The following is a 55,470-nucleotide window of genomic DNA, read 5'->3' as shown; positions in this document are numbered from 1 at the left end:
GGAGAGGGTCCTGGGTTCGAGCCCCAGCCCGGTCACATTATACTAAAAAGCCTGTAACACAAGTTGCAGGCTTTTTTTTTGGAATCAATTTGGAATAACATATATAGTTTTAAGAAAATCTGTGTCTTAATTTAGTTGTTCGTTGGTAGTTTTTGATTATTGGAGTCTTCTTAATTTTTGCGCTTATTTTTTTTCCCTGTGTATCTCCGCGAAGTTCTCGGTGGAACTCTGTGTAATAACGTTTTCATTAAAAAATCTGTGTTAATCTGTGTCTTAATTTAGTTGTTTGTTGGTAGTTTTTGGTTATTGGAACCTTCTTAATTTTTGTACTTATTTTTTCTCATCCGAACTCTGCCTTATCTTCTAGTAACGCAATTTTGTATTTACTTCATACAATTATACTACAAAGTTGAAAGTTATAGAGTTAAGTCGTTTTTGAAGGATCTTCTTATTAAATGTTGCTAAAAACCTTAATAAATAAGATGTTTTAAGCCATGAATTGAACTAATAAAATTTAAATCATACAAGTTGCACGTAAGTTTTTTTCTATCTATTTTTGTTTAGATTTTAATCCCTCAACAATAAAAAGCATTTTAAAACCTAAACAAAATGATGCTTTTTTACTTGTTGATTTTAATTTAAACTTAAAAACAACTTAATTATGAAAACAAGAATTATTGCAACAGCAGTAGCATTATTAGCCTTTACATTCGGACAGGCACAACAAGAAGACATGGCTAAATCGGAAATTAACTCAGCAAAAGGTATTACTTTCAGTGAGGGAGATATTTTTGTTGAAGGTTATATTAAATTTGGAACGACAGGGTCTGATAATAATATTTATTCCATTACACCGAAGGTTGGTTATTTTTTATCAAATAAATTTGCAGTAGGTGCTGACCTTGATTTTGGGGGAAGTAAAGCAGGTGATGATAAAGTAAATAGTTTCGGTTTCGGTGGATTTGGTAGATATTATTTCTTAGAATTGGATAAGAAACGTTTTAAAGCCTATGGTGAAGCAGGCTTAGGATATAATCATACGAGAGAAAAGGGGCCTACTTATGGAGATGAAACTACGAATGGAATTAAGGCTAATGTTACTATTGGACTTAACTACTTTTTAACTAAGAATTTTGCCGTATCATTTGTTTTAGCTGATATCTTATCTTATAATAATTCAAGTATTGAAGATGGGGCTACCACAGATAGTTTTGAAATGAACATCAATTTGTTTAATAATATCTTTACAGAACCACAGCTTGGTTTGTTATACAAATTCTAATTGATTAGATATATTAAATTAAAAACGTCTAAGTTGGTTTTACTTAGACGTTTTTTTTGTTTTATATTTTTAAAACCGCTCTATAGTCGGCTTAGAAGCTCTGTTTTTTTACTTGTAAATTCATCTTCAGAAAGAATACCTTTATCTTTTAAGCTCGCTAATTTCTCAATTTTAGCAAAAATATCCTCCTCAAAATCAGTTTGAGTAGTATTTTGTATTTCTCGTTTTATCTCGTTATTAGTAGGATCTTCTATATTAGGTTCCTGGATAGATTGAATAGTTTCAACCTGATTATTTAAATTATTTTGATTATTCGGGTTGCCAGAAACTATTGGAAGCGTACTTAAATTAACGTTACCATATTGGCTGCTAAAGCTTACCGAGTAATTGCCTCCTTGTTGTTGGCCTACACCACCAATTTGGTGATCTAAAGTATCAAAAACGGTCACTTTGCCATTTTCTTGGATGGCCAAACGATTAATACCGTTAAATATCGCATAACTTGTACCGTTTTGACTCCCTGTTGAGTTTGGAAAACCTAAATCGCCCCACCAATTTGTTCCGGAAGACTGAGACCCGTCGGCGTTCTTTATTTTAGGTAAAGGCTTATATTGTATGGCTCCTTGCCCTATTAAATTAGACAAGTCGTTACAAAGCCCGTCTACAAGTGATCTTAGTTGGTTGTTAAACATGTCACCAACCATTGTCATACCTCCTTGCATCCATTGGCCGCCGCCGCCAAGTTCCGGAAGGTAAAATTGGGCCATCGTGCCATTTGTAGCCATAAGGGTGTGCGTCAACTCTGTAGTTGTTTCAACACTTACATGGTAACGATTTGCTACATTCGATATGTTTTGAAAACTAATTTCTGTGAATATTTGGCTCATATTATCTTTCTTTTATAATAGAGTGTTTATTGCATCTCTATACCAACAAAGGTAGGATTAACTCTATTCATAAAAATAAATTTAAGTGAGAAGTTTTATAAATACTTGATTATTAACAATTACCTAACATGTTGATTGATAAATGGTTTTATGCTATGAAAAGTCGTTGTATATTATGTTTTTGTGGATTGATAAGTGTATTTTGAAGTTGTTATATAAGAGGTAATAGCCTTGATAGTTACTCGTTTATTCCTGAAATGTTATAGACACCTTTACTTTAACATCTTTTGACATAAGAAAACTGCTGCCTCCAACATTATAATCCTGTCGGTTTAAGTCAAAATCAATCTGTACTTTTTTTGAGGAAGCTATCGATTTTATTTGAATTATTCCAGTAATATCTTTTTGAACACCTTTTATGGTTACATGTAATGAAATATCTTCTTTGTAGTTTCCATTTAATTCGAATTCGCTTGTTTCAACAGTTATTTGAGGAAATTTAGTTTCGTTAAAATATTTGTCTTCTAGTAAATCTGTGTCCCTTTGTTTGTTTCCCGTATTTATGCTTTTAACATAGGCCTTACCAGATAATGAAATATGGGATGCATCGCTACTTTTTACAATTTTAATGGCTGTATTATCAAAACTTCCATCAACGGTAAAACCAAGGTTTCTTATTTCAAAATCTACCATCACCTGTTTTATGGCCTCTTGTGCACTTGAAATTGTTGTGAAAACAATAAAAAACAGCAATGTTATTAACTTCGTCATAATAGTATGTTTATAAATTTAGTTTCGTAGTAACCTTACTTTTTTTAGGTACTCCGTATGAAGATAAGTAAATTTATTTATAATATACATGTATGTTTTAGTTGAATTTGGATTATGAATATTGCCGTTATAAGTTGAAGGTATGAGGATAAATATACTTTCTAGTCTAGTTTCTAAAACAGTTAAAGACAAGTCTTTTTATAGATTATAGATTATTTTAAAATTATATACGGATGTTTAGTTATTGTCTAGTTTCAATACCGTTAGTTTAAAAAAGGTATTGTTAATTTTGATGTTAATTCAATTTTAAAATTTTATTTAAAAAATGCGAGACATACACAAATTACGCGAATTTGCACGTTTAAGTTTATTAATCATTTTTTGTTTTACTGTATATAGTTGTAGTGATTCAGATTCTGAATCAGAAACAGATTCAAAGAATAGTACCCCTTTAGCTTCAGATAATGTTTTGGAGGTAATGCAAGAAAGTAAGGCTGGAGTTGAAAACCAAGTGGTTGTATCAGAAAATGATAATATAGGGGCCGATGGTGGAGATGAGGATAATTATAGCTTAATTGAAAAGGTTACAAATGGTTCTGTTACCGAAGTTAAAGATGGCGTTTTTGAATATATCCCAAACCCTGGTTTTTTTGGTTCAGATAAATTCACTTATAGGCTTATAGATGCAGATGGTGATTCGGATGATGCCTTGGTAACAATTACAGTTGTAGAAACTGAAGCTGAAGGTCCAACAGCAGAAGATTTTGAGAATATAGACCCTAATTACCCTTCGTTCGTTTCTATTGAAGATACGACTCCTGATGGTCAAACTTGGGAAAAACTTGAGTCTATGTCGGATGAATTCGATGCTTGGGATTCTAATAAATGGTTTAAATCAACTTGGAATTATGGAGTGCCAGTATTCATGTCTACCTCTAGTGCAAATTCAGGTGTTGCCGACGGTAATTTGTGGATAAAAGCAACCTTAAACGAAGGGAATTCAGATGGAAGATGGTTTCAAACAGCTAGAATTCATTCTAAAGCAGAAACGAGCTACCCGATGTACACAGAAGCAAGAATAAAGGCGTCATTTATATCAGCTTATAACACCTTTTGGTTAAATAATGGAGATAGTGATGATAGAGACGAAATTGATATTATAGAAAATAATGCTAAGCCGTCTTGCGGTTGTCAACCAGATTTTCCTACCCGAATGAATTCGCAATACTTCCATGCCGATTCAAACTTGAATCCGGTGGTGATTAGAGATGAAGATAATTATAATCAAAGCAACTTGTTGGATGTTAACCCAAGTAAAGAGGTAAAGTGGAATGAAGATTATCATACTTTTGGGGTGTGGTGGATAGATTCTAAACACATTCAGTTTTATCTAGATGGTGAGCCAGCAGGGCAGGTTGTAGTTGGAGAAGATCGCTCTGGTAGTGAGTATCCAGATCGCGAATTTACAAGAGACTTGGAAATTATATTCGACCTATGGACATCTGATGCCGATTGGCTAGGTGGTCTTCCTCCTAAAACAGACTTGGAGGATGATTCAATAAATACAATGAAGATTGATTGGGTTAGAACATGGAAATTAGTGAAAGAGTAGTGTTGTATTATGAATAAATTACTGTGATCCAAGTTTTAATTCAATAATTCAATAGTAATAAAATAAAAAGCGCCTTAACTGTTAAGTTAGGCGCTTTTTTTATTATTTAGTTTAAATGGTTTGGCTTAAAATTCATTTATAAAATCAGTTAAATTATCATTACGCTCTAAGCCTAGTTTTTTACGCAAGCGATAACGCGAAGTATGAACACTTTCTACACTGATCCCTAAGATAGAAGCCATTTCCTTGCTTGAAAAATTAAGCTTGATTAAAGCGCATAATTTTTGATCAGTTTGGCTAAGTTTTGGGTATTTTTCAGTGATATTGGCATAGAAGCTTTGATTTATATTTGTAAATCGCGCTTCAAACTCTTTCCAGTTGCTACTTGTGTTTCCTTGTATGCTCTTAACCATACGTTTGATAACATTAGTGTCGATTTGATTATTTTGTTTTGATAATTTTGAGTTTATAGCTTCTAAAAATTCGTCCTTTTCAATAAGCTGTAAAGCAGAAGATGCAAGTTGTTTGTTTTTTAATTCTATAATGTCACTTTGCGTTTTACGCTCTATTTCTTGCTGATTCCTTAGATTGAGTTTTTCAGATTTATGTTTTATCCTTAAGTTTCTAATGAAAAGTATAGCAAAAAGCGATATAAACAGTAGCACAACAATTAAGAGTATGGTTTTAAGTAACCAAATATTATCTTCATGTTCTAATTCAGCCAAACGCTTTTCTTTTAGAAGCGCATCTTGTTTTTGCTTTTCAACTCTAAAATCATCTTTAATTTCTAACAAATGTTGATTGTTTTCACTGCGGCCTCCAAAAATATTGTTGTTTAATTCGTTAGCTTTTAAAAGTGCTACATAGGCTTCTTCGTACTTATGGTTAGATTGATATAGTTCTGATAAAGCTTGGTAGTTTCTAGGGGCATAGTTACTGTGTGTATGATATTTGTCTCCATAGCTTAAGGATTTTTTTAAATATGTTTCACTTAGTTCAAAGTTGTTCGTGTCACTATACACTTCACCTAACAAATAATAAATAATTGTAAGATATGAAGGGTCTGTATCTTCAAAATAGGTTTCAGCTTGTTTTAATTTTTTAATTCCTTCAATGGGGTTACCTTCTTTACTTTCGATATAGCCAAGTTCAGAGTGTGCAAAATAAGGATGTTTGTCAGTTAATTTTTCATGATATAAATTACTGCTGTCAAGATATTTACGTGCTAATTTGAAGTTTTCTTTATTACGATAGAAAACGGCGATAGAAAAGTAATCACTCCTTAAATTTGTGTTATAATCAACAGGGTCTATTTTTAATTTTTTATCAATAGCAATCGATTTATTGAAGTATTTTAAAGCTTCATTTTCTCTTTTATAATAACTATATAGCCATCCTAATTGATTATATATACTAGCTATAGATACCGAATCCTTAGATTTGTCCGCTAATAGAAGAGCGTTCCAATAACCATCATACGACTTGCCATAATTGACATTATGTGCGTATAAAAATGATAACTCCGTAAGGCTATTAATGGCTGATAAAGTGTCTTTTTTTTTGAGTTGAAAATTTACGCTTTTTTCAAAGTAGGTCGCTGCCATATCAGGTTTTTCATATTTTAATATTTCAGCTTTTTGATAAAAGGAGTCTTTAGGAACTTGCGTTTGACTAAATATTTGCTGAACTTGAAAATATGATAACGCAATACACAGGAAAAGGTTTAATAATTTCATAAGGTTTAGTTGTTAGTTAATTTGTCTCGTAAATTTGTGGTGGGGACTAATTTTTCAAATTTAAATAAAAAAACTGCTATAATCTGTGAGTTTATCTAGGTTGTCTTGTTGTGTTGTCTATTTAAATCTATTTTATTTCTGCCTATTTGGTTTGTAAATATTACATAAAGTACTGATTGAAAGTGTTTTATGTTTTGTTTATTGCTTGATGATGTTGTGTTGTTGAGTGAGTTATTTTTTTATAATGTTCAGTTATTGTCTAGTGTATTAGGGTTTATTTTTTGGTTTTCAGATAGGTAATTCTTATAATTCAATAATTTTTAAAGCGTTATTCTTATTTTTTTTCAGTAAAAATTATTAATTATATAATTGATTTCAGCTCTACTGAAATTCTTGGTGCTTTTTGTGAATTTAAAATTCTAACAGTTTGTTCTATTAGTTTCGAATTTGTTGTAGTTTTTATAATGCCTGGAGTTCTATTGTCTAGAGGTTGTTAGACTTGACATATTGTTTTCTTTTTGTAGTTAGTTTCTAATCTATGTGAATGTAGCTCCTTCTTTTACATCATCATTATTTAATTGATACTGTATTATCTTAGATTTAACGTGATTGCATAAAGCGTGTTCGGCTACGAAAATGTATTAGTAATGGAAATTGTTTTGTTGCCAAACCTTCTGTGATCTTTGTCTACACGCTTTAGTTTGTTTTCTACGATATAAAAATTGGGTGAATTAGTCTAAGATAACCTCTCTGTTTTTTTGTTTCAAAATACGATCTAAGAATTTTCTCCAGGTAGGAGAAAGGACTAATTAAAAGTTTTTAACTAATCTTAAATTAGGAAACAAAACATCTGAAGTTTTGGTATGTTGAGTGTTTTTGCAGGTAAAATTGAGTTGAAATTTGATTTGTACAGTTATAGTCTAGTGTTTTTTGGTTGATTTTAAACTATAATCATTCAAATTTGTAATCTAATAAATTATTAAAAATGAAGAATATATTCTGTGTTGTTTTTATTTTATCTGCTCAAATTTTATGTTATTCTCAAAACATTGAGAAAATAGAAAGAGAATTAGATTTTAATTTGGATTGGAATTTTTATTTAAGTGATAAAGATGTAGATGAAAAAGATATAAAGACATCAAGTTATAAAAAAGTTAATCTGCCGCACGACTGGGTTGTTGAACATGGTTTTGATGAGTCTTTAGGAGACGATGCTAAAGCAACTGGTTTTTTACCAAGTGCAGGTTACGGCTATTATAAGAAAACGTTTGAACTTATTCCTCTTACAAGCAACAAAACTTATATTCTTTTTGATGGAGTTTATAATAATTCTGAAACTTATATAAATGGTCATAAATTAGGGTTTCATCCTTATGGGTATTCTCCGTTTTATTATGATATCACACCATATTTAAATACAGAAAGTGGTACGAATGAGATTTTCGTTAAGGTTGATCACAGTAGGTTTGCAGATAGTCGTTGGTATACTGGTGCGGGGATTTATAGAAATGTTTCTTTAATTACCACAAATAAACTACACATACCTATATGGGGAACTTTTGTGACAACACCAGAGATTACAGATGCTCAGGCAACTGTTAATTGTGTTGTTAAAATTGAAAATGATTTTGTAGATGTCAAAACTGCTGATTTAAAGACACAAATATTCAATGAATCTGGAAAGTTGGTAGCTGAAAGTTTATCTAGTTTGAAAGTGAATGGAGGATTATCTAAAGAAATTTCAGAAAACTTAAAAGTTAGCAACCCGAAACTATGGAGCGTTGATACGCCTTATTTATATACCGTTGTCCATTCAGTTATTCAGGAAAATAAAATTATAGATCAGACCAGTAGTAAACTTGGAATTAGATCTTTCAAATTCGATGCGAAAACAGGTTTTTATTTAAATGGTAAAAACATGAAAATAAAAGGGGTTTGTTTGCATCATGATGGTGGCTTAGTCGGATCGGCTGTACCTAAAGGCGTTTGGGAAAGACGACTTAAAATCTTAAAAGAGGGAGGGGTGAATGCTGTTAGAATTTCTCACAACCCTGGCTCTGTGGAATTCCTGGACTTATGTGATGAAATGGGATTCCTTGTTCAAGATGAGTTTTTTGATGAATGGGATAACCCAAAGGATAAGCGTTTAAATACAAATGAAAAGAGTGTTGATTACGTTACAAGAGGCTATCAAGAACACTTCCAGGAATGGGCTCAAAAAGATTTAACAAATGTGATGTTAAGTCATCGTAACCATGCTTCAATTTTTCAATGGAGTATTGGTAATGAAATTGAGTGGACATATCCAAGAAATGCCGATGCGACTGGTTTTTTTGGAAACATGAATTGGGATGGAAATTACTTTTGGTCAGCACCACCATATTCAATTGACAAAATTAAGGAACAATTAAAAACACTACCAAAGGGCAAGTATGATATAGGCGAAACTGCAGCAAAATTATCAAAATGGACTAAAGCTTTAGATACGACACGTCCGGTGACGGCAAACATGATTTTACCTTCTGTAAGTCATTTATCTGGTTATGCAGATGCTTTAGATGTTGTAGGCTATAGTTATCGTCGTGTACTATATGATTACGGCCATGAAAATTATCCTGATAAACCAATTATGGGAACTGAAAACCTAGCTCAATATCATGAGTGGAAATCTATTATGGAGCGTCCATTCATTTCAGGAACTTTCCTTTGGACCGGTGTTGATTATATGGGTGAAATTAGAGCGCCTTGGCCTATGCGTGTACAACCTTCTGGTTTGTTAACCACTGCAGGCTTTAAAAAAGGATCATATTATATGATGCAGTCTCTTTGGACTGAAAAACCAATGCTTCATATTGCTACTCAAAACATTGAGAAATCACTTAATAAAATTAATGATAATGGTGAAATTGTAGCCAAAAATCCTAAAAAGTGGGAACAAGCTCTTTGGGAATGGCAGGATGTTAATGAGCATTGGAATTATAAAGAAAATGAAATGATTGCTGTTGAAATTTATTCCAATTGTGATGAGATTGAATTGTTTTTAAATAATAAACCTTTAGGAAAAAAATACATAAAAGATTTTCAAGATCATATATATAAATGGGGTGTGCCTTTTGCTTCTGGAACCTTAGTGGCGAAGGGGGTAAAGGGAGGAGTTCAAACAGAATCTAAACTTATCACAGCTACACAATCTTCTGAAATTCAATTAATAGCTGATAACCTTACTCTTGATGCAGATCATTACGACGTTTCAAACATTGTTGTGCAATTAAAAGACAAAAAAGGAAATCCGGTGGTAACTGATGACCGTGAGATTACGTTTGAAGTAACTGGTCCAGCAAAATTATTAGGTGTGGATAATGGATGGAAAAAAAGTGTTCAACCTTTTCAGTCCAATGTAAATACCACACATAACGGTAAAACATTAGTGATTCTTCAAGCAACAGGAGATCGTGGAACGATAAAACTTAAAGCAAAAGGAAAAGGCTTGAAAACGGAATTGATTTCAATAAAAAGCAATTAAAAAAATAAAAGGTATGAAAGCAACACATTATGAAGGGAATAAAACCTTCACTGTAATTGAAAAACAAATTGTAGAGCCAGCTGCTGGCGAAGTGAGAATTAAAGTGGCTTATGTAGGTGTTTGTGGTACAGATGTTCATATATATCATGGAATGATGGATAAAAGAGTAAACATTCCTGTAACAATCGGACACGAAATGTCTGGTGTTATTGATGCTGTTGGAGCAGATGTAACGGATTATGCTGTAGGTGATAAAGTAGTCGTGCGTCCATTGGATGATAGAAAAGTAAAAGCTTCAGATAAAGGATTTAATCATATTTGTGAAGAATTAAAATTTATTGGTATTGATAGTGAAGGTGCGATGCAACAATATTGGAATGTACCAACATTTACTCTTCATAAATTAAAAGAAACAACCGACTTAAAGTTGGCTGCATTAATTGAGCCGCTATCAGTTGCAACTCATGATGTGCGTAGAAGTGAATTGAAAAAAGGTGAAACCGCTGTCGTATTGGGAGGAGGACCAATTGGCTTATTAGTAGCAATGGTTGCCAAAGAAGTTGGAGCTCAGGTTATTATTTCTGAAGTTAACCCTAAACGTATTGAGAAGGCAAAAGCCTTAGGCTTTGACGCTGTTAGCCCAATTGATGTAGATTTAGTCGAGTATGTAAAAGGTAAAACGGACAATCGTAGAGCCGATGTAGTGTTTGAGGTTGCAGGAGTACAGCCAGCTTTAGATATTATGTGTGAGGTTGCTGGAATTAGAGGGCGCATTGTTATGGTGGCTATTCATGGTGTTAAAAAAGAGGTTGATTTATTTAAATTTTTCTGGAAAGAATTATCGTTAATAGGAGCCCGAGTTTACGAAAAAGAAGATTACGAAAAGTCGATTGAATTGATTACTGCAAACGAATTGCCTTTTGAAGATATGATTACAGATGTACAGCCATTAAGTAATATTCAGCAAGTTTTTGAAAATATCGATAACAACCCTGACGGATTAAAAGTATTAATGGATTGTCAATTATAAAATTCTAAAAATAAATTATTATGAGTATTTTAAATACATTCAGTTTAGAAGGAAAAACAGCTTTAGTAACAGGTTGTAAAAGAGGAATTGGTAAAGCTATGGCTATTGGTCTGGCTGAAGCAGGAGCGAACATTATTGGTGTTTCGGCTTCTTTAGAATTGAGCGGAAGCCAAGTTGAAAAAGAGGTGCAGGCTGTAGGTAAAAACTTTAGTGCATACCAATGTGATTTTTCAGATAGAAAATCATTATACGCTTTTATTGAAGCTGTTAAGAATGATCATCCACAAATTGATATTTTAGTAAACAATGCAGGAACAATTTTAAGAACTCCTGCAGCTGAACACCCAGATGAAATGTGGGATAAGGTGATTGAAGTCAATCAAAATGCACAGTTTATCTTAACGCGTGAGTTTGGAAGAGATATGGTGGCAAGGGGATCTGGAAAAGTGATTTTCACGGCCTCATTATTAACTTTTCAAGGAGGTATAACTGTACCAGGATATGCAGCAAGTAAAGGAGCTATAGGTCAATTAACAATGGCTTTTGCTAACGAATGGGCTGGTAAAGGTGTTAATGTAAATGCTATTGCTCCAGGGTATATTGCAACAGATAATACAGAAGCATTAAGAAATGATGCAGTAAGATCAGAGTCTATTTTATCACGTATTCCAGCAGGACGTTGGGGTGAGGCAAAAGATTTTGCTGGACCAACAGTATTCCTTGCTTCAGAAGCGGCTGCTTATATGCACGGTTCTATCGTTTTAGTAGACGGTGGCTGGATGGGAAGATAATTCAGAATCAATAATTATAATTTAGGTTAAAAAATGAATAACATAAAAGTATCGATACTTGTAATGTGTTTTATGCTTTTGAGTGTATACCATAAGGTTTATGCTCAAAAGCAACCTAATATTGTATTTATTTTGGCTGATGATGCTGGTTATGCCGATTTTGGGTTTCAAGGCAGTAAAGCGTTTAAAACTCCGCAATTAGATAAATTAGCTTCACAGAGTATTCGCTTTACTCAAGCATATGTGTCGGCAGCAGTATGCGGGCCTTCTCGTGCAGGTATTTTAACAGGAAAATATCAACAACGTTTTGGTTATGAGGAAAATAATGTCCCTGGTTATATGAGTGCTTCTGGTACCACTGGAGACGATATGGGGCTACCTCTTGATCAGAAACTAATGTCCGAATATTTAAAAGAACAAGGTTATAAAACTGCTGTATTCGGGAAATGGCACATGGGAAATGCAGATAAATTTCACCCAACCAAACGTGGTTTTGATACTTTTTATGGTTTTAGAGGTGGTGCTAGAAGTTATTATGAATTTGATGAAAATAACACCAATAACCGAAAAGAAGATCGCATGGAGCACGGTTTTGGCAAATACGTAGAATCAAAATTATATTTAACAGATGCTTTGGCAGATGCCACTATCGATTTTATTGAAGAAAATAAAAGTCAACCCTTTTTTGTGTACCTATCCTTTAACGCAGTACATACGCCTATGGAGGCACGTCGAGACGATTTAAAACAATTTCCAAATCTAGAAGGGAAAAGAAAAACCTTGGCGGCTATGGCGCTAGGTCTAGACCGTGCCTGTGGAAAAGTCTTAGATAAATTGGATGAACTGGGTTTAAGAGAAAACACGCTTATTGTTTTTACCAACGATAATGGCGGTCCAACGGACACCAATGCATCGTCAAATAAACCTTTAGGAGGCACAAAAGCAAATCATCTTGAAGGCGGTATTCGTGTTCCATTTTTAATGTCCTTACCGGAACAAGTAAAGAAAAACACGCTGTATACTAATCCAATTAGTACATTAGATTTATTACCAACGTTCTACCAAATAGCTGGTGGTGACGAAAAAAATATGACCGATTTAGATGGAGTAAACTTGCTGCCATTTATTAGCGGAGAAAATAAAGCAAGACCACACGAAACTTTGTTTTGGAAAAAAGAAGTACGTGGTGCAATACGTTATAAAGATTGGAAATTAATTCGGTATCCTGATAGACCGGCAGAGTTATACAATTTAGCTGAAGATGAAGCTGAAGTGAACAACATAGCAAGTGCCAATCCTACATTAGTAAACGAATTATACAAACGCTTTTTTGAATGGGAAGTCTCTTTAGAACGCCCACGCTGGATGCTTAAACACCTTTATGAAGGAAAAGCTATAGAGCGATTAGATAGATATAGAAATACAACGAATTAAAATTAATTATTATGGCAGAAATAAAAGATTATCAGTTATTTATAAATGGTGAATGGAGAACATCAACTTCGGGAGAAACCATTGATATCGTAAGTCCGTCTACAGAAGAAGTTGTAGCACGTGTACAAAACGGAACAGCTGAAGAAGCTAACGAAGCTTTAGAAGCTGCCGATAAAGCTCAAAAAGAATGGAAGAAATTACCAGCGCGTCAACGTGCTGAGTTATTATATAAATTGGCAGCTGAGATCAAAGCAAATTCAGATTATTTAGCTCAATTATTAGTTAAAGAACAAGGGAAGTTATTAAAAGTAGCAAAAATGGAAGTAGCTGTTACAGCTTCTTTTATAGAATATGCTTGTGAAGGTGCTCGTAGAATTGAAGGAGATATCATTCCTTCTGATAATGCTAATGAACAGATTTGGATTCAAAAAGTACCTAGAGGTGTTGTTGTGGCAATTACCGCTTGGAATTTCCCGTTTGCTTTAGCAGGTCGTAAATTAGGCCCAGCTTTAATTGCAGGAAATACGATTGTAATTAAACCAACTTCTGAAACACCATTGGCTACTTTAGAGTTAGGAAACATGGCTAATAAAGTAGGGATTCCTGCAGGTGTTATTAATATCCTAACAGGGCCTGGTCGTGTAATGGGGAATGCTCTTGTTGAAAACCCAATTACAAAGATGGTTACCATGACAGGTTCTACACCTGTTGGTCAGCAAATAGCACGATTAGCAGCAAATAACTTAACGCATGTACAATTAGAATTAGGAGGAAAAGCACCATTTATTGTTTTTGAAGACGCTGATATTGATGCCGCTGTTGATGCTGCGTTAAACTCACGTTTTGATAATTGCGGACAAGTATGTACGTGCAACGAGCGTATGTATGTGCATGAAGGAATTTACGATGTGTTTATGGATAAATTCATAGCTAAAGTTAAAGCCTTAAAAGTAGGAGATCCTATGCTTGATGAGACAGATATGGGACCGAAAGTAAACGGTTCAGAGTTAAAACATATGGAGCATTTAGTTGCGGTTTCTATTAAGGAAGGAGCTACAGTAGCCACTGGAGGGAAACGTCCTGAAGGTGCTCAATTTGAAAAAGGGTTCTGGTTTGAGCCAACAGTTTTAACTAACGTAACGCAAGATATGACCATTGTTCATGAAGAATCTTTCGGGCCAATTTTACCTGTATTGAAATTTACGTCTTTCGAAGAAGTTATTGGTTTTGCAAACGACTGTGAGTATGGTTTAGCTGCTATGGTTTTTACCAATGATATGAATACCATTATGAAATGTAATGATGAACTGGAATACGGAGAAATTTATGTGAATAGAGGTCATGGAGAGCAACACCAAGGTTTCCATAATGGTTACAAACTATCTGGTTCTGGAGGTGAAGATGGAAAGTATGGATTTGAGCAATACTTAGAAAAGAAAACTTTCTATATTAAACATAAAGCTTAATTATCTAATGATTAAACTCAAAGTTAAAATAGTATATCCTTACGTTTTAGTATTATTTAGTGTGCTATTGTTTCATTGTAAAAATGAAAAGAATACCGCTGAAAATTCTATTGAAATGGAAAAGGAGCAGGAAAAACCAAATGTAGTTGTTATTTATTTGGACGATTTAGGTTATGGTGATTTAAGTTCTTATGGTGCAACTGCATTTCAAACACCAAATATTGATGCGTTAGCTCATGAAGGAGTACGCTTTACAAATGGCTATGCGACTTCAGCAACCTGTACACCTAGTAGATATGCTATTTTAACAGGAGTTTATCCATGGAGAAACAAAGATGCAAGAATTTTACCTGGTACGGCACCATTATTAATTTCTACAACGCAACAAACATTGCCAAAAGTATTTAAATCTAAAGGGTATGCTACTGGTGTTGTAGGGAAATGGCATTTAGGATTAGGTGAAGGTCATGTAGATTGGAATAAGCACATTACACCTAGTCCAAACGAAGTAGGTTTTGATTATTCATACATTATGGCAGCAACTCAAGATCGTGTGCCTACGGTATATATTCAAAATGGAAATGTGGTTGGTTTAGATCCTAATGATCCTATTGAAGTTAATTATCAAAAGAATTTTGAAGGCGAGCCAACGGCTATTTCTAACCCGGACCTTTTAACTATGACTTGGCATCATGGTCACAATAATAGTATTGTAAATGGTATTCCTAGAATAGGGTATATGAAAGGTGGTGAAGCAGCAAAATGGAATGATGAAGATATGGCCGATCATTTTTTAGTGGAAGCTCAAAATTATGTAAAGCAACATAAAAACGAACCGTTCTTTTTGTATTACGCTTTGCAACAACCGCATGTACCAAGAACACCACACCCACGTTTTGCTGGAAAATCAGGACTTGGACCTCGTGGAGATGTTATTTTAGAGGCCGATTGGGTCATTGGTGAGTTTATGAAAACCCTTAAAGAGGAGGGTGTGTTAGAAAATACTTTAGTGGTTTTTTCTAGTGATAATGGGCCCGTATTAAATGATGGATACAATGATGACGCTGCAGAGAAAACTGGAAGTCACGATCCAAAAGGTGGTTTGCGTGGCGGAAAGTATAGTTTGTTTGAAGCTGGAACTCGCGTACCATTTATTACCTATTGGAAAGGTAGAATTCAACCAATGGAGTCGGATGCATTAGTTTGTCAAGTAGACTTATTAGCATCATTTGCAGATTTAATAGGAGCTGAAGACGAGGCAAGCGATAGTCAAGATTTACTAGCAACATTTTTAGGAGAAAGTAAAGAAGGTAGGGAAACTTTAATTGTTGAAGCCAATACAAAAACCGCTTTAAGAGCAGGTGATTGGTTAATGATACCGCCATATGAGGGGCCTGCGTTTAATAAAGATGTTCAGATAGAATTAGGGCTTTCGAAAGATTTTCAATTGTATAATCTAAATGAAGATCCTAGTCAACAAAAGAATAGAGCATCATCAAATCCTAAGAAATTACAAGAAATGATCACCCTATTTCAAAAAGAAAGAGGTGATGCGTATAGCAATATTGAAGATTTAGAATTGAAATAATAAAATTTTAATATCTAATAAAATTATAACATTAAATTATGAGTACAAAAATTTCAAATATAAAAACACGTTTATTCACGGTGCCTCTACCAGAGGTCATGTCTGATGCAAAACATGGCGATCATTATCATTTTGAGTTGGTCACGGTTACCATTACTTTAGAAGACGGAACAGAAGGAACGGGGTATACTTATACTGGCGGAAAAGGTGGTTTCGCAATAAAAGCGATGGTAGAACATGATTTTACCGAAGTTTTAATTGGGAAGGATGGAGCAGATGTTGAAGGTATTTATGATTTTTTAGAATGGCATATTCATTATGTAGGTCGTGGTGGTATTGCATCCTTTGCAATTTCTGCTGTAGATATTGCACTTTGGGATATTCGTTGTAAAAAAGCGGGTCAGCCTTTATGGAAAATGGCTGGAGGCGCAGGTAACACCTGTAAAGCCTACTGCGGAGGTATTGATCTAATGTTTCCAATAGAAAAGCTTTTAAGTAATATGAAAGGTTATTTGGAAAGCGGATTTAATGCGGTTAAAATAAAAATTGGGCGTGAAAATTTAGAAGAAGATTTAGAGCGTATTAAAGCGGTTCGTGAGTTTATTGGCCCAGATATTACTTTTATGGTCGATGCGAATTATTCGATGACTATTGAGCAAGCGATAAAGGCTATTGAAGGCTTTAAGGATCAGAATATTACTTGGTTTGAAGAGCCTATCATTCCTGATAATTATAAAGGTTATGCAGAAATTGTTGATGCTACAGATTTTCCTTTAGCTATGGGTGAAAACTTACATACTATACATGAGTTCGAATACGCGATGGAACAATCTAAATTGTCCTTTATTCAGCCGGATGCTTCAAATTGTGGAGGTGTAACGGGATGGTTAGCCGCTGCAAGATTAGCCGATAAACATGGCATCCCTGCATGTTCTCATGGTATGCAAGAATTACACGTAAGTTTGGTGTCTGCTCAACCAAATTCAGGTTGGTTAGAAGTGCATAGCTTTCCAATAGATCAATATACAACGCGTCCATTAGTAGTTGAAAATCATAGAGCTGTGGCACCAGATTATCCAGGAGTAGGTGTCATTTTTAATTGGGAAAAGTTAAGTCCGTTTGAGCAAAAATAATAAGATGTTATGAAGACGACAAAAACAAATTTTGGCCAGTTAGAAAATCAAAATATTGACTTATTTACACTTACAAATGATCACGGACTTGAAGTGAAAATCACTAATTATGGTGCAACAATAACGGCAATTAGTATTCCTGATTCCAACGGAAATCCAGAAATAGTAACTTGTGGTTTTAATACCTTAGAAGGTTATTTTTCTGATGAATATGTGAATAACTCCCCTTATTTTGGAGGGACAGTTGGACGGTATTGTTCACAAATAAAAAATGCTGAGTTTCCTTTAAATGGAGAGCTGTTTAAATTGGCTAAAAACGCTGGAGAGAATAATTTACATGGGGGTGTTAAAGGCTTCGATAAAAAAATATGGAAATCTTTTGATGTTGATATTGAAAATGCTTCAGCAATTGGAATGATACTTTTAAGCGAGGATTTAGAAGAAGGTTTCCCTGGGAATGTTGAAGTTTCTGTTGAATTCATTTTAGATAATCAAAATGAATTACACATTAATTATAGTGCTGTACCAGATCAAGACACCCCTTTGTCTTTAACAAATCATACGTATTTTAACTTGTCTGGTTTTTCAGAGTCTATTGAAGGTCACACTGCAAAAGTAAATACAAATCGACGATTAGAAACGGATGAAACTGGTGCGGCCACAGGAAAAATTTTAAATATTGAAGGTCAGGCAGATGATTTAAGAACAGAAAAACAAATTGGAGATGTTCATGAGGAAATGAAAGATGGGTTTGAGCATTTCTACATAATTGATAGCGCCAATTCAGAATTAAAACATGCCGCTACAATTAGTGATCCTAAAACGAAAAGAAGTTTAGATGTATTCACCACAGAGCCTTGTATGTTATTATATACAGGTAAATATACATCTGACGCCCTTCAACGTGAAAATGGTCAAAAATTTGGGAAGTATCGCGGATTCTGTTGTGAAACGCATCGTTATCCAAACGGACCGAATATTGAAGGATCACCAAGGTCTATTACCAAAGCTGATGATGTTTTTCAAAGCACAACGGTGTTTAAATTTAAATTTTAAAACTAAAAACAACTAAATATAACTTAAACTAATAAAATTATGATAGGAATTCTTTTAGCGGTATCAGCCGGGATTATGCTCGGTTTTTGGGCTATGCCAGAAAAGTATATTAAAAATTATGCTTTCGAGAATGCATGGGGACTGTGTTATTTATTTATGCTATGGATAATACCCTTTATCGTAGCTTTTACAATGATTGATAATTTTGGTCAGGTTTTGGCCGATATTGGAAGTCCGGTATTAATGCGTATGTTGATTCCTGGTTTTTTATGGGGAGTAGGTATGATGCTTTGGGGTAAAGCCATTGATTATATAGGGTTATCTCTCGGTTTTTCACTGTTTATAGGCACGATAATTTGTGTAGGGTCTATGTTGCCATGGTTTTTTCATGGGGTTCCAGAATGGAATGACCTAGGTACTATTTTATTAGGTATTGCTATTATATTATGCGGGATTATCTTTAACGGTAGAGCGGGGATGCTTCGTCAGGAGGAAGAAAATAAATCTGAAACTCTCGAAAAAAAATCTATGGTTTCAGGGATTTTAATTGCCGTTATTGGTGGGGTTTTAGCAACTGGCTTTAATGTGGCTTTAGAAATTAGTGTTGACGGACAAGCGGCCAAAAATATAATTGGTGAAATGGTTGTTAATAATGGTAATGCCAGCTGGTTATCTTCTGTAGCGTCAATGTTTATTGTCTATGTTTCTGGAGGATTATTTGTAATTCCTTACTTTATCATAATGCTAACCAAAAAGAAATTATGGGGAAGTTTTAAAGTACCAGGTGCAGGAAAAAATGTGTCACTAACACTATTAATGGCGGTATTAAACTTTACAGCATCAATAATTTTTGCATATTCGTCATTTGTTTTAGGAGAACTGGGCGGTTCCATAGGTTATGCTATCTTTAATACATTATCTGTAGTGGTTGCTGTTGTTGCAGGAATTGTTACTAACGAATGGGTACAGGCGCCTAAAAAGGCCAAAACATCACTTTATCTGGGCTTAGGCTCTATGATTATAGGTGTTCTAGTGACCGCTTTTCTATAAATAAAAACCAATTAAAAAAATAAAAAAATGAAATATATATCTAGTTTAATCATCTTATCTTTCGTCCTCATTATGAGCTCATGTCAAGAACAACCGTCTAAAAATAAGGAAGTAGTAGATCGTCCGGAATCTATCGAGCCTTCAGCAGAACAAATCGATTTTTTAGGAATTACTGATGTCAATCACTTGAGTGCTGCATCAAAACGTGCCTTAAAGTGGGACCAGAATTTGGGTAATGAATGGTTTATTGAATTTTCAAACTTACAACCTCTAAAAGGTGATTTAGCCTATGAAGAAGGTGTGGTTCGTAGAGATCCGAGTGCCATGATTAAGCATGACGGAAAGTATTACGTATGGTATTCAAAATCAGTAGGAAAAACCGATGGATTTGGTGGTGATATCGATAAAGACAAGGTGTTTCCTTGGGATCGTTGCGATATTTGGTATGCAACTTCCGAAGATGGATGGACATGGAAAGAGGAAGGCTTAGCAGTGCCACGTGGTGAAAAAGGAGCTTATGATGACCGTTCTGTATTTACAGTGGAAATTATGGAGCATGAAGGCATGTATTACTTATGCTATCAAACAGTTAAATCGCCTTACAATGTGCGTGTTAAAAATCAAGTAGGGCTTGCTTGGTCAAATTCACCTAATGGACCTTGGACGAAAAGCGAAGAACCAATTTTAAGTCCTGCCGATAATGGTGTTTGGAAAGGTGATACGCAAAACCGTTTCTTAGTAGAGAAAAAAGGTGATTTTGACAGTCATAAAGTGCATGATCCTTGTATTATCCCTTTTAATGGTAAATTTTACTTGTATTACAAAGGGGAGCAAATGGGGGAAGCTATTACATTTGGGGGAAGACAAATTCGTCATGGTGTTGCCATTGCCGATAATCCTAAAGGGCCTTATGTGAAATCACCTTATAATCCAATAAGTAATAGTGGTCATGAAATTTGTGTGTGGCCTTACAATGGAGGAATTGCATCATTAATTACTACAGATGGACCAGAGAAAAATACAATTCAATGGGCACCAGATGGATTAAATTTTGATATCATGTCAGTTATACCAGGGGTAAGTGCTCACGCCATTGGTTTAAATAGAACAGCCGATACAGAAAAGGAACCAACTGAAATTTTACGTTGGGGTTTATCGCACATTTATAATTCTTACGATTATCAAAGTATTATGCGTTTTGAATCACATAGAAAAACAACACATGTAGCAAAAGGAGAAAGTAGTAAATAGTACACTTCTCAATTTTATATAAAAAACCTTCTAATTAATTTTAGAAGGTTTTTTTTGTTTTTGAAAGATGAAAATACCTGAAAAGTATAAATTATCAATGGATATACTAAGTGGATTATTCCTAAATAATGTGAGTTTGATATAAACTTACAATTGTGACAAGGAGAAGGAATCTCGGAAGAATTAAATCTTATGATCACGACACTCTTCTTAATCTATTGAGCAATATACTTTTAATTTAAATATTTCTAACTAAAAGTATTCTTCATAAGTACAATGCTATTTGTTGTATGTAGGTGTAATTAATTCATAATCAGCCTCTATAAATATGGTTAGGTTTAACGTGTTTTACTTTTATTGAATCATTTATGAAATGGTTTAGTAGCTTGACTGTCTATATAACAGAATGGTGTTGGTAAACGGATTAATAGTTAAGATTTTACACTTAAAGCTAGATGACCTCTAGGGTACTTATATTAAAAAAACCTGGATAGAAGAATTTTAATTATAATCATAAATTGATAAGGGCAGATCTATACAAAATTGGTGAAATTACGAACTGAACACATGATAAAGCAGTTCTATTGATTTTCTACTGTTAAATTTTAGCAATTATCACTTATTTGTCATCTGTATTTCAATGATTACTTACCTGAATTTATAAGATTGTTAAAATATGATATGCTATTTTAATTTTTTAGTTAAAATTATGTTGTGTTTTAAGTGAAATGATAAATATTAAAAAAATAAAGCGTATAGCTATAGTGTCTGTTTTCGTGAAAAGCTAATGTAAATTTTGGATTTGGTGTCATTATAAATAGATTTTCACTCAATTTAACTGTACATAATAGATTAAATGCAGTTTGTAATTGCTTGTATTTCAGTGTTTTTTAGTCATGTCTAGTTTAAGTCTAGTATCAATTTAGCGTGTCGTGTTGTTGTATTTATAAATTAGCATCAGTTAACTTGAAGAATTGTTAATAAACTACTTCTGTAAGTGTCAAATAGATAATTACTGTATTACAATTTTAACAAGATAACTAAACTAACTATTCTAATTAATTTAATATGAAACAAAAACAGAAATTATGGAGGAACAGGTTTTTACTGGTTTGTTCTTTCTTACTACTAACAATGACTAATGCGTATGCTCAAACGGGCATGAAAGGAAAAGTATTAGATGAAAATGGGATTCCATTGCCAGGAGTTTCCATACTTATTAAAGGTACAAGTACGGGATCTGTAACGGATTTTGATGGTGAATTTGCAATAGAAGCACGATCGGGGGATAACCTTGAGTTTTCTTTCTTAGGCTACAAGAAGCAAACAATAAAACTTGTAAATCAAAATTTTTTAAATGTAAGACTAGAAGCGGATACAGAAAGCCTTGAAGAGGTGGTTGTAGTTGGTTACGGTACTCAAAAGAAGAAAGAAGTAACTGGAGCTGTCGGTATTGTGAATTCAGATATCATAGCAAAGGCACCAGTTGCCGATTTGGGTGAATCTATTCAGGGGCAAGTAGCTGGTGTGAATGTGCAATCTAGTAGTGGTAGACCAGGTGAGGCTGCAAACATTCAAATTAGAGGTTTGGGATCTGTGAGTTCAGGTGCTTTAGGTCCTTTATATGTTGTAGATGGTATTCCGTTTCAAGGAAATCCAAATATACCAACTGAACAAATTGAGAAAATTGATATTTTAAAAGATGGTGCGGCAGCCGCTGTTTATGGAACTCGAGCCTCTAACGGTGTTATTCTTATTACTACTAAAAAAGGAAAAGCAGGAACATTTAATGTGAACTTTAGTACTTACGGTGGTGTGCAAAACATTACTTCAGGTACCCCTTTAATGAATACACAGCAACAGATGTATGCCGAAGAAGTTAAACTAGAGGCTTTAGGTAGAGATCCTTTAATCTTCTTTTTTAATCCAGATGCTTTAGATTACGATAGTGATTTTGTTGGCGATGTTCAAAATAACAATGCTGGTATTCAAAATTATGATTTAGGTATTTCAGGAGGATCTGAAAACTTAACGTTAAACTTAAGTGCTAATTATTTCAATCAAGATGGAATTTTAATTAATTCAGGTTTCGATCGCTTAAGTACACGTTTAAATGGAGAGTTTAAAAAAGGAAAGTTTAGAGCTTTTGCTAGCCTTGCTTTTACACAAGAAAACAGACAACAAGAACCTTGGGCTTTATATGAATATGCTATTGCTCAAAATCCTTGGCAACCAGCTCTTAATCAAATTCAGAGTAATGGAGAAAATTCTGTTCAAATTCCTGTAAGGAACTCGATTCAATACAGTTATTTATCTAGGGAGTTAGAGAATGAAGATGATCGTGAAGTAAATACTACAAACGTAGCGATCAACTTAGAGTATGAATTTTTAGATGGCTTAAGTTATCAATTAAACTTAGGTAGAAATACATACGACTATGCTAGAAAATTCTTTAGACCACAGTATTTGGTTTATGACTACCAAGGTGATTTTAACCCAACGGCTTCCAGAGTTGATGCGCAATTAGATGAAGATTTTGTTTTCTCAGAGCGTCGTATTATTGAAAATTTATTTAAATACAACAAGAGTTTTGGTAACCATAATTTCAATTTATTAGGCGTATTGTCTTATGAAGAATTTTCATCAAAAACACTAAGCACGGGAGTTATTGGTTTATTAAGTAATGATACCCCGGTATTAGGAGCTGGAACTGAATCTTTAAAACCTAGTAGTTATGATTCTGTAAACACATTGTCAGGTAAGTTATTTAGAGTTCAATATAACTATGACGAACGTTATTTATTTTCAGCAAGTTATAGACGAGATGGTTCTTCTAATTTTGGAGAAGATTTCCGTTATGGAGATTTCTTAGGGTTCTCAGCGGGATGGAACATCAGCGAAGAGGCTTTCTTTAATGTTGATGCTATCAATAGTTTGAAGTTAAGGGGGAGTTGGGCAGAAGTTGGAAACCAAAGTATTCCAGCGTATTCATTTTCTTCTCAAATAGAAAGTGGTATGAACTATCCATTTGGTCCAAATGAAGAAATAAATGTTGGTGCTATACAACGTCGTTATGCTGACCCTAATATTAAATGGGAAACAAGTATTTCTAAAAATATAGGTATTGATTTAGGCATGTTTCGAAACAGATTAAATTTTACTGCAGACTTTTATCAAACAGATAAAGAGGATATGTTAATTCAAGAACGTCTGCCGGCATCTTCAGGAACCTATCATACAAGAGCGCTTGGAACTTACGATGTGCGTGTTACCAATGGAGGTAATATGACTAATAAAGGGGTTGAACTAGGTTTGTCTTTTAAAGGTAAAATAGGTCAAGACTTAAATTACTCGCTTGCAGGAACATTTACTAAAAACGTTAATGAAGTTACTAACCTTAATGGTGTTGAGCGAGGTTATGCTAATGGTAGGCCTGTAGTATCTTTAGGTGATAATGTTGATTATACGACTTTCCTTGCAGAAGGCTATGAAGCTGGTGCGTTTTTCTTAGTGCAACATGATGGTATTATTAAAACTCAAGCAGAATTAGACGAATACAAGTTAATTGAACCAAGTGCAGCATTAGGAGATATGATGTACATTGATGAAAACAACGATGGTAAAATTGATGATAGTGACCGCGTTTATGCTGGTTCTGGTCAAGCTGATTATGAAGCAGGTTTAAGTTTGAACTTAGATTATAAAGGATTCGATTTTTATGTACAATCTTATTATTCACACGGTGCCGAAATTTATAATGGAGCACGTTTATATGCATATACACAGGGAAGACATGAGGAACAATACTATATGTGGTCTCCGCAGAATTCTAATTCTGGAGTGCCAACATTTAGAGAAAATGCTTTTGACAACAGTATTAGAGCACGTTCAGATTATTTCTTAGAAGATGGAACTTATTTGAGAATCAGAAATATATCTCTTGGATATACTATTCCAATGGTGGATACCTCAATTCTTAAAAAAACAAGAATATATTTTACTGCTATGAACCCGTTCACTTTTACAGATTATAACGGTTATGATCCAGAGGTGGGAGGAGATGGAATTTTCACACGTGGTGTAGATCGTGGAAACTATCCAGTATCACGTCGATTTATTGTCGGAGTACAACTAAATTTCTAATTAATTAAGTAAGAAGAAACATGAAAAATAAAATAAAAAAATATATAATACTTCCTGTTTTAGGCGCCTTTTTGCTTACAGGTTGTAATGAAGAATCATTTCTAGATCAAACCAATCCAAATACCATAACGACTGAAACGTTTTGGAACACTTCAAATCAATTTCAAACAGGATTAAATACTGTTTATGGAGCGTTACAATTTCAAAATATTAGTGGTGGAGGCCTTGTTTATGAAATGATTATGGGAGATATTGGAGGTACAGAATCTTGGTATGCCCCATTTACCTTCAGAAATTTAACTTATAATGACGGAACGTACTATGTTACAGATAAGTGGAACGAACTTTATGTAGGGATTTTTAGAGCGAACCAAGTTATAGAGAACTTAAAAACAACAGGAGCCACTTTTGAAGACGGAGAGAGAGAAAGTATTGAAGCGCAAGCACGCTTTTTAAGAGCATTCTTTTATTTTCAAGTAGCACATACATATGGTGGAGCAGTAATTCACACAGAAGTTGCTATAAATAAAGAGGATTTTTCTAAACCATTTAGCTCTATGGATGAGGTGACTTCAACTATTATTATTCCAGATTTAGAGTATGCAGAAGCAAACTTGCCACTATCTTGGAGCTCAGATAATTTAGGTCGTATTACTGAAGGTGCAGCTAAAAGTATGCTAGGAAAAGTGTATTTGTATGATCAGAAATTCACCGAAGCAGCTAAATTATTTAAAGAGGTTATTGATTCTGGTGTTTACAGTCTTGTTCCAGATATCATGGATAATTTCACAGATGAAAATGAACTTAATTCAGAATCAATTTTTGAAGTGGCATATAATGCAGATGTAAACCCAGGAGCTAACGGGGCTATCGTAGATGATAATGTTAATGAAACAGGAGCTGAAGCAACAACACTTGCTAGAGCTTTTGGGCAACTAAATTTTGGTGGATATAACACACTATTGCCTTCTTATAGTTTACATGAATTGTATACTAGTGACGAAGTAGACCCTTCTAAGTCAATAAATGATGGTAATATGCATTCACAACGTTTATCGGCTACAATTGCCCCACTGAACGGAGAGACTGATTATTATTTGTTGCCAATTGGAGAACGAGGCGGTTGGGCTTTCGGACAAAGTTCATACATTAAAAAGCATACTAACTGGTACCATTGGAAGCAGGAAGATGCGAACAGTCGTTCTGGAATTAACTTCCGTCACATTCGTCTAGCTGATGTTTATTTAATGTACGCTGAAGCTGTTTTAGAAAGCACAGGAAATGTATCTGAAGCCGTTAAATATATTGATATGGTGCGTGAACGTGCTGCTGTAATTACACTTGAACAGTATATGGCTGATAACGGAGGGGCTTTTCCTCAGTTACATATAAGCAAACAGGTACATGGTACACAGCCTCTGGTTGCACCTAGTAAGGAATCTGTATTAACACATATTCAACGTGTTGAGCGTCCTTTAGAATTAGCGTTTGAGGGTCACCGTTGGAAAGATCTAGTACGTTGGGGTATTGTAAAAGAAGTATTTGATGAATTACGCGCAGATGAAGTTTGGAGAATTAATAACCAAGATATTTTAGAAATATCGGGAGATGGTATTGCTCCATTATTTATTAAGGAGCGTATAAGACCAGATTTTAATCTATCTAGTGCTAATTATCAATCTGCAGCACATGATTATTTTCCAATTCCTGTGCAAGAGCAACAGACTAACGATCAGTTAAACAACTAAAAAAAAACCAATGAAAACATATAAAAATATAGCTAAATATCTATGCATAGCTGCCTTAACTTTTGTAGGCTGTAGTGATGATGACAATGATATGAACCTAGTAGAACCTAGTCATCGCGTGATATACACGAGTCAGATGGATTTTGATAATCAAATTGAAGTAGGGAACTACATCACTTTTGGAGATGTGTCTCCAGGAGTAACTTCTAGAACATGGGGTTTTCCTGAGGATGTAACCAGTATTGAAGGCAATCAGTCTAATGATGATATTGTTAAAGCTTACTTCAACACTCCTGGAGATTATAATGTAACCTTACACCAAGTCTTTAGTGATGACGCCTATGTTGATGAAACATTAATGGGTAAGGAATTAGATACAACCATTGCAGTTCGTGTTTTGGGTCCTGTTGAACTATCGGTTTCAGCTAAGTACATCAACCCAGACGGAACAATTGGAGCTGATTTAAATCTAGCAGACAATGCTCAAAATGAATTACAAGCAGGGCGTTCTATTAGATATTCTTATACGGTAGCAGGAGAACCTGCTACTTCTGCCTGGACTTTTGAAGCAGGTAAGCCGGGAACAGTTGAAAATACTGAAACCATAGATGTGAAATATAGTAGAATGGGAACCTATGGTGTAGAGTTATTCGCTGGACGTGATCGCCCTTTTGGTGAAGATATTGTAACTTTTGAAAATCTAATCACAGTTATAGCGTCAACAGATCCAGTAACTTTAGATGCGGCTTATAACCGTGATAGTTCAGGAGGTGTTTTAAATGTAGAATTTAGTAGAGAAATTGATGCAGCAACTTTAAATGCTTCAGATTTCACCGTAACAGCTACCAATGGAGGTTCAGTTTATACGCCTGCAATAGCTTCTGCTAGTGTAGATTCAAATGAAGGAAATATTGTGATACTAGAATTAGCTGATGTTGTTTACAACGATGATCTAGTGACTATAACTTATACACCAGGTACTTTAAAGACATTAGATCAAGTGGCTGTAGGTCAGATTACAGATGCGCCAATGGTTTTTGTAGGGGCAAACGTAATGGATAACGGTAGTTTTGATGTTGGTTTTGAAAATACCTTCTCTACGGATTGGGTGGACTTAAACTGGGGAAGTCCTTGGGGTATGTTTACATTTAATATTAGTACGGCCCAAGCTTACGACGGTAAACAAAGTGGTTATATTGAAATAGCACCAGCGGGAGGAATGATTCTAGGTCAAGTTGATGGTGCAGGTGCTGTGACCTTTGATGTAGAAGCTGGTAAGTCTTATGAACTTGGTGTTTGGGTTTACTTAGAAGAGTTAGGAAGCCCAGATCCAGCAGGAAACACTCCTGACGTCCGTTTGTATTGGGCGCCTTCAACCAACTGGGGTGTTGCTCCAAATCCAGCATTTACGCCAACGTTTAAAACAGGAGAATGGGTTTATAGTTCACAAATTGTAACCTTTGCAGTAGCTGGACCAACGAATTTACTTATTCGAGGAGATAACCAGTCTAACTCTGAAACATTAAAATTTTACATGGATAATTTAACGCTATTAGAAGCGAATTTAAGACCTTAATTTAGTTTAGTTTATTAAGAATGTTTGTTTAAACCCCAGAAGATTTAAAAGTCTCTGGGGTTTTTTATGTACTTTTTTAAAGTGAATCTTATTTTTATAAATCTGTTTTATTTAATTTATAAATGAATAAACAATTATGTTTGTAATATTAATTAGTTAAATCATTGATTATAAATATTTTAATTTAATATATAAGAGGATATCGTTTTGTTTTATGTTTGGAAATTGACGTCATTTTAAGTTTGATTAACACTGTCAATTAATAATCCAGATAAATCGTCTTCCTTTGTAAATGTTGGTCTATACCATATACACCATCTTCGCCACCAAGACCAGCGGTTTTGTGTCCAGAATGATAGCCTTGAATATAGCCTGTAATTTGTTTATTTATAAAGATGGTTCCAATTTGTAATTGGTCAATTGCTTTTTGGTGAATTTTATAATCATTGGTAAATAAATAAGCCGATAAAGCTTCTTCACGACTGTTATTAATCGCTAAGGCTTCATCAAAACCATCAATCTTAACAATAGGTAGTACAGGCGCGAACAACTCTTGAGAGGTCGTTGCTCCATCATGTTTTACATTGGTTAAAATGGTTGGAGCATACCAGTTTCCTTTTTCAAAAGCAGCGCCTTCTGGACGGCCACCACCCATAACCAATTCAGCTCCGTTTGCGATATCTTGTTTTACCAAGCCATCAACACGGTCTAATCCTGGTGCACTTACATTTGGCCCCATATTCACCGATGAATCAAAGGGATTACCTACTTTAATTTGTTGAACACGTTTAATTAATTTTTCGGTGAACTCATCAGCAATTTTACCATCAACAAACACCATTTCGTTGCAAATACATACTTGTCCGCAATTGGCATATCTAGAGATTGCAGCAGCTTCTACGGCTTTATCAATATCGGCATCTTCTAAGACGATAAAAGGCGCTTTGCCTCCTAATTCTAAAATCAACCCCGTGATATTATTTGCCGCAGCTCGGTACATGGCTCTTCCGGCATTGGTACTTCCTGTTAAGCTAATTAATCTCGTTATCGGACTCTCAACTAGTAAACTTGCGGCTTGAGCATTGGTCGTAGCTACCATGTTCACAACTCCGTTTGGAATCCCTACGGCTTCAACGAGTTTACAGAATTCAGAGCAGGTCGTAGGGGTGAGTTCGTGTGGTTTTAAAATAACAGTATTTCCGGTCACTAAAGCAGGACCGAGTTTTCTTCCGATTAAAGCTAGAGGATAATTGTAAGCGCATAAGGCTACAGTCACGCCAAAAGGCACTTTGTGAATCTCTAGTCTTTCGTTAGGATTTTCAGATGGAAAAATGGCACCTTGAATACGGCGTCCTGCTTCTGCAGCATACTGCATGTAACGCACCGTATCGTCAACCTCGGCTAGGGCTTCGGCATAGGTTTTTCCTTGTTCTTTTACTAAAAGAGTAGCAAAGTGTTCTTTTTGTTCTTTTAGTTTATCACATAAAGCAAAAATGTAATTGGCTCGAGTTTGTGCTGGAGTTAAATGCCAAGCAAACTGTGCTTTTTCTGAAGTTTCTAATGCGTATTGTACGTCATCAGCTGTACAGGCCGTAACCGTGGCATAGGTTTCATTATTAGCGGGGTTTTGCACTTCAAAACGTTCTCTTTTAGAAGCATCTAACCATTCGCCATTTATATAAACTGGGTAATGTGTCATGTCTTGTGCCATAATGGATGTGTTAGTTTTAGTTATTTATAGTTCGGTTTTCTTTTTTCAACAAAGGCTAAAAAGCCTTCTTTGGCGTCATGCGTATCGTAAAGCGCATTGACAGATGCGGTTTCAAAATCTAAAGACTCTTGCAAGGTCATGCCTTTATGCATTTGCACATATTTTTTTATTGCCGCCATGGCTTCTCCTGCTCCAAGTGTTAATTCATGAACATATTGAGCCACTTTTGCTTCAAAGGCATTTGCTGGGTATAATTGATTGAATAAACCATAATCGTATGCTTTTTGAGGAGATATGTTATTTCCTGTAACCAATAATTCCATGGCTCTACTAGCGCCAAGCAAATCAATCATTCTTGGTGTTCCGCCGTTTCCAGGCATGAGGCCTAGTTTTACTTCAGGTAAACCAATCAAGTAATTCCCTTCGGCACCTAAACGGATATCGCAAGCCATAATCATCTCTAATCCACCTCCTAAACAATGTCCGCTCACCGCCGCAATTACAATTTTCGGACTCCTAGAAATGGCTTCAGAGACTGCTCGTGCTGCTAATACCATTTCTGCGTTTTCTTCTGTAGTGTTTTGACTAAATATTTTGATATCAGCACCCGCGCAAAAGAATTTTTCCGAAGTACTGTTTATCAATATCACTTTAACAGTATCGTCTGCACTGGCTTCGTTCACTGTTGCGCTAATTTGTTCTAAAAAGCCTTTGTAATAACTATTGGCTTTAGGTCTATTTAGACTAATCGTGACTAAACCAGGTGTTTTTTTTACAATTAAATATGATGGATTACTGCTCATGTGCGTATTGTTTAATTTACCAATTCTTTGTTAATCGCTTCGGTGTGTTCTCCTAAAATAGGGCTGCCAATTTCTGAAGTTAACCAGTCACCATTTATTTGAATCGGGCAGCGGGTGGTTTTATATTTGTAGTCGTTGGATCTATTTACTTCTTGAACCATTTCTAAGATTTTAAAGGCTTCTTGGTCAAACAATGTTTTCCAATCCATGACTTCGGCACACCAAATATCAGCAGGCTCTAAAACCGCCAACCAATCTTTAGTCTCTTTGGTTTTCAGGTGTTCTGCTAAAATGCCTTTTATTTCATCACGCTTAGTAAACCAACTTTCTGGTTCTGGGTAATTACTTAAAGCTTCACAGCTAATTAATTCTCCAATAAATGGAATAGACCCCATAGCCAAGGCAATCGCGCCATTTTTGGTAGCATAAACCCCATAAGGAGCGCCTAAATAAGCGTGTGCCGAATTACTTTTAGGTCTAAGTGTTGGCTGCCCACCATCTCTAAAGAAACAGGTAATCGATTCAAACTGATATTCAATAGCAGATTCTAGCATACTCACTTCTACTTTAGCCCCAACATGCTGTGTTTGTTTTCGATACAAACTCGCCAAAATGCCTTGTGCGAGATGCGCACCTGATAAAATATCAACAACGGCCAATCCAATAGGGACGGGGCCAGCACCATCGTTTCCGTTTAAAGTGGTTAAACCTGTTAGCGATTGAATGAGTAAGTCTAAGCCAGGTTTGTCTTTCCAAACCCCTTCTTTACCATAGCCCGTTAGTTCAGCGTAAATAATTTGGGGGTTGAGTGCTTTTATTTTATCATAATCAATACCTAACCGATTTGCGACACCAGGTCTGAAATTATGAATTAAAACATCTGCTTTTTCAATGATTTTATAAACTTTTTGCCGTTCAACATCATTCTTCAAGTCAGCTGCGTAACTTTCTTTATTTCTATTAATAGCATGAAACATTGACGATTCGTCATCTAAAACAAGATTTGAGAAATACAGCTCACGACATAAATCACCCGTTTCAGGTTTTTCTATCTTTATAACCCGAGCTCCTAAATCAGCCAATCTTAAACTTGCTGAAGGACCTGATAAATACTGACTAAAATCGACAACTAATATGCCTTCCAATGGTTTACTCATAATGCGTTTAGATTAAATTCATTATCAATGCTTCGATTGTCTTCTCCTACTTTTGGCGCCGATTTTTTATTAAAAATTCGTTTGCCGTCAATACGAATCGGGCAGCGCGTGGTTTTCATGGTGATACCGTCAGAAGTAAGGACGTCTTGGTCCATTTGAAGGGCTTGATAGCCTTCATGAGCTAAAAATTCTTTGTAATTATAAACATCAGAAACTCTAAAATCTAATGGTTCAAAAATTGATAACCAATGTGCTGTGGTTTCTTTAATCAGTTCCGCAGCTAAGAAAGTCATGATGTCATCACGCTTGTTAAACCAAGTTGCTTTGTCTACAAACTCCTCAGGTAATGAAACACCAATGGCTTTAGCTAATTGGTCTAAAGGCGTTAAAGCTATAGAGATGTAACGGTCTTTGGTTTTATAAATACCATAAGGTGCATCAATATAAGCATGAGCATTTCCTTGCTTGGCTCGTTTTGGTAATTGCTTGCCATTATTTAAAAAGGCGGTGAGGACTTCAAACTGAATATCTAAGGTAGATTCTAATAAGCTGACTTCAATTTTAGCCCCTTTTCCAGTTTTATTACGTTGAATTAAAGCTGCTAAAATCCCTTGAACCAAGTGTACACCCGTAAAAATATCAGATGTTGCTAAGCCTGAAGCTGTAGGTTCGTCTGCTTCATTTCCGCTGAGGTTTACAAAACCTGACAAGGACTGAATTAACAAATCTTGTCCTGGTTTTTTAGCCCAAGGTCCAACAGGGCCGTAACCCGATACAACGCCATAAATTAATTTAGGATTGATGGTCGCTACGGTGTTATAGTCTAAACCGATTTTTTCCATAACGCCTGGGCGGAAGTTGTGCGTCATCACATCGGCCTGAGCAATCAGTTTTTTGATACGCTCTAAATCTTCCGGGTCTTTGAGGTTTGCTGCATACGATTGTTTGTTTCTATTGGCGGTATGAAAAACCATACTACTTTCATCAATAAAAATATTTTTAAGCGCAATGCCTCGGCCTGCTTCACCAGTTCCTGGGCGTTCAATTTTTATGACACGCGCCCCTAAATCGGCCATTTTTAATCCCGCCGAAGGCCCTGCCATAAACTGCGCAAACTCTAAAACTGTGATTCCTTTTAATGGTAACATTTATAGTGTTTTAATTTTATTTTTTAAGAGATTCTAGGTACAAATCATTCAGTCCGTCTAAAATATCTTTTGGGCTACCGCCGTTCTTCATAAATTCACGAATTGGAGCCCCTGCACGATCTTGGAAATACATATGTCCGTGATAACGAGGTCTTAAAAAAGCTCTATCTAAAGTAGGTAGGGTGTCTTTAAAGTAATCTAAGGACACAAAGTTATTTGTCGTGTCTAACCAAGCTTCACGATGTCCTGGCTGTCCGCCATAATCAAAAAACACGGTTTTTTGTACTTCTGGCGAGGCCGTGTATTCAGCATATTGTAAAGCAATGTCTTTATTTTCTGAACTTGAAGAAATGGCCAAGCCTGTACCACCTAAAGTAGTGATTAAGTGTTGTCCTTCTAGGGTTACCGTATCGTGAAATTTCAAGATATGATTGGCATAACCACGTTTTGAATAATTGGTGTAGCCATAGGCAAAAGGCGAATAAGCGAACTTATCGGTACGTGTCATGGCTTCATAAACTTTAATGGGGTTCATGTCGTAGCATGATGGATCGATGTGCTTTCCAAGTTCACCAAGAATTTCTAAAGCTTTTAACCCGATTTTTTCAGAAACGAAATAGTTTTTTGTCAAAGCAACATCCTCCCCTAAAGTAGAGCAAATCATATAGAAGCTCATTAAAGTGTCTTGCGGAATTCCAGGAATAGCAACCAAACCTTTTTTGGCTAAATCCATTAAGTCTTCCCAGGTTTTTGGTGTTTCTTTTCCAATTTTTTCTAATAAATCAGGGCGAGAGGCTGCGACAGGGGTAGCCGCATCAATAGCCAAAGCACTTTGGTAGCCGTCAAAGCAGTAGCTCTCGTGTGATTTCCCTACTGAATTCGCTGCTTGGTTGTCTAAAAAAGCTTTAGGCAGGTGTTCGTTTAGCGGAATGATAACGCCTGTACGTGCTGCAAAACCCGCCCATGGGTGGTCTATAATTAATAAATCGTATCGTTTTGCCAATTGGTCAATCGGTTCATCAGCAAAAGCTTGTAGCGAACGTTTTTCCCAAGTGATTTCGACGTGTGGGTTTAATTCGTGGAAGCGTTGCGCAGTTGCCACCGCAGAGGTAAATCCGCGACTGTGATCCCAAGTAATTCCTTTTAATTGAATATTTTTTTGTGACATGATTATAGGGTGATGAGGCTGTCTGAAAAGTGAAGTTTTCGTCAGCCTGAACGCGATTCAGGTTCTCATAATGATTGGTTATCAGTATGATGTGATTCTGAAATAAATTCAGAATGACGTACTTTAATGCTTTCTGGACAGCCTCATCTAATTTTAAAATTTGTATTTATTATTTACTATTCAAATCCTCTAGCTCTAGGCGTTTGGGTACCACTTTCGTATTTTTTACCGTTCTGTCTGGTAAATTCATCAAAGAAGAAGTAGTACGAACCGTATCCGCCGCGACCTTCTGCATTTTCTTGTTCCAAACGTTTCGTTTTCCAAGCTTGGAAATGCGCTGTTGCTTCGGCTTGATCGCCTATTAAAAAGAAATAATCGTTATGTGAAATTTGATTTCCTTTTTTGTCTAGTAATTCTAATTCTACATAGAATTTTTTATCCACTTTGCCTAAAACGTCTTCGTTAATAGCGAAGAATTGTTTGGCGCTATTTTCTTCAATTTCAGAAACTTTGTAGCTTTCCTTGAATAAAACCTTTTTAGAATCATTTAAGATTTTAAAATTGATTTTACAGTTTTTATAGGTTTCATAGAAATCGTTTACCACCCATATGTTACCTACAAAAGGTTCGTCGGTATGCCATCTACGTTTTTTGAATTCAAAGTTTACCAATAAAGGTTGGTAGGCTTTTTGAACAAAATAGTAGGAGTTTTTAGGTTTTTGGTAATTATCAACAATGCCCCATTTCATATCAGGCCAGTAGGTGATGTAGTGACATAAAGCGATGGCGCTTAAACTTGGTTTGTCTCTTCGGAAATGCTCAATACCATTTTGGAAAATAATCCCCTGGGCATCTTGAGTAGCGTTCACAAATTCTTCTAACGAACCTTTCATTTCACTACCAAATACATCCCAGTTCTGCATACGTAAACGGGTTAAATCGGCCCAGTGGTGTCCCCAACTTAAACCAGGGGTCCATAGTTCTTCTTCAGGGATAAATTTCTTTAAACTTTCTACCGATGGCACCGAGGTAATCGCAAATTCAGGAACAATAGGGTAGCCGTCGGCCTTGGTTTGGTACCAATCTTCGTGTAACCACTCGCCCATATCGTAGAAATAACGTAAGGCATGCACCGCTTCTTTAGGTTTAAAACCAGCTTGTTGTGCTACGTGATCGGTCATTGGAGAATCTGGCACATAAGGTAGGGGTGCGTAAGCTTGTAAAGAATCACCCAAACGCTCTAAAAACTTTCTACCAGCGATAGGATCACGGGTACGGAACATCATTTCTTCACCACCTTCCATCATGATAAGCGATGGGTGGTTACGACGTTCTTTAATCACTTTAACACCTTCATTAAAAATGGCTGAAACGTTTTCTTCTTCCATAGGAATATTTCCAGTACCTAACGGAATCATATCTTGCCAGATGGTCATTCCCATTTCATCAGCATACTGATAGAATTCTGGGATTTCTGGTGGGTGCCATCCAAAAATTCGGATGTTATTCATATTCATTTCTTTGGCTAAACGAATCAGCTCAAAGTATTCTTCTTTACTTGTTCTTCCTGTGAAAATATCTGGTGGTCCACCCCAACATGCCGAACGGATAAAGTGAAATTTCCCGTTGATGTAGGTAGAACGCGGGAAGGTCACATCTACATCTTTTTTAAAGCCAGGATTCCATTTAGAGGTCACTTCACGAATACCAAAAGTAGTTTCGTTAACATCTTGGTTGACATCACCATCTTTTAAGGAAATTTTCATTTGGTATAAATTAGGATCACCTAAATCCCAAGGCCACCATAATTTTGGTTCATCTAAATGAACGGTATGCTTTACAAGGTGTTTTCCAGGAGCAACATTTTTAGAAAACTTCATGTTTATCTTTTTAGATTCGAAGTTTTTACCTTCTAAAGACACTACAAAGTCCATGTTTTTGGTTGCTCCCGATTTGTTTTCAACCGTTAATTCTAGGTTGACATCGGCAGAGCCATCATCGTTTATTTTATTGTTGGCATATACATCATCAAAACGCACTTTTCCGCTGCGTACCATTTTTACAGGACGCCAGATGCCCATAGGAGCTACATCACGCCAGTAATCACCAAACCATGGTGTTTTCTTACCAGCCACGAACGCATTGACCTGTGGAGCAGGGTTAATCTTAACAATTAGCATGTTTTGAGCCTTAAGGTAATCGTGCCCACTAACACGTAAAAATTCATTAACATTGAATGAGAAGCCTGAAAAGGCCCCTTCGTTTTTACCTAAATAATGGCCGTTTAGCCAAACTTCACAACTGTAATCAACACCTTCAAAAACGAGGTCTACAAGTTGGTTTTCAACACCTTCTTTCACTTGAAACTGGTAGGCGTACCACCATTCGTACTGTTGTACCCATTGGGCTTTGACGCTGTTTCTTCCAAAATAAGGGTCTTCAATTACGCCAGCTTTCCATAAATCGGTGTACACGTCGCCCGGTACTTGGGCGTTGTTCCATACTAATGTTTCAATGTCTTCTGCAGGGAGTTTGTGTAAGCCACGTTTTACGCCTTCGCCAGGAAGCATCATTTTAAAGCGCCACTTCATACCACTGAAATCTCTAACCGACTGACTATTTTCATCGTGAGAATAGGTGGTGTTAGGTTGTGCAAATGTTATCATGGAGCTCGCGAAGAGGCATAAACAGCACCATATAACTTTTAAGGGTTTTGTATTCATAGTTAGTTTAATTATTATTCATTGGTAAATATAATATTTATATTTGAATAAATTTGTTAAAAATAGTATCTTTACTTCAAGAATCTTAATTTAGCCACCAATTAAAAAGATACTATGAGCAAATATGTAGCACCGGCTTTAGATAAAGGATTGGATATTTTAGAATATTTATCTGAGATAAAAATTCCACAATCCCAAGGGGAAATCGCACAAGGACTTAATAAGTCGCCTAACGAATTGTACCGTATGCTGGTTTGTTTAGAGCAAAGAGGTTATTTAATTAAAAGTCTGAGCTCGGGTAAATATGCTTTATCTTTAAAATTATATCAATTGTCTCATAGGCATAGTCCTATAGATGGTTTATTAAAATCGGCCAAACCTGTAATTGAAGAATTGGCCAATGTGACCAATCAATCGTGTCACTTAAGTATGATTTACCAAGGTAAACTCATGGTGGTTTCTCAAATGAGAAGTCCAGGTCCTGTTTCCCTTTCTATTGAAGAAGGGAGCTTATTTCCTTTAACAAAAACGGCTTCTGGTAGAGTGTTGATGGCATTTTTAGATTCGGAGAAAACCCAACGTCTTTTAGAGGATGATGCGGAATTTTCTACTTTATCCAAAAAGGATCAAAAAGCATTTTTGTTACAATTGGATTCTATAAAAACGAATGGTCATGAAATTTCTCAAAGTGACCTCACCATGGGAGTAACCGATATTGCCGTTCCTGTTGGTAATCCGGATTTAGTAACTTACTGCGCCTTAGCAATTTCATCATTAACTTCTATAAATGAAAAAAACAAATCTGGGGCTGTTTTCATAGATAAATTATTAGAAGCATCAAATACGATAAAATCGCTAATTGGTGAACAGTAATTATTTTTGAGTATCTATAAATTGTCAAATAACTCAAAGTATTTTTTTCCGTACCTTTCTGAATTCAGGCAGGTACGGAGTTTAGAAAGCATTTTTTATTAATGTTTTACTATAATGTGTTTGGTGGTACTACCTTTTTCGGTCATTACTTTCATAAAATAACTTCCGCTTTTTAAATTTTCAGTAGAAACCGTTTTTATATTGTTTTTTTGTTCTAAAGCCTTTGCGCCTAAAATATTGTAAATTTCAATACCTGTTAAAGCGCTTTCCGTATGAATGTTTATTATGTTATTTGCAGGGTTAGGGAAAAGTTTTACTTGGTTTATTTCTGCATTGGAAACACTTAACGCGTTTAAAAAACCAAATTCAATTTTATCCATATTCCATTGCCAATCGTTTGTACCAGAGGCAACAATTTTTATGTCATGCGTTCCTGTAGGAAGTGTTATGGTAGAACCCGCAGTAAGTTCTTGGTAATTGTCCCAATCGCCGTTATTTGGTACGGAATCGTCGCTAATTAATACGCCATTTAAATAAATAGAAACACCTGCATTATCTGCTGGAGTTGAAATTTGGTAATTAATTTCATATACTCCTGTTTCGGCAGCAGTAACATCTAATTTGTATTCGGCGTAATCTTCTTTGTTTACATGATTAATTGTTGTGGTTGCTTTATTTACTCCAAACGGAACAACACCATCGTCAAAAGTTCCCCCTGTAGTATGAAAATCTTCCGCTTCTATAATTAGAGAGTGCGAGTTGGAACCACCAGAAGCAGGGTCGTTTACTGGTTTATAAACACGTACCCAGTCTACTTTCATTTGGTTTTTCGCAGGGTTGTTTAAATCGGCATTAGAAGGTGTAGAACCAGTTAACCAACTTTGGGATTCCATATTGATTATAATATCCATTTCCTTGGTGAAACCTCTTGCTTCAACCGTCACACCATTTCCGTCGTCATCATTATCGTCACCGCCTTGAAACCAAGCAGGGTCAATTACATTATAGCCGTTAGACGCATTGGATGCCGCTTGTAAAGTATTAAAATTATATACACTTGATGTAGCATGTACCGTAACATCGGTATATCCAGAACCATTGTTTGTAGGTAATTTATAGCCATTTACATCCCAGTTCATAGAATTGAAATAGGTATATTCCCAAGTCCCGTTGAATTTTGTAGCGATGGCATTGTAGTACATTACACGAACTAGCTCGCCGTCTATATAATATTCGAAGTGTTTTGGACTAATCCAATTTACGCCCATTCGCATATAACGACGATCTCCGCCATTATTGTAACACCAGTCGCCCCAACCGTAGCTTTGAGAAACTCTACTGTCTGGAAACCAGGAATTCCAATCCCTTGGTTGGTAATCGGTAAAAGGACTACGAACAAAAGAGTGATGACTAATGTGTGTTAAATGTTTGAAACCGTTAACACCACCGTAGTTTTCAATAATGTCTATTTCTTCGGTATCGTCTGGACTTAATAGCCAAAAACAAGATGCCAAAGAAATATTGGCAACACTAATAGCTGATTCTACATATACAGGATACTTCACTTTATTGGTGGAAGTAACACAGCCAGAAGCAACGCCATAGCTGCCTCCTTTGCCGTTTTCGGAAGTATAGCCAACGTTAATTACTAAATCGCTGCCATCTACGGTAACGTTTTCATTTTTCCAATAGGTGTAGCCAGGGCCATCCCAAGCATTGTGGTAAAAGTTATACCATTTGTTATTTGTGCCAAAATTAGACCATGAGGTGGAATTGAAGTTGTAATTAAAATCATCGGAGACATTGTCTTGGAGTTCCCAGATGTTTCCTGATCCTGCGTCTGCTGGTACGGGGATTCCCGACCAGTCTTGCGCTTGTGTGCTTAGCACAAATAAAAATAATAGTTTTGTTAATTTGTTGAATTTAGTCATGGTTAAATTTAAATAGATTTGGTAAAGTTTAAAGGTTGAAAAAAAACGAGGACCAAATTAAAAACTAGACTAGACTAAAACTGAACAAGACAGTGAAATTAGGGGGTTTGGCGCTATGGCTACTAAAGGAAATACATTTTTTTAGGCTTGTTTTGAAATGTGTTTATTGAAAAATAAAAGCGAATCGTTCACGTGTTCTTGCCAATATGGCCATTCATGTGCGCCTTCAAATTCTTCGTAGCTATGTGGAATGTTTTTAGATACTAAATTTTGATGTAAACTGCGGTTATACTCAATTAATAAATCATTTTTTCCGCAGTCAAAACGCAGGGGAGGTAAATTGGTTTTATTCTGAAGGATGACCTGAAATACATCTTCTAAAGTACCGTCGGTTTGCTTGTAATTCGATTCGTTTTCTTCCACAAATAAATGCATTTGGTTGCTGTTTGTTATCGACGAATGTGCCGAAATGGCGCTGTATTTTCCGGTATATTTAGCGCCTAATCTCAAGGCCCCATAGCCGCCCATGGACAGTCCAGAAATAAAAAGGGGAGAGGCTTCGCTTGTGCAATCTATGTTTTCTATAATGGCGTCTACTACATCGTTTACAATCCACGATTCATAATTGGCATTAGTTTGCGGTACATACCCAGATCCATCGCCCCAAAGTCCGTCGGATGGCATGGCGATAACCATGGGTTTTATAAGGCCAGCTTCCATCATTTTTAATGCAGTAAAATGTACGCCTGCTTTATGCGCCCAAATCCAAGCACTTCCATAAACCCCATGGAGCAAGGTTACTATTGGAAGGTTTTTTAGGGTTTTAAAAGGAGGTACAAACACACAAATGTCGCCTCGACCATTTAGATTAGGGGTTTTAACGGTGATAAATCTCAGGTTATTCGATTCAAATTGGGGGTCGGATATTTCGGTAGTTTTAAATTTTGAAGGCATAATTGGTTATTTTACGATAAGAGAATTATGGATTGCAGAAAAATCTCCAGAAGTTGTTTTGATACTAACGTTTCCTGTGTTAGTCGATTTTACATAAATCACCGCTTGCCCGTTAAAGAATTTTCGTTGTGGTTTGCTGAGGTTTTGCATGTTGGTAGGATCGCCATTTCCGGAAGCGTAGAACTTTGCAGCTCCGGTAACTTCTATGTTCATGTTTTCGTTGAAATGCGGACATAAATTACCATTTTTATCCAACATAGAAACCACATAAACGCCAACTTCACCAGAATTAATACTTTCAATTTCAGGTTCTATTTTAATATGGTGCGGTTTGCCTGCGGTTACCCGTGTCATTTCGGCTGCCTTTTTACCTTTTGTGTTATAGGCAACGACTTTTACTTCGCCCGGTTCGTAAACCACATTGTCCCAAACTATAGCATACGCTTTGGTTAAATCCCAGTTGCCACCTCCAGAGGCTTCTACTTTAATATCGGAGTTTTCAAAATTTAAAGATTCTAATGGTTTTTTAGTTTGTATGCCATAACTTTTTCCGTTTACAAATAATTCAGCTTTATCATAGGAAGTGTAACATACTACAGGGAATGATTTTACCTCCAATTCTGGCCAAGTCCAATGCGGAAAGAAATGCAATACGTCTTTGTCTTTACGCCATTGGGTTTGATATAGGTAGTATTTATCTTTTTCCAGACCAACAAAATCTACAGGAGCAAAATAGGAACTTCTAGATTTGGCATGGTGGTACGGGGAGGGTTCGCCTAAATAATCGTAGCCTGTCCAAACAAATTCACCATAAACCGACGTGTTTTTTTCTTGAGAAGCAAACTCTTTAACAGGAGGATAGCCCCAAGGTACCTGAGTGGATTCGTAATTTCCAGGAAGCCCGTCTGGAAAAACAAAGGTGTTTAACGACGCACCTCGTTTGTTATGCAAAGTATCGTAAACCACAGGGAATTTGTAGCTGTTCCTCACACTTACGGTACCACCAGTTTCGCTTGCGTAGAATTTTAAATTCGGATATTTTTTACGAATAGCAGCATAAACACCGGGTTTGTAGTTAAAACCAGCAACATCTACAGTAGAAGCCATACCGCTTACCAAAGCATTATTTGCTGAATTAAAACCAGCCGTTGTCGCACGTGTGGTGTCTAAAGTTTTTACAATATCGTTTAAGTATTTCGTGATCTTATTTGGGTCACGTTGGTATTGTTCTAGTATTTCGTTTCCAATACTCCACATAATAATACTCGGGTGGTTGCGATCCCTTAAAATCATATCGGTAAGATCGGTTTTAGACCATGTATCAAAATCTTTAGAATAACCATTAGTAACCTTTCCTATTTGCCATTCGTCGAACGCTTCATCTATGGCTAAAAGCCCCATTTCGTCGCATACATCCAAAGCTTCTGGGGCTGGCGGATTGTGAGAAAACCGGATAGCATTTACACCCATGGCTTTCATTTTTTTCATCTGTCTTACAAATAATTCCCTATGAAAAGCGGCTCCCGAAGGTCCTAAATCGTGGTGCATGTTTACGCCTTGAAAACGAATTTGCTTATCATTTAAATAAAAACCATCTACTTCAAATCGTATGGAGCGAATTCCGAAACGCGTTTCATAAGTATCGATGATGTTATCGCCTTCTAAAATGGAGGTTTTTAAAGTGTATAAATTTGGAGATTCTAGGTCCCATAATTGGGGTTTAGAAACTTCAAAGGTTTCACTAAGTGTTTTTTCAGAAGAAATATTAGTATTCGTCGTTTTGGTGGCAACTAGTTTTCCATTTGGATCTATAATATCGTTTTTAATCGTAAAATGGCCTTCGCCAAGGAGTTCTAGCTTCACCTGAACGCTAGCATTTTTTTTGCTTATTTTTGGTGTGGTTACAAAAGTTCCCCAGGTTTTTACGTGGGTTTTTTGGGTTTTTATAACAGATACTTTTCGGTACAATCCTGCGCCAGGATACCAACGGGATTGCGTATTGTAATTTTCTAAACGTACCGCAATCGTATTTTTTCCAGCTTTTAAGAATTTGCTGATATCAAAATAAAAGGAAATATAACCAAACGGACGCTCGCCAACATATTCCCCATTAATATAAACTTTGGAACTGCTCATAGCACCATCGAATAGTAGTTGTACTTTTTGGGATAAATCTGATGGTGAAACTTGGTAATTCGTGCGGTACCAACCTACGCCAACGTAAGGCAAAGCACCACTTCGTCCTGTTCGGTAATTGGGTTTGGTTTCGCCATCTTGTACCACCATAGTGAGTTGCACGTCGTTAGCAAAGTCAAAATCACCTTCTACCGCCCAATCGTGCGGGATGCTCACTTCATGCCAGTCGGAATCATCAAAATCTTCCTGAAAAGCAGCTCCTGCATCGTATTTTGAAAATTTCCAATTTGTTAGTAATTCAACAGTGCGGGATTGTGCTTGTATTTTTGTAACGACTAGTGTTATAACAAAGCAAATTAGGCTTAAGGTGGTTCTCATACCAATGGGTTTAGTTGTTTGTATATTTAATGGATTTATAAGTATTGTTTAATCAAAAACAATAACACCTTTAGCATTTTTTCCAGCAAGCATATCATCGAAGGCTTGTTGTAAATTTTCTAAAGGATAAGTTCTCGTAATCATTTCGTCCAGCATCAAGTCGCCTTTGTCGTAAAGAGAAACCAATTTAGGAAAATCGATTTGCGGACGACATTTTCCGTAAAGCGGATTGATGTATATTTTATCCCATTCAAACAAATTCATGTCTATGGTAATTTCTTCTTCAATACCACTTACTTGCACAGCGGTTCCTGCATTTCGTATCATGGCTAGGGGAGCGGCACCAAGTGCTGGAACGGCGGTACACTCAAAAGCATAATCGGCTCCTCGTCCGTTGGTTAAGGATTTGACGGTTTCGGCAGCTTGTTGAAGACCTACATCGTTTTTATCGGCTAAAATGGTATCGGTTGCACCAAATTGTTTTGCCATTTCTAAGCGTTCTTGGTTGATGTCGATAGCAATTATTTTAGCTGCTCCCGATATTTTTGCGCCTTGAATGACATTCAATCCAACACCTCCGGTACCTAAAATTACCGCCGAACTCCCTGCTTGTAATTTAGCTGAATTTACCACAGAACCATAACCCGTCATCACCCCACAACTAATAATACTCGCCGAAGGAAAAGGCATGTCGCTGTCCATTTTCACACAAGCGGAAGCTTTTACCAAAGCGTATTCTGCAATCGTGCCGATGTTGAAAGAACGTTCAATAGGCGCATCGTTCCAAAGTGTGCCTTCTAAATGCGCGTGACCGGGTGTGTAACCGTTTCCGCCAGCTGTTACCGGAGAATTGTTTTCGCAAATATGCTGATTCCCTTCCTGGCATTGAAAACACTTCATACAAGGCGTTGCCCAGTTTAAAATCACTCGGTCGCCAGGTTTGAAATCGCTAACAGTACTTCCCACTTGTTCTACAATTCCGGCACCTTCATGACCTAAAACAATGGGTTTTCCCCAGGTTAAAGAATCGTGATCGGTATGGCATAAACCTGCAGCTTTGATTTTTACTACAATTTCGTCGGCTTGTGGTTCGGCAACTTTTACGGTATCTATAATGAATTTACCATCGCCCGTAGCAATGGCACTTTTTGAAAGTATGGACATAAGGTTTGTTTCGTTTGAATTAGTTTTTTAGAAAATTGTTTGGTTTAAACGGAATGCTAGCATCGGCAATTTTAGCTTTATCAAGCGCTTGTCCCGATTTTATAAAGCGAGTCCCTAACATATAGGCTTTCGCATAATTCACAGCATCTACAGCTAGTAAGGTGTCGTCTTTAAAATACCAAGCGGAAAAGCTGTTTTCGGTAGCTTCTTGGCGGATAATTATATCTGTAAACCCTGTGTTAAGTCCTACCATTTGTAGTTTGACATCGAATTGATCGGACCAAAACCAAGGAATGCTGTCATATATAATACTGATATCGCCACAAATGGCTTGAGCTGCTGTTTTGGCTTGATCGACGGCATTTTGCACCGATTCTAAACGAACGTGTGTTTTGTAATGCGGATTGTAGTGAAAAGTACAATCGCCAATCGCATAAATATTCGGGTCGTTGGTTCGTGTGGTGGCATCGACTTGTATGCCATTTTCTATGGTTATGCCAGCTTCCTGAGCCAACTCAGTGTTGACTATAATGCCAACGCCAATCACGAGGATATCTGCTTCTAAAGTCGTATAGTCATCACAGGTTACTAGGTTGTAATCGCCTTTGTTTTCTACAGCAACTACAGTTTTTGAAGTTAGAATTTCTACGCCATTATTTTGATGCAATTTGGTGAAAAAAGCAGACATTTCAGGAGTGGTTACACGGGCTAAAACACGATTTTCTCTTTCGATAACCGTTACTTGTGCACCTAACTTTTTTAAAGATGCTGCAGTTTCTAATCCTATATAGCCACCACCAATAACCACTACACGTTTTTTTGTAGATTGATTAAAGGCTTTTCGAATATTTACCGCATCCAAAGCAGTACGCATAGCGAAACAGTTTTTTGCTGTTTCGATGCCTTTAATTGGAGGAATAAAGGGGCGTGCTCCTGTTGCAATCACCAGTTTGTCGTAAGCTTGTGTGCTGCCATCTTCCAAAGTTAGGTTTTGTTCTTCTCGATTGATGCTGCTTACGCGGATTCCTAATTTTAAAGTGATTTGATCATCGGTGTAATTTTCCTTCGGAAATAATAAACTTTGCGGCGTATTGGGATCGCTAGTTAAATAGGCTTTTGATAGGGGCGGCCGGTGGTACGGAAATTCCGGATCGCCATCGAATAAAATAATGTCACCCTCCCAGCCATATTTCCGTAAGGCAAAAGCACAGTTAATTCCAGCATGACTGGCACCAATAATTACACAGGTTTTTTTGTTGCTTCTTGCAGTCATTTTATTTGGCTACTTTTAAAATTAAGCCATCTGGGACTTCGCTTACTTGTAATTGGCATGATAAACGGCTAAAATCACTGACATTATCATCAAACTCTAGCATATCGTTTTCCAGTTCATCAGGTGCGCCTACCGCATTCCAAAAGGATGGTTCTACATGTACATGGCAAGTCGCGCAAGAGCAAACGCCTCCGCAGTCGCCATCGATGCCTTTGACTTTGTTTTTTACGGCCAATTCCATGACACTGCCAGAATTCGCTTCAGTTATTATTTTTTCGTTATCACTTGTTATAAAGGTTATTGTTTTCATTGAATTTAATTTAAAATATTGGGTTGAGACTTACAATGTGTTGAATTGTACCTGTAAGCTGTCAAAGCCTACTTTGCGTTTAAATTGGTCTAAACCTTCTATGTTTTCTTTCGCTTCTATAATTTCCATTGAAGCAACTTTTTTACTCAGGGTGGTTAGTAGAATTTTCATAATCTGGCGTGCATGGGTTGCGCCTAAACAATTGTGCGTACCAAATCCGAAAGCGACATGTGGGTTAACTTTTCGGTCTAAAACTACTTCGTTGGCATTTTCAAAAACGCGTTCGTCTCTATTGGCTGAAGCCCAGCACATAGAAATTCTGCTTTGTGCTTTTATAGCATGCTCACAAACTTGAGTGTCTTCGGTAACTACTCGTCCCATTTGGGTTAATGGCGAAAAGTAACGTATTAATTCTTCAATCGCGGTATTTAGTATTTCAGGTTGTTCGCGTAAACGTTCTAAAGATTTTGGATGCTCAGCAAAATAAGCAATCGAATTGGTCACCGCATTAATAACGGTATCACGTCCACCAGCAAACGTTAAAATCACCACACCTTTTACTTCTTCTTTACTCAGTTTTCTACCGTCAATTTCAGCATTTAATAATAAAGCGTATAAACTGTCGTCCGGATTGGCTATGGTTTTGTCAATTTGGGCGTCTATATAATCGTATAAAATATTGGCTTTGTCGCTATCCAATGCGGTGTCTTCACTACGGAAAACATGGGTTCCCCAGGAAATCCATAATTCGGAAGCTTCAAACGGAATATTTAATAGTAAAGTTAAAGCTCTAGATTGTAGTTTTAAGGCAAATTCCTCTACAACTTCAACGTTATCTTCTGCTAAAGCGTCTTCTACTACCTTTTCAATGATTTCGGTTAGTTTGGTTTGATAATCGGCTTCTAAGGGACGTTTAAACCAAGGGTCGATTAAATCGCGGTAACTTTTATGTTGCGGTGGATCGACTTCAAAAGGAATTTGACGTGTATCTCGAATATGTACTTCAGAAGGTACTACGATTCTCCCAACTTCTTCGCCTCCCGATTGAAAGGTTTTCCAGTTGTGCGCACATTTACGAACATCTTTATGCCCGAGTATCATTTTTACAGGGTCGTTTTGGTCGTTCATTTCACCAAAACCTTTGTCTTGACGCGCTTCTTTAAACGGATCTTCGAATTTGCTTTTTTCCATGGTCTATCAATTTCAAATAAAAGTGTTTGTTGGTATGGGCAAAATTGGATATTATAATTGATGCTTAAGTAACCGTATTTAGCAAAAAAGTAATCTATTTTGACTTTGCTTACTACTGATAGTGTGTTTGTTGACAATAAAACATATTTTCGGAGGGTTTGTTCAGTTAATGTGCAATCTAATAATGACTAAACTCTGTGTAGCTTTTCTTTTGTGTTAGTCAATTCAACATTTATGGTAGGTACTTAGAGCTTGAAAAAATATATTTGAGGGTATAGGGTGCCTAAGTTAAATTTTGACAGAAATTAGAGGAATATAATATGCTTTAAAAAGAAATTTAAATCAATAAAATGAAAAATACATTGCAATTAATCATGCTGATTTGTGGATTCAGCCTATCGGCACAGGTGTCTTTTTTAAGTGAAAGAAATCAATTTAAAGTTACAGATTGGACTTTCAAAAAAGGAGTGATTTACAACGCACAGGCCTTAGTGTTTGATAATGCTGATTGGGAAAAAGTAACCGTGCCGCATACGTATTCTATGGATGCCATTGAAGAAGTAGGTTACTATAAAGGAGAAGCATGGTATCGCTCAAACTTCAAAGTTGAATCTAATGATAACGAACGAGTTTATATTCGATTTGAAGGCGTTGGGCAAGAAGCAAAGGTCTATGTAAACGGAAAATATGTTGATGAACATATTGGGGGGTATTCTGCTTTTTGTTTTGATGTTACGGATGCCCTTACCAAAACGGGAAAAAACCTATTAGCTGTAAAAGTGTCTAACGCTCCTAATTATAAGCGTATTCCTGTGAATGACGTACTGTTTAATCACTACGGAGGAGTTTATAGAAATGTAAGTGTGTTTACAGCACCTAAAATTAACATCAGTCCAACACATCACGCAACATCAGGTGTTTTTGTAACGCTTCAAGAATTAGATAAATCAGCAAAAATTCATGTAAAGACAATGGTGAATTTTGAAGAGTCAAATGAAGAGCCATTATCGTTAAACTATGTTGTAAAAGATGCTACGGGGAAAGTCGTATTAACTCAGAATGCAGAAGTTCGTCCTACAAATGAAATCGAAGAAGTGTTAGAAATTGCTAAGCCTATATTATGGAATGGAAAAAATAAAGCTCATTTATATAACTTAGAAGTAACGCTAAAATCTGATATGGGAACAGATAAAGTAGTTCAAACTTTCGGGATAAGAACTTTTGATGTTAATCCAGATACAGGGTTTGTTTTAAATGGTAAACCTTATCGTTCTTATGGGGTGGCGATGCACCAAGAATGGGAGCAATCTGGACCTGTATTGACGAAAGAACAGCATGAGAAAGATTTTGAATTGATAGATGAGATTGGAGCGACAGCTTTAAGAATGTCTCACTATCAACATTCAGATTACGCTTATGATTTAGCCGACCAAACCGGATTGTTGGTTTGGGCAGAAATCCCTTTTGTACACGATTATAGTGGGCGTGAACAAAAAAATGCAAAACAACAATTGACAGAATTAATCTTACAAAACTATAATCATCCATCAACTGTGTGCTGGGGTTTGTGGAATGAAGTACGTGCGTATGAAAGTCCAGACGAGCCTTGTGTACTATTAACCAAAGACTTGAATGCTTTGGCACATGAGTTAGACCTAACAAGAAAAACAGTTTCAGCTAGTGATCGCGGAGACGAATCGAATATGGGGAACCTTTCTGATTTACAGGCGTGGAATAAATACTACGGTTGGTATTATGGCGAATATAAAGACATGGGAAGCTGGTTGGATCAATACCATCAAAAATTCCCGAATCGCCCGGTGGGCATTAGTGAGTATGGTGTTGGAGGAAATATTTTTCAGCACGATATTTCCAAATTAGAAAAACCGATAGGGAACTTTTTCCCAGAGCAAGAGCAGAATACCTATCATGAAATATCTTGGAAAATCATTCAAGACCGTCCGTTTGTGTTCAGTTCATACATTTGGAATATGTTTGATTTTTCTGTTGCAGGATGGAACAGAGGAGGCATTAGAAATCTAAACCATAAAGGTTTGGTGACTTTTGACAGAGAAACTAAAAAAGATGCTTTCTATTTCTATAAAGCCAATTGGTCTGAAGAAGCTGTTTTATACATCGCAGAAAGAAGAGATACAGAAAGAACAGAAGAAACCGTTCAAGTAAAAGTATATACCAATCAATCAAAAGTAACGCTGTTTGTTAATGGTGAAATGTTAGCAACACAAAAACTGACTTCTGATATTGGCGTGTTGACTTTCGAAAACATCAAACTGAATCCAGGGAAAAACACCATTAAAATATCAACTGGTAAAAAGTTAGTTGATGAAGTGGTTTGGAATTTAAAATAAGAAAACATGAAACAAGGGATTTTATTTGCAATATTATTAAGTGTTTTGGCTTGTACTAAGCAAGAACCAAAAGAAGAATTACCAACAACTGCTTTTCCGTTGAAATTGGAAAATCTGGAAGAGAACAGACCAATGAGTGCGGCTATGAAACGTGCTTTTAATAACTATGAAGCGCCTCGTTTGTTGGATAATGAGTTGTATTCTAATTTTAGATATACACAGCTGGAAGGATTGGATTATCATGGAGGAGATGGAACAATCTCTCGTCGTGATCCATCTAAAATTATTTTTGAAAACGGGAAGTATTATGTGTGGTATACTTACAGAAATACACCGGTTGCACCTCGAGGTTTTGAAAAGGCCAATGATACCATTCCATCTACAGATTGGGATTTAGCAGAAATTTGGTATGCGACTAGTGAAGATGGATTTACTTGGGAGGAACAAGGAGTAGCTGTGCCCAGACCAAAAAAACCAATGCGCGGACATCGTTCTGTGGCAACCGCAGATATTTTAAAATGGAAAGACTCGTATTATTTATACTATCAAGCTTTTGATGCGCCTAGTGGTAAATACAACCCAGAAAAAGATGCTTATGATATTTGCCCAGTAGCGATGTCTAAGGCAAGTTCACCAGACGGACCTTGGGAACCAATAGATAAAGTAGTCGTTCCTTTTGGTGAAAGTGATGCCTGGGATTGGCGAGTGATCCATGATCCAAATCCATTGGTGCATGATGGAAAAGTGTATTTGTATTATAAATCAGGTTTAGATGTAAGAGATGCCAATAGAAAGTTTTGGGATGTATGGGGATTGGTAGTTGCGGATAATCCAGAAGGACCCTTTGTAAAACACCCTTTAAGTCCAGTAACCAATTCAGGTCATGAAACCATGATTTTTCCATTTAGAGAAGGAGTGGCTGCTTTGATTGGTACCGATGGAATAGAACATTATACAATTCAGTATGCTAAAGATTGGGTGAATTTTGAGATAGCTTCAGTTTCTCAGTTGTTCCCAACAGCCGCTGGGGTTTATTGTCCAGATTCGTTTACCGATTCTAAAAATGCAGATGGAATTACTTGGGGTTTGTCACACTTTATCAATGCTGGAAATGATTGGGGAAACATGTATTCTATCTTAGGGCGCTTTGATTGTGATTTAAGTCTTTCTGTTGATGATCCAAGTTTAAAGCAATCTAATTTGTTGTACCCAAACGATTTGTACTTCAGTCGTGGGTTGAGTGAGGATCAAAAAACAAGGATAAAAGAAAGAATAAAGAATAATAAGTAGTACCTGTACAATTTTATGTTGTTCTTCTCTATTCCGCTCGAAGACCCTGAATTAATAAGGTGTTCGCAGCGCAGTCGAGAACATTTTTCAATTAAAAGTTAATTATAAAAAATGGTCAACACTATTAAGGGAAGTTCACCTATCGAAATAAAAGCTTAATGTTTAGTGAAAATAGAATACACCAGTGTTTTTGTTTCTGCTTTTACTTGTTTTTGAATGCCTATATGATTTGTAAATGGAAAACGAAAAGATAGCCATTTGACTTGTATTAAAAATAATTATGTATTTTGACTTTTTTACTAATCGAATATCTTGTTTTTCAGCAATAAAACATATTTTAAACCATTTTTACTATATAGTGTCGTATATAATTTGTTTCTTTTTGGCTCCTATTTCATTGGAACAAAAAATAATACAAATAAAAAATACGACGTCACATAATTAAATAGGTATTAGCTGTAATTATGAAAGCTACTTTTGAAAAAATAGAAAAGCGGGAAGATGCTGCCTTGCATCATTCCATTTATGAGGACACGAGTTTTAAAACGCCGTGGCACTTTCATCCAGAATTGGAATTAACCTTTATTGTAAAAGGGGAAGGCGTGCGTTACGTAGGGAATACGTTTCAAGAATTTCAGCCCGGCGATTTGGTGTTGTTGGGTGCAAATGTGCCGCATTGTTGGAAAAACGATACCGATACAGGTGTGAAATCCATTGTTTTTCAATGGCAAGCTGATTTGTTAGGCACAGATTGGCTGGAAAGAGCAGCTTTTAAAAACATCAAAACCCTTTTAGATACGGCAAGTAAAGGTATTCATTTTCCTTTAGAGGATAATGAAAAGGAACAATTCCAGAAGCGCTTGGAAGTGATGGAATCTTTAGATGCCTTTCATAAATTAGTGGCTTTTCTAAAGTTATTAGAAGATTTAAGTGCATTTAAAAACAAGAAGTATTTAATTACCGATGGATTTTCTCCTAACTTAAATATCCGGAATTACAAGCGAGTAGATGCCGTTTATAATTATGTAACAGCTAATTATCGCAATAAAATCACTCTTAAAGAAGCATGTAGTGTATTAAATATGGGCGAAGAAGGTTTTTGTCGATTTGTAAAAAAACATATGAATAAATCGTTTTTTACTTTGGTAAACGAGTACCGCATTCATCGAGTTAGTAAGGATTTAATAGATACCAACAAGCAAGTTCGCGAAATTGCTTACAGCTGTGGTTATGAAAGTTTGCCGTTTTTCTACAAGCAATTTCAAAAATTTATGAACTGTTCTCCATTACAATTCAAAAAAAAGTATCTAAATCATATTTCAAATTGAATTTGGTTCAATCACACGATGAATAGTAATGCATGATTTTTAATTTTTATAAAAAAAGAAGCAGAGAACTTTGTTGTGTTAGAAATTTCAATTCTTTATTTATATTACTCCATTTTTCAAAATGCCTTAAAGCTTTGAAATAATTTTGATGTATAAGCAAATTAATATAATTTCAATAAAGTTATCCTTCATGGGAATAAAAAAAGGAATTGTAAGATAAAATTTTCATATCATGTTTTTGATAGATGGCTGTACATTGTTGATTGATTTCAAGGTTAGCTATGGTTTCAATTTTTAGAATGACCTTAACGCTTCCATTTCCAATTTAGACTGGGCTATTTTGGGTTATACCAAATAGGAGAAGATACCGCTCGTTCCTGAATAATCATAGTGACATCTTTATCCATTTTTAAATTATAATTAACCGCATCATAAAGCGTCCATCGTGGTGTTGGTATTTCAATAACACGGGCGTAATAAAAAGCACTTAATTGAGGATCAAAATCAGGATCTTCAAAAACTCCAACAAAATCAGAAGCTCCAATATCGTTGGTGTATTTAGCTGTTTTCATATCTACCGTATTACCTACAGCAGGTAATTTGCCTTTAGCATCTATTGTGCGGTCTCCAGACCATTTGACGTCATATATTTTTTCATGAGTTTTACCATCAGTATCTAACCAGCCTTTAACGATTTGAATACGGTCTAAATTCGCACCTTGAGGATCTTTGGTTGCAGCAAATAAGAATTTTGGGGATTTCCCTTCAGAAGAAGTTTTTAAATCACTTCCCATTGGAACACCTTTAGCGTAACCTGATTCAGCAATATTACCAGAAGCATCACTAGTATTAAAATCATATCCTGCAAATAAACGAACAGCTATTCTTGGGCCAGAAGAAGCATAAGTTTCACGACGTTTCATGGCATCCCAAATAGCTTCACGTGTATTTGATGTTGCCCAAACTCCGGTTATACCATTAGCACCTAAAGTCCATGCTTTTCTAACATAGCCTTTTTCTTTTTTATAAATCTTACCCCAACGTTCGGCTGAAGGTTCATCTACAGGGAATTTCCCCCAATAATTGTCTTCTTCAGCACCAGATGATAAACCGGTGTGCGTGTCTGTTCCACTAACAATTCCATATTTAAAAGGGTTTACCCCAAATTTCTTTTCAAGCGCTAAACCATTTTGTAAAGCTTGACGAATGTATTCATATTTTATGGCGTCCTCTGGTTTTATATTTCCAGCTAAATCAGAGGTATCCCAAATTTCAAAATTGGCAAACTCATCATTAGGTGATAGCGATGGATGTGTTTCACTAGCTCCCTTGTACTGGTAAATTTCATATAAAACTTCCCAACGGGCACGCGCTTCTGCCCATGCTTTGGTAAGCGGTGAACCATCGTAACGCTCTAAACGGAACATCCATCCGTTAGACATATTTCCGTTATGCGGAATTGCCAATGCATGCCCTCCTGTTTTAGATTCCCAATTGTCCAACCAAGCCCATAAACTTTCGGGGTCGGTTCCCGATCGACCTTCAGCGGCAGATGAGAATGTGGTTAAGGGTAAAAATTCACGAGTTTTATCTGCACCTTCACGAAAAACGACATTACGGTGTAAATTTTGTCCAACTTCTCCGTTAGACGTCCATTCATAACCAATAAAAGCTGTGAATGTTCCAGGTTCGTTATATTTTTCCATAATGTCTACATTCGTATCCCAGGCGGATCTTGCCCATTTTGGATCCATCATTATTTTAGGTAGCGATTTTGAAGCTTGAGCACTAATAATACCTCGTGTTGCTTGATACCCGGCGTCACCACCTTCCATAATACCATCATACCAACCTTTAACAACAGGGTCGGCTAGCATTTCTGGATTCCCTGCTTTTATTTCAACCAAGGTCCCCATACCGTCGGAGTGATCGGAAACCACAACCCAATCTAAGGCACGTTCTAATTTAGCGTCTTGGCCGGTGTTGGAATTCACGGTTTCGCCTCTTGCAAAACGCACTGCTTCTTCAGGACCTACAACGGTTCCTGCAGCCGCGGCATCACCTGAATAACTGGTGTGTACGTGTTGATCTCCCCAATAGACGTTTTCCGGGTATTCCGTGTTTTTTACTGTTGAAGTTTCGGTTTCCTGAGGAATAGTGTCTTCTGTAACTTCTTTTTTAGCTTCTTCCTTACAACTAACAATGCTGATAAGTAAAACGACTAGGTATATAATTTTTTTCATGTTAATTGTATTTCTGAATTTTTTGATTAAAACTTTTTGAAATATAAGGTATATCCTAGAAGTAAACCTAAAGAACCATATGAGGCTTCTGTAATAGTTGTGGTTCCTTTTATTAAATCATTTTCACTAGGGTTGTTTAAAGTTCCTTTTTGTTCGTAGTTATCAGTACTTCCAGTACTATATAAAAGGCCAAGACTTAGGTTGCTTTGATTTTTTTTAATGGTAACTCCCGCTGAAATGTGGTAGATATCCCAACTGCTTATAGTGGTTTTTATACCGCGATTATCATTAAGAGATTTATCAAAATAAGACATGTCGTTTCTTGCGCTTAAAAATAGAGAAAGACTGTCTTTTAATAGATATTCATAACCTATGGCAACATTAAAGACTGATTTGGCAGCAGCACGTACACGCATAAAATCATCGGCTCCTAATTGGGGAGCTACATTAGCGGGTCTTACAAAGGTGTTTGAAGCGATGTCCATGATATCATATTGATCTGTACTTCCATAATATTGGCAGGAAATACCAATGTGAGATTTGGAACCAAGGTAATTAACACCTGCTGAAATCGACAACGGAGATTTAAAAGTTGTTTTTAGTTCACTTTGTCTATCGGTTGCGACTGCAGATATACGATTATCATCAATTAATTTGAAATTATTTGCCTCAATGTTAGCAGCTACACTACCAATTCCCATAATATTTATAGAAGGTGTTGTAAGTGTTAATCCAGCCTTCCAACGTTCTTTTTGATATGAAACTCCAAGCTTAGCACTATAACGCACATTGTAATAATCAACATTTTCGTTTAGGTTTGCGGCTACTAATGTACGTTCGGTATCATTCATAAAAACATAAGTAGATAAACTTCTGCTAAAGGATTGTGAACGTATGGTAAACAAGTTGGTAAGTCCGACCGACCAATTTTCGTTCAATCGTCTGGCTGCCCCAAATGCAATTAAAATCTCATTGAGCCTATCACTAACCGCAGACTCTGCTACAGTTTCTTCAAGTCCTGAACTTTCAGCATCATCAATGATTTCAAAAAAGCCATCTTTTCTAGCAACTCCCTTAAAATTAAAGCTAGTTGGTGCCATGAATCCGTAGCCTACTTTCCAGTTATCATTCTTAACATTTATCATCCCTCCAGCTAAAAGGGGAACCGATCCGAGTTGTCTACTTTTAAAATTAGCTTCCTGACCGAGAGCATTAGAAATTGTGATATTTTCGGCTCGGTAAG

General features: G+C 36.2%; 37 protein-coding genes (1 of these 37 running past the window's edge). 19 read left to right on the top strand and 18 right to left on the bottom strand.

What is annotated here, in order from left to right:
* The first annotated feature begins 661 nt into the window (after positions 1 to 661).
* Positions 662 to 1,282: a porin family protein gene (locus Q4566_RS14085; protein WP_303422430.1), complete on the top strand. Its 621-nt coding sequence runs from the start codon at positions 662 to 664 to the stop codon at positions 1,280 to 1,282.
* An 80-nt stretch (positions 1,283 to 1,362) separates the two neighbouring features.
* On the opposite strand, the gene Q4566_RS14080 is transcribed toward Q4566_RS14085, so the two are convergent.
* Together Q4566_RS14080 and Q4566_RS14075 are read right to left on the bottom strand one after the other, a co-directional pair.
* Complete coding sequence (locus Q4566_RS14080; protein ID WP_303422428.1) at positions 1,363 to 2,169, bottom strand: SHOCT domain-containing protein; 807 nt, start codon at positions 2,167 to 2,169, stop codon at positions 1,363 to 1,365.
* A gap of 246 nt (positions 2,170 to 2,415) precedes the next feature.
* Positions 2,416 to 2,940 carry a YceI family protein gene (locus Q4566_RS14075; RefSeq protein ID WP_303422425.1) on the bottom strand — a complete coding sequence of 175 codons (525 nt, stop codon included), beginning with the start codon at positions 2,938 to 2,940 and terminating at the stop codon, positions 2,416 to 2,418.
* Between the two features lie 325 nt (positions 2,941 to 3,265).
* Between Q4566_RS14075 and Q4566_RS14070 the strand changes: the two genes are divergently transcribed.
* On the top strand, positions 3,266 to 4,552 hold the full coding sequence (locus Q4566_RS14070; RefSeq protein ID WP_303422422.1) for an Ig-like domain-containing protein: 1,287 nt from the start codon (positions 3,266 to 3,268) through the stop codon (positions 4,550 to 4,552).
* 125 nt (positions 4,553 to 4,677) lie between these two features.
* On the opposite strand, the gene Q4566_RS14065 is transcribed toward Q4566_RS14070, so the two are convergent.
* A complete protein-coding gene (locus Q4566_RS14065; protein ID WP_303422419.1) occupies positions 4,678 to 6,288 on the bottom strand; it encodes a tetratricopeptide repeat protein in 1,611 nt (536 codons plus the stop codon).
* A 985-nt stretch (positions 6,289 to 7,273) separates the two neighbouring features.
* On the opposite strand from Q4566_RS14065, the gene Q4566_RS14060 reads away from it, so the two are divergent.
* The 13 genes from Q4566_RS14060 (at position 7,274) to Q4566_RS14000 (ending at position 28,077) form a co-directional block, all read left to right on the top strand.
* Positions 7,274 to 9,811 (top strand): glycoside hydrolase family 2 TIM barrel-domain containing protein, encoded by a 2,538-nt coding sequence (locus tag Q4566_RS14060; protein WP_303422417.1) that lies wholly within the window; start codon positions 7,274 to 7,276, stop codon positions 9,809 to 9,811.
* Positions 9,812 to 9,824: 13 nt separating this feature from the next.
* Complete coding sequence (locus Q4566_RS14055; protein ID WP_303422414.1) at positions 9,825 to 10,841, top strand: zinc-binding dehydrogenase; 1,017 nt, start codon at positions 9,825 to 9,827, stop codon at positions 10,839 to 10,841.
* Between the two features lie 26 nt (positions 10,842 to 10,867).
* A complete protein-coding gene (locus Q4566_RS14050; RefSeq protein WP_303422433.1) occupies positions 10,868 to 11,632 on the top strand; it encodes an SDR family NAD(P)-dependent oxidoreductase in 765 nt (254 codons plus the stop codon).
* 33 nt (positions 11,633 to 11,665) lie between these two features.
* Positions 11,666 to 13,066 (top strand): sulfatase, encoded by a 1,401-nt coding sequence (locus Q4566_RS14045; RefSeq protein ID WP_303422411.1) that lies wholly within the window; start codon positions 11,666 to 11,668, stop codon positions 13,064 to 13,066.
* Positions 13,067 to 13,077: 11 nt separating this feature from the next.
* Positions 13,078 to 14,532, top strand: a complete 1,455-nt coding sequence (aldA, locus tag Q4566_RS14040; protein WP_303422408.1) for an aldehyde dehydrogenase — start codon at positions 13,078 to 13,080, stop codon at positions 14,530 to 14,532.
* Between the two features lie 7 nt (positions 14,533 to 14,539).
* Positions 14,540 to 16,120, top strand: a complete 1,581-nt coding sequence (locus Q4566_RS14035) for an arylsulfatase (RefSeq protein ID WP_303422405.1) — start codon at positions 14,540 to 14,542, stop codon at positions 16,118 to 16,120.
* Positions 16,121 to 16,158: 38 nt separating this feature from the next.
* Positions 16,159 to 17,253, top strand: coding sequence for a mandelate racemase/muconate lactonizing enzyme family protein (locus Q4566_RS14030; RefSeq protein ID WP_303422403.1), 1,095 nt, complete (start codon positions 16,159 to 16,161; stop codon positions 17,251 to 17,253).
* A gap of 9 nt (positions 17,254 to 17,262) precedes the next feature.
* Entirely contained in the window at positions 17,263 to 18,309 is a 1,047-nt protein-coding gene (locus Q4566_RS14025; protein WP_303422402.1) for an aldose epimerase family protein, read from the top strand.
* Positions 18,310 to 18,348: 39 nt separating this feature from the next.
* Positions 18,349 to 19,359, top strand: a complete 1,011-nt coding sequence (locus tag Q4566_RS14020) for an L-rhamnose/proton symporter RhaT (protein ID WP_303422400.1) — start codon at positions 18,349 to 18,351, stop codon at positions 19,357 to 19,359.
* 27 nt (positions 19,360 to 19,386) lie between these two features.
* Positions 19,387 to 20,610 carry a family 43 glycosylhydrolase gene (locus Q4566_RS14015; RefSeq protein WP_303422398.1) on the top strand — a complete coding sequence of 408 codons (1,224 nt, stop codon included), beginning with the start codon at positions 19,387 to 19,389 and terminating at the stop codon, positions 20,608 to 20,610.
* A 1,134-nt stretch (positions 20,611 to 21,744) separates the two neighbouring features.
* A complete protein-coding gene (locus Q4566_RS14010) occupies positions 21,745 to 24,753 on the top strand; it encodes a TonB-dependent receptor (protein ID WP_303422395.1) in 3,009 nt (1,002 codons plus the stop codon).
* A 20-nt stretch (positions 24,754 to 24,773) separates the two neighbouring features.
* Entirely contained in the window at positions 24,774 to 26,501 is a 1,728-nt protein-coding gene (locus tag Q4566_RS14005; RefSeq protein ID WP_303422394.1) for a RagB/SusD family nutrient uptake outer membrane protein, read from the top strand.
* 10 nt (positions 26,502 to 26,511) lie between these two features.
* Positions 26,512 to 28,077 carry a hypothetical protein gene (locus Q4566_RS14000; RefSeq protein WP_303422391.1) on the top strand — a complete coding sequence of 522 codons (1,566 nt, stop codon included), beginning with the start codon at positions 26,512 to 26,514 and terminating at the stop codon, positions 28,075 to 28,077.
* 259 nt (positions 28,078 to 28,336) lie between these two features.
* Here Q4566_RS14000 and Q4566_RS13995 read toward each other — a convergent pair whose 3' ends face one another.
* The 6 genes from Q4566_RS13995 to Q4566_RS13970 form a co-directional block, all read right to left on the bottom strand.
* Positions 28,337 to 29,788 carry an aldehyde dehydrogenase family protein gene (locus Q4566_RS13995; RefSeq protein WP_303422387.1) on the bottom strand — a complete coding sequence of 484 codons (1,452 nt, stop codon included), beginning with the start codon at positions 29,786 to 29,788 and terminating at the stop codon, positions 28,337 to 28,339.
* A 20-nt stretch (positions 29,789 to 29,808) separates the two neighbouring features.
* Positions 29,809 to 30,591 (bottom strand): enoyl-CoA hydratase/isomerase family protein, encoded by a 783-nt coding sequence (locus Q4566_RS13990; protein ID WP_303422383.1) that lies wholly within the window; start codon positions 30,589 to 30,591, stop codon positions 29,809 to 29,811.
* An 11-nt stretch (positions 30,592 to 30,602) separates the two neighbouring features.
* The gene (locus tag Q4566_RS13985) at positions 30,603 to 31,748 is read right to left on the bottom strand and encodes a CaiB/BaiF CoA-transferase family protein (protein ID WP_303422380.1); all 1,146 of its coding nucleotides are present in this window, start codon (positions 31,746 to 31,748) and stop codon (positions 30,603 to 30,605) included.
* Positions 31,745 to 32,896 carry a CaiB/BaiF CoA-transferase family protein gene (locus tag Q4566_RS13980; RefSeq protein WP_303422378.1) on the bottom strand — a complete coding sequence of 384 codons (1,152 nt, stop codon included), beginning with the start codon at positions 32,894 to 32,896 and terminating at the stop codon, positions 31,745 to 31,747. The genes Q4566_RS13985 and Q4566_RS13980 overlap by 4 nt, the downstream gene beginning before the upstream one ends.
* Before the next feature lie 16 nt (positions 32,897 to 32,912).
* A complete protein-coding gene (locus Q4566_RS13975; RefSeq protein ID WP_303422375.1) occupies positions 32,913 to 34,064 on the bottom strand; it encodes an ABC transporter substrate-binding protein in 1,152 nt (383 codons plus the stop codon).
* 176 nt (positions 34,065 to 34,240) lie between these two features.
* Entirely contained in the window at positions 34,241 to 36,730 is a 2,490-nt protein-coding gene (locus tag Q4566_RS13970) for a glycoside hydrolase family 2 protein (RefSeq protein WP_303422373.1), read from the bottom strand.
* Between the two features lie 171 nt (positions 36,731 to 36,901).
* On the opposite strand from Q4566_RS13970, the gene Q4566_RS13965 reads away from it, so the two are divergent.
* Positions 36,902 to 37,660, top strand: a complete 759-nt coding sequence (locus tag Q4566_RS13965) for an IclR family transcriptional regulator (RefSeq protein WP_303422370.1) — start codon at positions 36,902 to 36,904, stop codon at positions 37,658 to 37,660.
* A gap of 98 nt (positions 37,661 to 37,758) precedes the next feature.
* On the opposite strand, the gene Q4566_RS13960 is transcribed toward Q4566_RS13965, so the two are convergent.
* The 7 genes from Q4566_RS13960 to Q4566_RS13930 form a co-directional block, all read right to left on the bottom strand.
* Positions 37,759 to 39,591, bottom strand: coding sequence for a T9SS type A sorting domain-containing protein (locus tag Q4566_RS13960; protein ID WP_303422367.1), 1,833 nt, complete (start codon positions 39,589 to 39,591; stop codon positions 37,759 to 37,761).
* Positions 39,592 to 39,732: 141 nt separating this feature from the next.
* Positions 39,733 to 40,545: an alpha/beta hydrolase family protein gene (locus Q4566_RS13955; protein ID WP_303422364.1), complete on the bottom strand. Its 813-nt coding sequence runs from the start codon at positions 40,543 to 40,545 to the stop codon at positions 39,733 to 39,735.
* A gap of 6 nt (positions 40,546 to 40,551) precedes the next feature.
* Complete coding sequence (locus tag Q4566_RS13950; RefSeq protein ID WP_303422362.1) at positions 40,552 to 43,059, bottom strand: glycoside hydrolase family 2 TIM barrel-domain containing protein; 2,508 nt, start codon at positions 43,057 to 43,059, stop codon at positions 40,552 to 40,554.
* Between the two features lie 48 nt (positions 43,060 to 43,107).
* Positions 43,108 to 44,223, bottom strand: a complete 1,116-nt coding sequence (locus Q4566_RS13945; protein WP_303422359.1) for a Zn-dependent alcohol dehydrogenase — start codon at positions 44,221 to 44,223, stop codon at positions 43,108 to 43,110.
* A 19-nt stretch (positions 44,224 to 44,242) separates the two neighbouring features.
* Positions 44,243 to 45,496 carry an NAD(P)/FAD-dependent oxidoreductase gene (locus Q4566_RS13940; RefSeq protein ID WP_303422356.1) on the bottom strand — a complete coding sequence of 418 codons (1,254 nt, stop codon included), beginning with the start codon at positions 45,494 to 45,496 and terminating at the stop codon, positions 44,243 to 44,245.
* Between the two features lies 1 nt (position 45,497).
* The gene (locus Q4566_RS13935; RefSeq protein WP_303422354.1) at positions 45,498 to 45,806 is read right to left on the bottom strand and encodes a 2Fe-2S iron-sulfur cluster-binding protein; all 309 of its coding nucleotides are present in this window, start codon (positions 45,804 to 45,806) and stop codon (positions 45,498 to 45,500) included.
* A 30-nt stretch (positions 45,807 to 45,836) separates the two neighbouring features.
* Positions 45,837 to 46,997 (bottom strand): cytochrome P450, encoded by a 1,161-nt coding sequence (locus Q4566_RS13930; RefSeq protein ID WP_303422351.1) that lies wholly within the window; start codon positions 46,995 to 46,997, stop codon positions 45,837 to 45,839.
* A 350-nt stretch (positions 46,998 to 47,347) separates the two neighbouring features.
* On the opposite strand from Q4566_RS13930, the gene Q4566_RS13925 reads away from it, so the two are divergent.
* From Q4566_RS13925 to Q4566_RS13915, 3 genes are all read left to right on the top strand, one after another.
* On the top strand, positions 47,348 to 49,366 hold the full coding sequence (locus tag Q4566_RS13925; protein WP_303422349.1) for a glycoside hydrolase family 2 TIM barrel-domain containing protein: 2,019 nt from the start codon (positions 47,348 to 47,350) through the stop codon (positions 49,364 to 49,366).
* A gap of 6 nt (positions 49,367 to 49,372) precedes the next feature.
* A complete protein-coding gene (locus Q4566_RS13920) occupies positions 49,373 to 50,656 on the top strand; it encodes a glycoside hydrolase (protein WP_303422346.1) in 1,284 nt (427 codons plus the stop codon).
* A gap of 464 nt (positions 50,657 to 51,120) precedes the next feature.
* Entirely contained in the window at positions 51,121 to 51,984 is an 864-nt protein-coding gene (locus Q4566_RS13915) for an AraC family transcriptional regulator (protein WP_303422343.1), read from the top strand.
* Positions 51,985 to 52,319: 335 nt separating this feature from the next.
* On the opposite strand, the gene Q4566_RS13910 is transcribed toward Q4566_RS13915, so the two are convergent.
* Together Q4566_RS13910 and Q4566_RS13905 are read right to left on the bottom strand one after the other, a co-directional pair.
* The gene (locus tag Q4566_RS13910; RefSeq protein WP_303422340.1) at positions 52,320 to 54,227 is read right to left on the bottom strand and encodes a DUF3604 domain-containing protein; all 1,908 of its coding nucleotides are present in this window, start codon (positions 54,225 to 54,227) and stop codon (positions 52,320 to 52,322) included.
* Positions 54,228 to 54,253: 26 nt separating this feature from the next.
* Positions 54,254 to 55,470: the 3' portion of a hypothetical protein gene (locus Q4566_RS13905; protein WP_303422336.1), read on the bottom strand. Its footprint extends 223 nt past the window's final position; the window shows 1,217 of its 1,440 coding nt (coding positions 224-1,440); its start codon lies beyond the right edge, outside the window; it ends in the stop codon at positions 54,254 to 54,256.

The organism is Tamlana sp. 2_MG-2023, from assembly GCF_030548465.1.
Lineage (GTDB): Bacteria > Bacteroidota > Bacteroidia > Flavobacteriales > Flavobacteriaceae > Pseudotamlana.
This window is presented reverse-complemented; position numbering and strand designations above follow the sequence as displayed.

Excerpts from the sequence above, each read along its gene's own strand:
- Q4566_RS13975 (WP_303422375.1), bottom strand. The coding sequence starts at position 34,064 with ATGTCACAAAAAAATATTCAATTAAAAGGAATTACTTGGGATCACAGT.
- Q4566_RS14035 (WP_303422405.1), top strand. The coding sequence starts at position 14,540 with ATGATTAAACTCAAAGTTAAAATAGTATATCCTTACGTTTTAGTATTA.
- Q4566_RS13940 (WP_303422356.1), bottom strand. The coding sequence starts at position 45,496 with ATGACTGCAAGAAGCAACAAAAAAACCTGTGTAATTATTGGTGCCAGT.
- Q4566_RS13985 (WP_303422380.1), bottom strand. The coding sequence starts at position 31,748 with ATGAGTAAACCATTGGAAGGCATATTAGTTGTCGATTTTAGTCAGTAT.
- Q4566_RS13950 (WP_303422362.1), bottom strand. The coding sequence starts at position 43,059 with ATGAGAACCACCTTAAGCCTAATTTGCTTTGTTATAACACTAGTCGTT.
- Q4566_RS13930 (WP_303422351.1), bottom strand. The coding sequence starts at position 46,997 with ATGGAAAAAAGCAAATTCGAAGATCCGTTTAAAGAAGCGCGTCAAGAC.
- Q4566_RS13965 (WP_303422370.1), top strand. The coding sequence starts at position 36,902 with ATGAGCAAATATGTAGCACCGGCTTTAGATAAAGGATTGGATATTTTA.
- Q4566_RS14010 (WP_303422395.1), top strand. The coding sequence starts at position 21,745 with ATGACTAATGCGTATGCTCAAACGGGCATGAAAGGAAAAGTATTAGAT.
- Q4566_RS14005 (WP_303422394.1), top strand. The coding sequence starts at position 24,774 with ATGAAAAATAAAATAAAAAAATATATAATACTTCCTGTTTTAGGCGCC.
- Q4566_RS13995 (WP_303422387.1), bottom strand. The coding sequence starts at position 29,788 with ATGGCACAAGACATGACACATTACCCAGTTTATATAAATGGCGAATGG.
- Q4566_RS14025 (WP_303422402.1), top strand. The coding sequence starts at position 17,263 with ATGAAGACGACAAAAACAAATTTTGGCCAGTTAGAAAATCAAAATATT.
- Q4566_RS14055 (WP_303422414.1), top strand. The coding sequence starts at position 9,825 with ATGAAAGCAACACATTATGAAGGGAATAAAACCTTCACTGTAATTGAA.
- Q4566_RS13970 (WP_303422373.1), bottom strand. The coding sequence starts at position 36,730 with ATGATAACATTTGCACAACCTAACACCACCTATTCTCACGATGAAAAT.
- aldA (WP_303422408.1), top strand. The coding sequence starts at position 13,078 with ATGGCAGAAATAAAAGATTATCAGTTATTTATAAATGGTGAATGGAGA.
- Q4566_RS14065 (WP_303422419.1), bottom strand. The coding sequence starts at position 6,288 with ATGAAATTATTAAACCTTTTCCTGTGTATTGCGTTATCATATTTTCAA.
- Q4566_RS13955 (WP_303422364.1), bottom strand. The coding sequence starts at position 40,545 with ATGCCTTCAAAATTTAAAACTACCGAAATATCCGACCCCCAATTTGAA.
- Q4566_RS13910 (WP_303422340.1), bottom strand. The coding sequence starts at position 54,227 with ATGAAAAAAATTATATACCTAGTCGTTTTACTTATCAGCATTGTTAGT.
- Q4566_RS13990 (WP_303422383.1), bottom strand. The coding sequence starts at position 30,591 with ATGAGCAGTAATCCATCATATTTAATTGTAAAAAAAACACCTGGTTTA.
- Q4566_RS13935 (WP_303422354.1), bottom strand. The coding sequence starts at position 45,806 with ATGAAAACAATAACCTTTATAACAAGTGATAACGAAAAAATAATAACT.
- Q4566_RS13980 (WP_303422378.1), bottom strand. The coding sequence starts at position 32,896 with ATGTTACCATTAAAAGGAATCACAGTTTTAGAGTTTGCGCAGTTTATG.
- Q4566_RS14085 (WP_303422430.1), top strand. The coding sequence starts at position 662 with ATGAAAACAAGAATTATTGCAACAGCAGTAGCATTATTAGCCTTTACA.
- Q4566_RS14075 (WP_303422425.1), bottom strand. The coding sequence starts at position 2,940 with ATGACGAAGTTAATAACATTGCTGTTTTTTATTGTTTTCACAACAATT.
- Q4566_RS14000 (WP_303422391.1), top strand. The coding sequence starts at position 26,512 with ATGAAAACATATAAAAATATAGCTAAATATCTATGCATAGCTGCCTTA.
- Q4566_RS13925 (WP_303422349.1), top strand. The coding sequence starts at position 47,348 with ATGAAAAATACATTGCAATTAATCATGCTGATTTGTGGATTCAGCCTA.
- Q4566_RS13960 (WP_303422367.1), bottom strand. The coding sequence starts at position 39,591 with ATGACTAAATTCAACAAATTAACAAAACTATTATTTTTATTTGTGCTA.
- Q4566_RS14060 (WP_303422417.1), top strand. The coding sequence starts at position 7,274 with ATGAAGAATATATTCTGTGTTGTTTTTATTTTATCTGCTCAAATTTTA.
- Q4566_RS14045 (WP_303422411.1), top strand. The coding sequence starts at position 11,666 with ATGAATAACATAAAAGTATCGATACTTGTAATGTGTTTTATGCTTTTG.
- Q4566_RS14080 (WP_303422428.1), bottom strand. The coding sequence starts at position 2,169 with ATGAGCCAAATATTCACAGAAATTAGTTTTCAAAACATATCGAATGTA.
- Q4566_RS13915 (WP_303422343.1), top strand. The coding sequence starts at position 51,121 with ATGAAAGCTACTTTTGAAAAAATAGAAAAGCGGGAAGATGCTGCCTTG.
- Q4566_RS14070 (WP_303422422.1), top strand. The coding sequence starts at position 3,266 with ATGCGAGACATACACAAATTACGCGAATTTGCACGTTTAAGTTTATTA.
- Q4566_RS13945 (WP_303422359.1), bottom strand. The coding sequence starts at position 44,223 with ATGTCCATACTTTCAAAAAGTGCCATTGCTACGGGCGATGGTAAATTC.
- Q4566_RS13920 (WP_303422346.1), top strand. The coding sequence starts at position 49,373 with ATGAAACAAGGGATTTTATTTGCAATATTATTAAGTGTTTTGGCTTGT.
- Q4566_RS14015 (WP_303422398.1), top strand. The coding sequence starts at position 19,387 with ATGAAATATATATCTAGTTTAATCATCTTATCTTTCGTCCTCATTATG.
- Q4566_RS14020 (WP_303422400.1), top strand. The coding sequence starts at position 18,349 with ATGATAGGAATTCTTTTAGCGGTATCAGCCGGGATTATGCTCGGTTTT.
- Q4566_RS14030 (WP_303422403.1), top strand. The coding sequence starts at position 16,159 with ATGAGTACAAAAATTTCAAATATAAAAACACGTTTATTCACGGTGCCT.